The organism is Saccharibacillus brassicae (assembly GCF_006542275.1).
GTDB classification, from domain to species: Bacteria; Bacillota; Bacilli; order Paenibacillales; family Paenibacillaceae; genus Saccharibacillus; species Saccharibacillus brassicae.
In genome coordinates this window covers 2,647,699-2,705,369 of the sequence record NZ_CP041217.1, presented here as the reverse complement: position 1 = coordinate 2,705,369, position 57,671 = coordinate 2,647,699, and the positions used below count along the sequence as shown (strand labels likewise).

Annotated in this window: 48 protein-coding genes, 10 tRNA genes, 3 rRNA genes, 1 other RNA gene, 1 pseudogene and 1 riboswitch (2 of these 64 only partly in view); of the genes and pseudogenes, 6 read left to right on the top strand and 57 right to left on the bottom strand. The window is 57.5% G+C overall.

Annotated elements, in window-relative coordinates; translation table 11 throughout:
• The 53 genes from FFV09_RS11360 to FFV09_RS11100 all read right to left on the bottom strand — a co-directional run.
• Positions 1–336: the start of an SIMPL domain-containing protein gene (locus FFV09_RS11360; protein ID WP_141447928.1), read on the bottom strand. 417 nt of this gene lie to the left of the window's left edge; only the first 336 of its 753 coding nucleotides appear in the window; it begins with the start codon at positions 334–336; the stop codon falls past the left edge of the window.
• A 202-nt stretch (positions 337–538) separates the two neighbouring features.
• Complete coding sequence (locus FFV09_RS11355) at positions 539–2,659, bottom strand: serine hydrolase domain-containing protein (RefSeq protein ID WP_246098531.1); 2,121 nt, start codon at positions 2,657–2,659, stop codon at positions 539–541.
• A gap of 283 nt (positions 2,660–2,942) precedes the next feature.
• A complete protein-coding gene (locus FFV09_RS11350; protein ID WP_141447927.1) occupies positions 2,943–3,212 on the bottom strand; it encodes an HPr family phosphocarrier protein in 270 nt (89 codons plus the stop codon).
• Between the two features lie 165 nt (positions 3,213–3,377).
• Complete coding sequence (gene whiA, locus FFV09_RS11345) at positions 3,378–4,307, bottom strand: DNA-binding protein WhiA (protein WP_141447926.1); 930 nt, start codon at positions 4,305–4,307, stop codon at positions 3,378–3,380.
• 7 nt (positions 4,308–4,314) lie between these two features.
• Positions 4,315–5,310 (bottom strand): gluconeogenesis factor YvcK family protein, encoded by a 996-nt coding sequence (locus FFV09_RS11340; protein WP_141447925.1) that lies wholly within the window; start codon positions 5,308–5,310, stop codon positions 4,315–4,317.
• An 85-nt stretch (positions 5,311–5,395) separates the two neighbouring features.
• Complete coding sequence (rapZ, locus tag FFV09_RS11335; RefSeq protein ID WP_141447924.1) at positions 5,396–6,301, bottom strand: RNase adapter RapZ; 906 nt, start codon at positions 6,299–6,301, stop codon at positions 5,396–5,398.
• A gap of 28 nt (positions 6,302–6,329) precedes the next feature.
• Positions 6,330–7,277 (bottom strand): ROK family glucokinase, encoded by a 948-nt coding sequence (locus tag FFV09_RS11330; RefSeq protein WP_141447923.1) that lies wholly within the window; start codon positions 7,275–7,277, stop codon positions 6,330–6,332.
• Between the two features lie 327 nt (positions 7,278–7,604).
• Positions 7,605–8,399: an AAA family ATPase gene (locus FFV09_RS11325; RefSeq protein WP_246098530.1), complete on the bottom strand. Its 795-nt coding sequence runs from the start codon at positions 8,397–8,399 to the stop codon at positions 7,605–7,607.
• Between the two features lie 141 nt (positions 8,400–8,540).
• Positions 8,541–9,500, bottom strand: a complete 960-nt coding sequence (trxB, locus tag FFV09_RS11320) for a thioredoxin-disulfide reductase (protein WP_141447922.1) — start codon at positions 9,498–9,500, stop codon at positions 8,541–8,543.
• A gap of 62 nt (positions 9,501–9,562) precedes the next feature.
• Positions 9,563–11,296, bottom strand: a complete 1,734-nt coding sequence (locus FFV09_RS11315) for a tetratricopeptide repeat protein (RefSeq protein WP_141447921.1) — start codon at positions 11,294–11,296, stop codon at positions 9,563–9,565.
• Positions 11,297–11,452: 156 nt separating this feature from the next.
• On the bottom strand, positions 11,453–12,400 hold the full coding sequence (locus FFV09_RS11310) for a ribose-phosphate diphosphokinase (RefSeq protein ID WP_141447920.1): 948 nt from the start codon (positions 12,398–12,400) through the stop codon (positions 11,453–11,455).
• Between the two features lie 145 nt (positions 12,401–12,545).
• Positions 12,546–13,370, bottom strand: coding sequence for a histidinol-phosphatase HisJ (gene hisJ / locus FFV09_RS11305; protein WP_141447919.1), 825 nt, complete (start codon positions 13,368–13,370; stop codon positions 12,546–12,548).
• A 146-nt stretch (positions 13,371–13,516) separates the two neighbouring features.
• Positions 13,517–14,299 carry a bifunctional phosphoribosyl-AMP cyclohydrolase/phosphoribosyl-ATP diphosphatase HisIE gene (gene hisIE, locus FFV09_RS11300; RefSeq protein WP_141447918.1) on the bottom strand — a complete coding sequence of 261 codons (783 nt, stop codon included), beginning with the start codon at positions 14,297–14,299 and terminating at the stop codon, positions 13,517–13,519.
• Positions 14,296–15,054, bottom strand: a complete 759-nt coding sequence (gene hisF, locus FFV09_RS11295) for an imidazole glycerol phosphate synthase subunit HisF (protein WP_141447917.1) — start codon at positions 15,052–15,054, stop codon at positions 14,296–14,298. Before hisF ends, hisIE begins: the two co-directional genes overlap by 4 nt.
• Before the next feature lie 61 nt (positions 15,055–15,115).
• Positions 15,116–15,850, bottom strand: coding sequence for a 1-(5-phosphoribosyl)-5-[(5-phosphoribosylamino)methylideneamino]imidazole-4-carboxamide isomerase (gene hisA / locus FFV09_RS11290; RefSeq protein ID WP_141447916.1), 735 nt, complete (start codon positions 15,848–15,850; stop codon positions 15,116–15,118).
• 48 nt (positions 15,851–15,898) lie between these two features.
• Positions 15,899–16,525 carry an imidazole glycerol phosphate synthase subunit HisH gene (gene hisH, locus FFV09_RS11285; RefSeq protein WP_141447915.1) on the bottom strand — a complete coding sequence of 209 codons (627 nt, stop codon included), beginning with the start codon at positions 16,523–16,525 and terminating at the stop codon, positions 15,899–15,901.
• 1 nt (position 16,526) lies between these two features.
• A complete protein-coding gene (hisB, locus tag FFV09_RS11280; protein WP_141447914.1) occupies positions 16,527–17,135 on the bottom strand; it encodes an imidazoleglycerol-phosphate dehydratase HisB in 609 nt (202 codons plus the stop codon).
• Positions 17,136–17,208: 73 nt separating this feature from the next.
• Positions 17,209–18,510: a histidinol dehydrogenase gene (gene hisD / locus FFV09_RS11275; RefSeq protein WP_141447913.1), complete on the bottom strand. Its 1,302-nt coding sequence runs from the start codon at positions 18,508–18,510 to the stop codon at positions 17,209–17,211.
• Positions 18,511–18,617: 107 nt separating this feature from the next.
• Positions 18,618–19,262, bottom strand: a complete 645-nt coding sequence (gene hisG, locus FFV09_RS11270; protein ID WP_141447912.1) for an ATP phosphoribosyltransferase — start codon at positions 19,260–19,262, stop codon at positions 18,618–18,620.
• Positions 19,263–19,426: 164 nt separating this feature from the next.
• The gene (locus FFV09_RS11265; RefSeq protein WP_141447911.1) at positions 19,427–20,611 is read right to left on the bottom strand and encodes an ATP phosphoribosyltransferase regulatory subunit; all 1,185 of its coding nucleotides are present in this window, start codon (positions 20,609–20,611) and stop codon (positions 19,427–19,429) included.
• Positions 20,612–20,963: 352 nt separating this feature from the next.
• Positions 20,964–22,184, bottom strand: a complete 1,221-nt coding sequence (locus FFV09_RS11260) for an acyltransferase (RefSeq protein WP_246098529.1) — start codon at positions 22,182–22,184, stop codon at positions 20,964–20,966.
• Between the two features lie 224 nt (positions 22,185–22,408).
• The gene (locus FFV09_RS11255) at positions 22,409–22,900 is read right to left on the bottom strand and encodes an acyltransferase (protein WP_141447909.1); all 492 of its coding nucleotides are present in this window, start codon (positions 22,898–22,900) and stop codon (positions 22,409–22,411) included.
• Positions 22,897–23,550 carry a pyrophosphatase PpaX gene (gene ppaX / locus FFV09_RS11250; protein ID WP_141447908.1) on the bottom strand — a complete coding sequence of 218 codons (654 nt, stop codon included), beginning with the start codon at positions 23,548–23,550 and terminating at the stop codon, positions 22,897–22,899. The genes FFV09_RS11255 and ppaX overlap by 4 nt, the downstream gene beginning before the upstream one ends.
• Positions 23,551–23,557: 7 nt before the next feature.
• Positions 23,558–24,610: a prolipoprotein diacylglyceryl transferase gene (gene lgt, locus FFV09_RS11245; protein WP_141447907.1), complete on the bottom strand. Its 1,053-nt coding sequence runs from the start codon at positions 24,608–24,610 to the stop codon at positions 23,558–23,560.
• A 51-nt stretch (positions 24,611–24,661) separates the two neighbouring features.
• Positions 24,662–25,600, bottom strand: coding sequence for an HPr(Ser) kinase/phosphatase (hprK, locus tag FFV09_RS11240; protein ID WP_141447906.1), 939 nt, complete (start codon positions 25,598–25,600; stop codon positions 24,662–24,664).
• 178 nt (positions 25,601–25,778) lie between these two features.
• Positions 25,779–26,906 carry an ABC transporter ATP-binding protein gene (locus FFV09_RS11235; RefSeq protein ID WP_141447905.1) on the bottom strand — a complete coding sequence of 376 codons (1,128 nt, stop codon included), beginning with the start codon at positions 26,904–26,906 and terminating at the stop codon, positions 25,779–25,781.
• Positions 26,907–27,025: 119 nt separating this feature from the next.
• Positions 27,026–28,174 (bottom strand): PucR family transcriptional regulator, encoded by a 1,149-nt coding sequence (locus FFV09_RS11230; protein WP_141447904.1) that lies wholly within the window; start codon positions 28,172–28,174, stop codon positions 27,026–27,028.
• 94 nt (positions 28,175–28,268) lie between these two features.
• Positions 28,269–28,341 (bottom strand) — tRNA-Lys (locus FFV09_RS11225).
• A 7-nt stretch (positions 28,342–28,348) separates the two neighbouring features.
• Positions 28,349–28,433 (bottom strand) — tRNA-Tyr (locus FFV09_RS11220).
• Between the two features lie 12 nt (positions 28,434–28,445).
• A tRNA-Phe gene (locus FFV09_RS11215) sits at positions 28,446–28,518 on the bottom strand.
• Positions 28,519–28,549: 31 nt separating this feature from the next.
• Positions 28,550–28,625, bottom strand: a tRNA-Asp gene (locus tag FFV09_RS11210).
• 13 nt (positions 28,626–28,638) lie between these two features.
• Positions 28,639–28,714: transfer RNA gene (locus FFV09_RS11205), tRNA-Thr, on the bottom strand.
• Between the two features lie 6 nt (positions 28,715–28,720).
• Positions 28,721–28,796: transfer RNA gene (locus FFV09_RS11200), tRNA-Val, on the bottom strand.
• 19 nt (positions 28,797–28,815) lie between these two features.
• Positions 28,816–28,889 (bottom strand) — tRNA-Met (locus FFV09_RS11195).
• Between the two features lie 42 nt (positions 28,890–28,931).
• Positions 28,932–29,023: transfer RNA gene (locus FFV09_RS11190), tRNA-Ser, on the bottom strand.
• 206 nt (positions 29,024–29,229) lie between these two features.
• Positions 29,230–32,165, bottom strand: a 23S ribosomal RNA gene (locus tag FFV09_RS11185).
• 188 nt (positions 32,166–32,353) lie between these two features.
• A tRNA-Ala gene (locus FFV09_RS11180) sits at positions 32,354–32,429 on the bottom strand.
• Between the two features lie 26 nt (positions 32,430–32,455).
• Positions 32,456–32,532 (bottom strand) — tRNA-Ile (locus FFV09_RS11175).
• A 12-nt stretch (positions 32,533–32,544) separates the two neighbouring features.
• A 5S ribosomal RNA gene (rrf, locus tag FFV09_RS11170) occupies positions 32,545–32,661 on the bottom strand.
• A 125-nt stretch (positions 32,662–32,786) separates the two neighbouring features.
• Positions 32,787–34,337: ribosomal RNA gene (locus FFV09_RS11165) — 16S ribosomal RNA — on the bottom strand.
• The 16S, 23S and 5S rRNA genes sit together here with 10 tRNA genes alongside, the layout of an rRNA operon.
• A 707-nt stretch (positions 34,338–35,044) precedes the next feature.
• The gene (gene recR, locus FFV09_RS11160; RefSeq protein WP_141447903.1) at positions 35,045–35,641 is read right to left on the bottom strand and encodes a recombination mediator RecR; all 597 of its coding nucleotides are present in this window, start codon (positions 35,639–35,641) and stop codon (positions 35,045–35,047) included.
• Positions 35,642–35,667: 26 nt separating this feature from the next.
• On the bottom strand, positions 35,668–35,982 hold the full coding sequence (locus tag FFV09_RS11155; RefSeq protein ID WP_141447902.1) for a YbaB/EbfC family nucleoid-associated protein: 315 nt from the start codon (positions 35,980–35,982) through the stop codon (positions 35,668–35,670).
• Between the two features lie 60 nt (positions 35,983–36,042).
• On the bottom strand, positions 36,043–37,788 hold the full coding sequence (dnaX, locus tag FFV09_RS11150; protein ID WP_141447901.1) for a DNA polymerase III subunit gamma/tau: 1,746 nt from the start codon (positions 37,786–37,788) through the stop codon (positions 36,043–36,045).
• A gap of 220 nt (positions 37,789–38,008) precedes the next feature.
• Positions 38,009–38,276, bottom strand: an RNA gene (gene ffs / locus FFV09_RS11145) — signal recognition particle sRNA large type.
• A gap of 186 nt (positions 38,277–38,462) precedes the next feature.
• The gene (locus tag FFV09_RS11140) at positions 38,463–39,737 is read right to left on the bottom strand and encodes a radical SAM family protein (RefSeq protein ID WP_141447900.1); all 1,275 of its coding nucleotides are present in this window, start codon (positions 39,735–39,737) and stop codon (positions 38,463–38,465) included.
• An 83-nt stretch (positions 39,738–39,820) separates the two neighbouring features.
• Entirely contained in the window at positions 39,821–41,173 is a 1,353-nt protein-coding gene (gene rho, locus FFV09_RS11135; RefSeq protein WP_141447899.1) for a transcription termination factor Rho, read from the bottom strand.
• Between the two features lie 319 nt (positions 41,174–41,492).
• The gene (locus FFV09_RS11130; protein ID WP_141447898.1) at positions 41,493–42,746 is read right to left on the bottom strand and encodes a UDP-N-acetylglucosamine 1-carboxyvinyltransferase; all 1,254 of its coding nucleotides are present in this window, start codon (positions 42,744–42,746) and stop codon (positions 41,493–41,495) included.
• Between the two features lie 239 nt (positions 42,747–42,985).
• Positions 42,986–43,840, bottom strand: a complete 855-nt coding sequence (gene fba / locus FFV09_RS11125) for a class II fructose-1,6-bisphosphate aldolase (RefSeq protein ID WP_141447897.1) — start codon at positions 43,838–43,840, stop codon at positions 42,986–42,988.
• A 155-nt stretch (positions 43,841–43,995) separates the two neighbouring features.
• Positions 43,996–44,364, bottom strand: coding sequence for a response regulator (locus FFV09_RS11120; RefSeq protein WP_141447896.1), 369 nt, complete (start codon positions 44,362–44,364; stop codon positions 43,996–43,998).
• A gap of 245 nt (positions 44,365–44,609) precedes the next feature.
• Entirely contained in the window at positions 44,610–46,214 is a 1,605-nt protein-coding gene (locus tag FFV09_RS11115; protein WP_141447895.1) for a CTP synthase, read from the bottom strand.
• 318 nt (positions 46,215–46,532) lie between these two features.
• Complete coding sequence (rpoE, locus tag FFV09_RS11110; RefSeq protein ID WP_237401601.1) at positions 46,533–47,033, bottom strand: DNA-directed RNA polymerase subunit delta; 501 nt, start codon at positions 47,031–47,033, stop codon at positions 46,533–46,535.
• 177 nt (positions 47,034–47,210) lie between these two features.
• Positions 47,211–48,890, bottom strand: a complete 1,680-nt coding sequence (argS, locus tag FFV09_RS11105; protein ID WP_141447893.1) for an arginine--tRNA ligase — start codon at positions 48,888–48,890, stop codon at positions 47,211–47,213.
• Entirely contained in the window at positions 48,880–49,314 is a 435-nt protein-coding gene (locus tag FFV09_RS11100) for a YwiB family protein (RefSeq protein WP_141447892.1), read from the bottom strand. The genes argS and FFV09_RS11100 overlap by 11 nt, the downstream gene beginning before the upstream one ends.
• A 240-nt stretch (positions 49,315–49,554) precedes the next feature.
• Between FFV09_RS11100 and FFV09_RS11095 the strand changes: the two genes are divergently transcribed.
• Entirely contained in the window at positions 49,555–50,232 is a 678-nt protein-coding gene (locus tag FFV09_RS11095; RefSeq protein WP_141447891.1) for a DNA-3-methyladenine glycosylase, read from the top strand.
• 101 nt (positions 50,233–50,333) lie between these two features.
• Here FFV09_RS11095 and FFV09_RS11090 read toward each other — a convergent pair whose 3' ends face one another.
• Positions 50,334–50,846 carry a YwhD family protein gene (locus FFV09_RS11090; protein ID WP_141447890.1) on the bottom strand — a complete coding sequence of 171 codons (513 nt, stop codon included), beginning with the start codon at positions 50,844–50,846 and terminating at the stop codon, positions 50,334–50,336.
• A gap of 450 nt (positions 50,847–51,296) precedes the next feature.
• Positions 51,297–51,435: riboswitch (cyclic di-AMP (ydaO/yuaA leader) on the top strand.
• A gap of 7 nt (positions 51,436–51,442) precedes the next feature.
• Between FFV09_RS11090 and FFV09_RS11085 the strand changes: the two genes are divergently transcribed.
• Both FFV09_RS11085 and FFV09_RS11080 read left to right on the top strand, forming a co-directional pair.
• Positions 51,443–51,913 carry a C40 family peptidase gene (locus FFV09_RS11085; RefSeq protein ID WP_141447889.1) on the top strand — a complete coding sequence of 157 codons (471 nt, stop codon included), beginning with the start codon at positions 51,443–51,445 and terminating at the stop codon, positions 51,911–51,913.
• A 265-nt stretch (positions 51,914–52,178) separates the two neighbouring features.
• Complete coding sequence (locus FFV09_RS11080; RefSeq protein WP_141447888.1) at positions 52,179–52,667, top strand: GNAT family N-acetyltransferase; 489 nt, start codon at positions 52,179–52,181, stop codon at positions 52,665–52,667.
• 183 nt (positions 52,668–52,850) lie between these two features.
• Here the strand turns inward: FFV09_RS11080 and FFV09_RS11075 are convergent, their stop codons facing one another.
• Entirely contained in the window at positions 52,851–53,144 is a 294-nt protein-coding gene (locus FFV09_RS11075) for a hypothetical protein (RefSeq protein WP_141447887.1), read from the bottom strand.
• 399 nt (positions 53,145–53,543) lie between these two features.
• Between FFV09_RS11075 and motA the strand changes: the two genes are divergently transcribed.
• The 3 genes and pseudogenes from motA to tadA form a co-directional block, all read left to right on the top strand.
• Positions 53,544–54,344, top strand: coding sequence for a flagellar motor stator protein MotA (gene motA, locus FFV09_RS11070; protein ID WP_141447886.1), 801 nt, complete (start codon positions 53,544–53,546; stop codon positions 54,342–54,344).
• A complete protein-coding gene (locus FFV09_RS11065; protein WP_141447885.1) occupies positions 54,328–55,161 on the top strand; it encodes a flagellar motor protein MotB in 834 nt (277 codons plus the stop codon). The genes motA and FFV09_RS11065 overlap by 17 nt, the downstream gene beginning before the upstream one ends.
• Before the next feature lie 229 nt (positions 55,162–55,390).
• A pseudogene (gene tadA / locus FFV09_RS11060) lies at positions 55,391–55,867 on the top strand (tRNA adenosine(34) deaminase TadA); the annotation flags it as partial.
• Positions 55,868–55,999: 132 nt separating this feature from the next.
• Here the strand turns inward: tadA and FFV09_RS11055 are convergent.
• The gene (locus FFV09_RS11055) at positions 56,000–57,094 is read right to left on the bottom strand and encodes a hypothetical protein (protein ID WP_141447883.1); all 1,095 of its coding nucleotides are present in this window, start codon (positions 57,092–57,094) and stop codon (positions 56,000–56,002) included.
• 255 nt (positions 57,095–57,349) lie between these two features.
• On the bottom strand, positions 57,350–57,671 hold the final stretch of the coding sequence (locus FFV09_RS11050) for a YitT family protein (RefSeq protein WP_141447882.1). 587 nt of this gene lie beyond the right edge of the window; only the last 322 of its 909 coding nucleotides appear in the window; the start codon falls outside the window, past its right edge; it ends in the stop codon at positions 57,350–57,352.

The following is a 57,671-nucleotide window of genomic DNA, read 5'->3' as shown; positions in this document are numbered from 1 at the left end:
GTAGTTCGGCGATACGTTGAACTGTTCCGTCTCGATGTCTTTGGCGGCAATTTTCCACTCGCCTTTGAGCAGAGTGTTCAGCTTGCTCATCGAAGTCGCCGTTTTCTTCTGCGCCGCCGCTGCCGTAGCCGCGTTCGATTCCACGCCGATGTACAGATAAGCGACGTCCGGCGTTACTTTGATTTCCCCTTTACCGGCCACATTGATAACGTTCATTGCAACGACCTCCGCGGCATGAGCCTGATTCATTCCGAGCGACGCGGGCACGGCCGCTCCTCCGACGAGCAAAGATCCGGCGATCAATACGCTGCCAAGCGGTTTCATCCACATTTTCATCGTTTATCCCTCCAAGTTATCGTTGATTACCCTCTAAACGACACCGGAGCCGAAAAAGTTGCAGGTCCGGACCCAAACGCAAAAAACCTTTCGGCCGCACGCCCGGGAAGGCGCGTACGGCAGAAAGGTTGACGCGCTTTGGGCGCGGATCGGCGACACTCCGGGCACGAGGCGCGCCGGAGCGTCGAAACGATCGGACAGATCAGGCTGCCGGCTCCTCGGATGCCGGTTGGGCCGCGTCTTTGAGGCTGGCCGCACCGGTCACGGTGCTGGTCAGCAGCATGTCGTTGATCGCCGCATTTTCGGCGCGGGTCAGCGTCTTCTTGGACTGGAAGTCGGCCGCGCCGGAAGCGCTGAACTTCACTTCGGGGCCGTGGTAGCCCAGAGCGACGACCAGTTTGACCGCGGATACGGCCCACTTGTCGGTCTTGCCCGTAAGCTTGACCGAGTCCAGCAGTTCTTCGGGATACAGGCTGCCCGTCGAATTGTAGATGATCAGAGCCGCTTCCTGGCGGGTAATCGGACGGTCCGGCTGGAACATGCCTTTGTCGTTGCCCGAGATCAGGCCGAACTCGTAGGCGGTCTGGATTGCCGCGGCATACGGATGTCCGACCGTATCTTTCAATTCGGGCTTGCTTTCCGACAGCGGAATGGCCGACGTGCGCATCAGCATGTCCACGTACTCGCCGCGGGTGACGGCTTCGTCCGGTCCGAACGCCATGTTCGGATCGTTCGGATAATAGCCGAGCGATTGCAGGTCGAGAATGTACTTCGCGTACGGATGCGTCGACGCGATATCGTTGAAGCCGGACGGCTTCGCGCCTTTTTGCTCATAACCCATCGGATTCAGGTAAGGTTCCTTGAGGTACGAGACGCTGCCGTCCGCAGCGGTCTTGAACGCTACCAGCATCTTGTTGGCATCCATAAACAGCCCCGGTGCTACCTGGCGCAGCGCGCGCTCGCCGGTCAGCGGGTCGGAGATGACCATGCGTCCGCGCGAACCCGGTCCCACTTTGGAGACGACGCTCTCGACGCGCAGGTCTTTATACAATCCCGCATAGCGCTCAAGCTGCTCCGGCGATTCCGCCGCGAACGCAGGGAAAGTCGCTTCGGCCGCATACTGCGGGAAGAACCGGTAGATAAATGCCGCGTACAGCTGCTCGCGCAGCGCGCCGTTCTGGTTGTAGACGACGAATACGCCGGTATCCTGCTCGGGAATCAGAAACATCAGCGAGCTTGCGCCCGGAACGTCGCCGCCCTTGGTGATGACTTTGCTGCTGCTGCCCGCGCCCGGAAGCTGCGAAGCCGATTCGAACCCGTAGGTCGAGTCCGGCAGCAGCGGATGGATCGCGGAACGGTATTCCGACATGGCCGCTACCGAATCGGCTTTGAGCAGCTGCGCGCCGGAAGCCGTCTTGCCTTCGTTCAAGAAGGCGGTCATGAATTTGGCGATATCGTCGGCCGTCGACAGCATGCCGCCCTGCGGCATGAAGCTTTCGCTGACCGGATAAGGCTTGATCGTCTCTTCGGCCGCATAGCCGGTCGCCGAACGCTTGCGCAGGTCCGCGGTCAGCGTGAAGTCGGTGCTGCCCATGTTGAGCGGCGCGAACACGTTGCGTTCCATATACGTCTCGTACGGCGTGCCGCTCGCCTGCTGCACGATGTATCCGAGCAGCAGGAAAGCGAAGTTGTCGTACATGTAAGCCGTACCCGGCTCGCGCACGACGTCCGGCATATACTTCGCGATATAGTCTTCCATGCTGACGGACTGCCCTTTGGCAGGGTTCAGGTCTTCCTCGCGGGCGTCCTGGATTTTGAAGCCGCTGCGATGCGTGAGCAGATCGGCAACGGTAACCGGTTCGGCGAACGGATTCTCAAAAGTGATGCCGCCGAGATATGTACGAATGTCCGCGTCCAGGCTGAGTTTGCCCTGCTCGACCAACTGCATGACCGCGGCCGCGGTGAACGTTTTCGAGACGGAAGCCATCCGGAAGACGTCTTTTTTCGGATCGACGCGGCGTTTGCTGTCCACGTCGGCGTAGCCGTACCCTTTTTCCGCCAGCACCCGGCCGTTTTTCACGACGACAACCGCCGCTCCGGGAGCCAGTTCCTGTATTTCTTCCAACGCAAAAAACTCGTCCAGAAAAGCGGTGACCGAGGAAGACGTAAGCGCGGTGTCCCGGGCTGCCGCCGATGCGGACGCGGTCGGCGTCTCCGCGGCGTAAGATAGGGTAGGCGGGAGCAGCGTCAGCGCAAGCGCCGAGGCGATCACGGCTTTGGTCCATTTGACCGATGCCGATCTCCAGATATTCGATTTTTTCAATGTTTTTCCCCCTTGTGTCTATTGATAAAATGGGTGCGGCTTCATGAGCCTACATAGCGAGCTCTTCGCACTCATTCTTACCCTTTTGGACTCGGCTGTCAAACACGAAACCGCTATCTTGGGGACAGGAAAAGCAAATATTTTTTCGGCAAACTGGAAGTTGTTGGTTAATATCGATGGCAGGCGAATTTGCGTACGCAAAAACCTCCCGAAAACGTTCGGGAGGTTCGATGGGCGGCGTATCTATGCAAAAATATCGCCTAACGGGAAGCTGGCACAAGAATTATTGGTTTTCCAATTCTTCTTTGCTGACAAGGCTCATTAAAGCGTTTACAGCCTGCTCGGCGTCCGCGCCTTCCGCACTGATGTGAACTTCAGTACCGGAACTGATTGCCAGGCTCATGATGCCCATGATGCTTTTGGCGTTTACTTTTTTGTCTTCCTTCTCTACAAAGATTTCGGAAGAATATTTATTGGCTTCCTGAACGAACAAAGCCGCAGGTCTCGCGTGCAGCCCCGTCTTCAGTCTGACGACTACCGGGTGTTTGGTCATGAGCAATCTTACCCCCTATACGAAATGAAGTTCCTGTCGAAACGCATTATTGTACCCAGTATACCATAACTTCGGTTGCTCACACTAGTCTAAAACCGAGCGCGGCGTTTGCAAACCTTCGCACTCCGCCCTTTTCCACACTGACCGCAAAAAAAAGAGCGGCTCTCAGCCGCCCCGAATCTTCTCCGCCATAATATCGAGCTTGCGCAGCCGGTGATTGACGCCGGATTTGCTGACGTTGCCCTTGAGCAGTTCGCCCACTTCCTTGAGGTTGATCTCGGGATGGGCCAACCGGACTTCCGCCACTTCGCGCAGCTTCTCCGGCAGCCGTTCCAGCCCCATTTCCCTTTGCAGGAAGCGGATATTGTCGATCTGCCGCACGGCGGCGCCGATCGTCTTGTTGAGGTTGGCCGTCTCGCAGTTTACGATCCGGTTGACCGAATTGCGCATGTCGCGCATGATCCGGACGTCCTCGAATTTGAACAGAGCCTGATGGGCTCCGATAATATTCAGCAGTTCAATGATCTTCTCGCCTTCTTTGAGGTAGAAAATGAAGCCTTTCTTCCGTTCGATGCAGCGGGCGTTCAGATGGAATTCGTTCGCCAGGTCGACGAGCGACTGGCAGTGTTCTTCGTACATGGAGGCGATCTCCAGATGGTACGAAGACCCTTCCGGATTGTTGACCGAACCGCCCGCCATGAAGGCGCCGCGCAGGTAGGCACGCTTGCAGCAGTTCTTTTTGACGATATCGGGACTGATGCCGGGCAGGAATTGGAACCCTTCCGACGTGATCTTGAGCGAAGCGAGCAGTTCCTGCACGCCGGCCGGAATCCGGACGATGTACACGTTGTTTTTTTTGAGACGCATTTTTTTGCGCACGAGCAGCTCCGTATGGACGCTGTAATGCTTTTTGATCAAAGAATAGATCCGGCGTGCGATCGCCGCGTTTTCGGTAGAAATGTCCAGAATGACTTTTTTGTTGGAGAGCTGGATCGAGCCGTTCATGCGTATAAGCGCCGACAGCTCCGCTTGTTCGCAGCAGGCGTCCGCCTCCACCATCGTCAATTCTTTTTTGGTCTGAGCCGCAAACGACATGGATTGTTCACCCCTTCCGTATCATCCAGTCTGCCACCAGCCTGTTTATGTGTTCGCTTAATTTATCCGCGTCGTGACGCAGATAAGTGCCGTACTTCACGAAAGTATCGGCAATGACGGTACAGTTCGTGCCCGCGATCTCTTCCAGGTCCAACCGGACCGGCGTCGCGCCTTCTTCCGCGTAGCGAAGCTGCACGTCTTCGGGAATATGCCCGCTGTTGACGAGCACGTAGTCGAACAGATGGCTGCCGACATGGTCGTACACGGCCTGAAGATGGTCGCCCACGCTGAACCCGTCCGTTTCGCCCGGTTGGGTCATGACGTTGCAAATATACATCTTGATCGCGTTGGACGCGACGACCGCTTCGGCCAGCTGCGGCACGAGCAGATTCGGCAGCAGGCTCGTGTAGAGGCTGCCCGGACCGATCAGGATCGCGTCGGCGCGCTGGATCGCCAGCACGGCTTCCGGCAGCGCTTCGACTTCGGCCGGTTCGAGGAAAATCCGCTTGATTCGTCCGCCGTATTCCGGAATGCTCGACTCGCCGGTCACGATCGTGCCGTCTTCCATTTCCGCATGCAAAATGACGCCTTCCTTGGCGGCGGGGTAGACGACTCCGCGGACGGCGAATACCCGCCCGAGCTCGCGCACGGCGGTGACGAAGTCGCCCGAGATGTCCGTCATGGCGGCCAGGATCAGATTGCCCAGGCTGTGCCCCGCAAGACCGCTTCCGGTCTTGAAGCGGTAGCTCAGCATGTCCGAGAGCAGCGGCTCCACGTCGGCAAGCGACGTCAGCACGTTGCGGATATCGCCCGGGGGCGGCATCTGCATCTCGCTGCGCAGAATGCCGGAACTGCCGCCGTCGTCGGCTACCGTCACGATGGCCGTAATGTCGAGCGGCTGCTGCTTGAGACCCCGCAGCATGACGGACAAACCCGTTCCGCCGCCCATCACTACGATTCGGGGGCGACGCACGGGCCGCTGCGCCTGTTGCTTAATATTCATGAATGTTCACTCCTCCGTACGTTAACCGCTTCGAATCGCTTGCCGGCCGTTCCGGCATGTTCCGAAAAAGCCGGCGGCTGCGATTCTAATGACGGTCCCGATCGGCGTCCCGGTGATTGACGCGCACTCTTTCCGTTTCGCTTGCTCCCAGCATCCGTCCCAAATATTCGGAGATGGCGACCGAACGGTGCTTGCCGCCGGTACAGCCGATGCCGATAATCACCTGGCTCTTGCCTTCTTTGCGGTACTGCGGAATGAGAAAATGCAGCATGTCCAGCAGCTTGGTCAGAAACGTCTGGGTCTCCGGCCATTTCATGACGTAATCGTACACGTCGCTGTTCTGACCCGTCAGCGGACGCAGATTGTCGACGTAATGCGGGTTGGGCAGGAATCGCACGTCGAAAATAAGGTCCGCATCGATCGGCACGCCGTACTTGAAGCCGAACGACGTGACGTTGACCGATAATTGATGGCTTTCCATATGCGAGAAGCGGGAGATGATCTTCTCTTTGAGAACGGCCGGCTTCATATTCGTCGTATCGATGATCTGGGTCGCCGAATTTTTGAGTTCTTCCAGCATTTTGCGTTCCAGGCGAATGCCGTCGAGCGGCATGCCGTCCGGGGCGAGCGGATGCCGGCGGCGCGTTTCCTTGTAGCGCTGCACGAGCACGGCGTCATCCGCGTCGAAGAACAGAATCTCGCTGTGAATCGTAAAATGGTCTTTGATAAAAGACAGCGATTCGGACAGCGCGGCGAAGAACTCCCGGCCGCGCAGGTCGATGACCAGCGCCACCTTGGCGATCTTGCCGTTGGACTGATCGATCAGCTCGGCGAACTTGGGGATCAGGACCGGCGGCAGGTTGTCGACGCAGAAAAACCCCAGATCTTCCAGGCTCTGCACGGCGATCGTCTTGCCGGCTCCCGACATTCCCGTAATGATCATCAGCGTGGCGGCCGGAGCCGCCCTGCCTTCTTTTTGGATATCGGTCATGCGAGCTTTCCCTCCCTGGCTTGCTTCGTTAACGAATCATCAGGCCGGCCGCGCCGATCATGCCGGCGTCATTGCCGAGCATCGCCGGAACGATCTGCACGCCTCCTTGAAGCGGGGCGGGCGTCAGCTGCGCGAACGTCTCGCGAATCGGGTTGAACAGAATGTCGCCGGCTTTCGATACGCCGCCGCCGATGATGAAGCTCTGCGGATTCAATACCGCTGCCACGGTCGCCATCGACTTGCCGAGGTAGAACGCGGCGCGCTTGACGATGCGCAGCGCCACTTCGTCGCCCGCTTTGGCGGCGTCGAACACCGTCTTGGCCGTAATCTCGCTCGCGTCGGCGATAAAGGTGCGCTCGCCGCGCTCTACCGCTTCCTTCGCCATGCGGATGATGCCCGTCGCCGAAGAGACGGTCTCCAGGCAGCCGGTCTTGCCGCAGCCGCACTGGATCGCTTCCAGGTCCGGCACGACGTCGATATGGCCGATCTCGCCCGCCATGCCGGCAGAGCCCTGGTAGATGCGGCCGTTGATGATGATGCCGCCGCCTACGCCGGTTCCCAGCGTATAGCATACGCAGTTCTCGACGCCGGCTCCGGCGCCGCTCCACGCTTCGCCGAGCGCGGCGACGTTGGCGTCGTTATCGATCTTGACGGGCTTGCCGAGCCGCTCTTCCAGAATGGCGCGGATCGGAACGTCTTTGAGGCCTATGTTCGGTGCCATGACGATGATTCCGTCACGAACGTTCGTGAATCCGGCCACCCCGGCGCCGACTCCGGCCAGTTGTTCCCAGGCATAAGGCGATTCTTCGACGACCCGGCGAACGTATTCCGCCATATTGGCAATGACCGTCTCCGGACCTTCCGCCACTCCCGTGGGCCCTTCATAAGTATGCAGCAGAACGCCGCTCTCGCTGCACAGACCGACCTTGATCGTGGTGCCGCCCAGATCCATCCCGACGTAGACATTTTCAGACATGTTACAAGCCACCTTTTTTCTTCAATATAGAGAATGCAGGAATTCATCGCTTTGTTTGCTCAAGTCCAAAATCCGTTTCCTTCGTCTCCCACTATAAGCGAACACCCGGTTTCGGTCAAGCGAGCGCGCCTTCGTGCAAAGCCTTGTCCCGCAAGGGTCGAAAGCCTTTTCTTGACTTCGGGGCGCGCCCTTTTGCCCGTTCGCCTGTCTTTATCGCGTACCGCGGCACGCCCGGGGGCGTTGAATCCCTTGCGGGGCGGGGTTTACGGCGTCTTGCCCTCCTTCCCCGCTTCGCTTATTTCCCGATTCACGGATTCGCTGATTCCCCTATTCGTCTCGCAGCAGCTCCGCCAGCATCCGTTCGCGGTTGTTGAGAAATTGCCGCGTCACGATATCATGTTCCGTCTCCTCCACCCGGCACGTTCGAATGCCGCTTGCGGTCAGATTGTACAGCCGGCTGTCCGGGTAGGACATCAGCAGCGGAGAATGGGTCGAGATGATAAACTGTCCGCCCCTGCGCACCAATTCATGGATACGCGTCAGCATCGCCAGTTGCCGGACAGGCGACAGCGCCGCTTCCGGCTCGTCGAGAATATACAGGCCGCCCGAACCGAACCGGTGCATGAACGTCGCGAAAAAAGCTTCTCCGTGCGACTGTTCGTGCAGCGAACGTCCGCCGTAGCTGTCGATGATCGCGGGACCGGCGTCCGGCTGCCGGTCCAGTTCATCGATCGTCGTCGCCACATTGTAATAACTCTCCGCCCGAAAAAAATAACCGTCTTTCGGCCGCGCCGTGCCCCGGATCAGCCGAAGATACCGGTGCAGCGGAGAATGGGTCTCGGCGGTCGCGAAATTGAGGTTCAGCGTGCCTCCTTCCGGATTGAAGCCCCAGGCGGTCGCGATCGCTTCCAGCAGCGTCGACTTGCCGACCCCGTTCTCGCCCACGATGTACGTGACACGTGGATGGAATTCGAGGCTTTCCAGTTCCCGCACCGCCGGCAGATTGAACGGATATTCGTCCGGCGTTTGAATCTGTCCGCGCAGCAGCTCGACCCGCCGCAGATAGCGGCGGTCGGCTTTTTCGACTTTTCCGGCTCCCGCACCGTCCATGCCCATCCCCATGAGTCGATCTCCCCTTCCCGTGTCCCCATCTGTCCGATCCGATCTTTTTCCATATACGCAAAAAAACGCACAGACGAAAAATTCCGTGACGGATTTTCGCCTGCGCGCCTGAAGCTTCATGAAGAAGGTGGATTCCAACAATTAACGATCGAGCGATTCGCTCCAGTCGTGCACGACGCTGCCTTCGAGATACTTCTCGCAGTCCATCGCCGCCATGCAGCCGCTGCCCGCAGCCGTGATCGCCTGGCGGTACTTGGTGTCCTGCACGTCGCCGCAGGCGAAGACGCCCGGGATGTTCGTCTCGGTCGTGCCCGGCTTGACGATCGCGTAGCCGTGGCCGTCCAGCTCAAGCTTGCCCTGCAGGAACGTCGTGTTCGGCGTGTGGCCAATCGCCACGAAGACGCCGTCCGCTTCCAGCAGTTCTTCCTGTCCGGTCTCGTTGTTGAGCACTTTCAGCCCTTTGAGGCCGGTGTCGCCCGCTACGACTTCCAGCGGCTGACGGTTGAGCGCCCACGAGACTTTCTCGTTCTCGCGCGCGCGGTCCTGCATGATCTTCGAAGCGCGAAGTTCTTCGCGGCGGTTAACGACGGTTACTTCGGTCGCGAAACGCGTCAGGAAGCTGGCTTCTTCCATCGCGGAGTCGCCGCCGCCGACAACGATCAATTTTTTGCCGCGGAAAAAGAATCCGTCGCAGGTCGCGCACGTGCTGACGCCGCGTCCGATATTGTCCTGCTCGCCCGGAATGCCGAGGTAGCGGGCCGATGCGCCGGTGGAGATAATGACCGAATCCGCTTCGATCGGCTCGGCGCCTTCAACGGTAATCTTGAACGGGCGCGTGGAGAAGTCGACGGAATCGACCCAGCCGTTCATGAACTCGGCGCCGAAACGCTCCGCCTGCTGACGCATATTGTCCATCAGTTCCGGTCCCATGATTCCGTTCGGGAAGCCCGGGAAGTTCTCGATTTCGGTCGTGGTCGTCAGCTGTCCGCCCGGTTGAAGACCTTCGATCACGAGCGGGTTCAAGCTGGCGCGAGCCAGGTAAATGGCTGCGGTAAGGCCGGACGGGCCGGTTCCGATGACTACGGTTTTGTGCTTTTGCATACAGACATCCTCCTCAGGGTTGATTGGGTTTTGCGTTTCTTCCAGTGTCTACGGATCGGACGTTACAGTCCTTTCCGGTGATCTCTTCCGTGCAGGGTCATGCGTTCCTTGATGCTGCACACCTGGTCCACCCGTTTGACGTAGCGTCCGACGGTCGAAGCCGACACGCCGTAACGCCGGCCGACCTCTTCGTAGGTCGAGGTGCCGCGGCGAAGCTTGTCGGTCAGGTAATCAAGCGCCGCCGCCCAGCCTTCCACGTAGGAAAGCACGGGAACTTCGGGATACAGCCGGCGCAGAAAATCGGTCCAGAGCGACTCCAGATCGCGCCGCAGGCTGAAATCGCCGGGCGCGCACGAAGAGCGGATCGCCGCGTCGAGCACGTCCTGCCAACGTTTCTCCCACACCGGCAGTTCTGCCGGTTCGAGGGAGAACAGAGCCGAAGACCGTTCGTCTTCGGCGTCCGGCTCCGCCTGCTCAAATCCGTTGTCGACCAGAATCGAAAGTGCCAGGCCGCGTACGCTTTCCGATTCGCGCTCGTCATAGGCGAGGTCCCTCAGGACCCGCGTCATCTCTTCGTCCGCCAGCGGCCGGCACGCCTGCAGCGCATGGTGCTTGTCTTCCTCGCTGCCGGTACGCAGCGTGCGGATCAGCGCGGCGCGAATCGCCGGCGAATCTTCGGGCAGCCGTTCTTCCCAGCGCTGCCAGAGCTCCGACCGGCGCACCGCTTCGAGCCGGTAATGGTAGCTGACCGGCTCGGCGATGCCGTCGGTCTGCCACTCCGGCAGGCGATCGAGATAATAGGCCGCCGCTTCGGCTTCCGGATCGAGCTTCAGCGTCGTCTTCCACAGCTTCTCGGCCGCTTCGGGTCTGCCGCTCAGCACGGCGGCCACGGCGCAGTAATGATGGAGCGAAGCGTCGGCGGACGCTTCCTCGTCCGTCAACAGCCTGCGAAAATGCAGGTAAGCCGCTTCGTGTTCGCCCAGAATGCCGAGCGTGGTCGCCAGCTTGAAGGCGTGTTCGCGATGGAACGGGATGATCGCCGTCAGGCGGCGCGCCAGGCGCGAAGCTTCCTCGGCGCCTTCGGGGCCGGAATGGCGGCGGAAGATCGCCAGATTGCACAGCCCGTGCAGATTGCCGGGTTCGCGCTCCAGCACGTCTTCCACCACGCCGAGCGCCCGGTCGGTCATGCCCATATAGTAGTAGGCCAACGCCAGATTGTTGGCGGCGGCGGCAAATTCGGGATACTCCTTCAGCAGTTCTTCCAGCAGGTCGGCCGCTTCGGCGAACATGCCTTCTTCCAGCATCGTCCGGGCCCGTTCGTGCCGGTCGGAACCGCGGCGGGCCAGCACGCTGTGATCGCGGATCTTGCGGTTCAATTCCAGTTGAAGCAGGTCGATCATCTCTTCCGCTTCGTGCAGGAACTGCCCCGCAGCGTCTTCTTCCAGATATTTCAGCAGCGCGGTCTCGGCTTCTTCAAACCGTTCCATGTTCGCGAAGTTGTTCGCCATGTAGAACCGGCACTCCGTCATGGAAGGATCGACTTCGTCCAGCACGTGCAGCAGCACTTCGTTCGACGCTTCGTAATTGCCCATCTCGGATAATATACCCGCCATGTTGCAATGATTCACCGGATTGTCCGGTTTTAGTTCGACCGATTTGCGAAAATATTTCAACGCCTTGTCATATTGGTAGCGATCCAGCGCGCGGACGGCTCTTTCGAAAAAAAAGCTTTCGTCCATCGATAAAGAAACCACATTGGTCCGCGGCTTCTCTTCACGCCGATTGTTCCCGTTCACCTGAGCAAGGCCCCCTTTGTTAACCGCTTAAAAACGAATAGCGAAACCAGTATACCATAATTCCCCGGTCGCTCCCAACCAAGCGGCCGACGCTTCGGTCCTTGACCCGGTCCCTTTTTTCGGCGCCGGGACGGTCAGATCCCCGTCAAATCCCGGTCAGATCCCCGAGTCGCTGAACAGCGTCGCGAGCGATCCGCCTTCCAGGATGATGTGGATGGCCCGGGCGAGCATCGGAGCGACCGGCAGTACGGTGAAGCGGTCCGAATGGTCCGCCGGAAGCGCGATCGAGTCGGTGATCACGACTTCCTGGATATTCGGATGTTCCAGGCGCTGCAGCGCGCCGTCCGAGAATACGCCGTGCGTCGCGCAGACGATCGAGTCCTTGGCGTTGCGTTCCTTCAGTCCTTCCACCACTTTGAGAATCGTGGAGCCGGTATCGATCAGATCTTCCATGATGATCGGGGTACGCCCTTCGACGTCGCCGATCACGTGGGTAATCATCGCCTGATTGTGAGCCGGACGTTTCTTGAGCATGATGGCGACCGGCGAATCGAGCCGGTTCGCCAGCTTCTCGGCGAGCTTCGCGCGGCCCGCGTCCGGAGACACGACGACCGGATCGGTAATGTTTTTGCTGCGCAAATAATTGGCGATCAGATCGAGCGTCGTGAGGTGATCGACCGGAATGTTGAAAAATCCTTGGATGGCGGCCGCGTGCAGTTCGATGGTGACGACGCGGCTCGCGCCGGCCGTCGTCAGCACGTCCGCGACCATCTTGGCCGAGATCGGTTCGCGCGGCGCGGCTTTGCGCTCCTGGCGGGCATATCCGTAGTAGGGAATGACCACGTTGACCGTACGGGCGGAAGCCCGCTTGGCGGCGTCGATCATGACGAGCAGTTCGACGAAATGCTCGTTGATCGGATGGGACAGCGACTGCACGAGAAAGACGTCCAGATTGCGAATGCTTTCTTCGTAATGTACGTAACTCTCGCCGCTCTTGAATTTGGTCAGTTTGACCTTGCCGGGCGTAACGCCCAAATCGTTGCAGATCCGGTCCACCAGACCCGGATTGGACGATCCTGAAAATACACGCATCCTGTGCTGCATGGCACCCTCCCGAATCTTATTTTGTGTATACCGCGTAGGACTTGCTCCGCGAATCGATAAAGTGTTCCTTGGACTTGCCTTGATTATACCCCAATCGCCGGAGCGGCAAAAGCAAAGAGACGCCGAAAACGGCGTCTCCCGCTTTTTATTCCGTTAAAGCGATCATCGTCCGCCTACGGCGATCGAACGTCGCCACCTCGCGCACGCCGAGCGCAAGCAGCTGCGTACGGGCCTTGTCCAGATTCTCGGACAGCTTCGCCGGATCATGCGCGTCGGACCCGAGCGTCAGCGGAATGCCGAGCGCAAGCGCGCGGCGCAGCAGCCCTTCCGCAGGAAACATCTCCGCGCAGGGCTTGGTCAGGCCGGAAGCGTTCAGCTCCATCGCGATGCCGCTGTCCGCAATCCGGCGCAGCGCTTCGTTCTCGGCCGCTTCCCGCTCCGCGGCCTGCTCCGGCGCGGGGCCGTAGCCGAAACGCTTGATCACGTCGAAATGGCCGACGATATCGTAGAAGCCGGTCTCCGCCGCGCGTCCGACCGCGTCGTAATACGTCCGGTAGACGTCCAGCGGATCGCGCCCTTCCCAGCCGGCCGTCTGCCGAAAATCGGTGACGTCCCATTCGCCGAGGAAATGCACCGAGCCGATGACGTAATCCCACGGATAGGCGTCGACGATAGCCTTGATCTCGTTCTCGAAGCCTTGGATGTAATCGCCTTCGAGTCCCAGCCTGATATCGATACGATCCCGGTATTTCTGCTTGAGCGCCAGCACTTCCTCGACGTAGCGAGGCAGCTCGTCCATCGGCATGGCCATCTCCGGATAGTAGCGGGCCGGGTCGACATGGAGCAGCGGCATATGGTCGGACAAACCGAGCTGTCCCAGGCCGAGCTCGATGCCGCGCAGCACGTACTGCTCCAGCGTGCCGACGGCATGACCGCACCGCTCGTGGTGCGTATGGTAATCGATGAGCATCAGATTTTCTCCTCTCACTTGTCCGATAGAAAAAGCGGACCGCACCGGCCGTCTGCCGGGTGTCCGCCGTTGTGATCCACATGCCTGCCCGGCTGCGGATCGCCGTCCGGCTTCGCTTCGGGCCCGAAGCGTCTGGGCGATTCCGGTCAGTCGCGGCGCGGACGTTCGTGCCGGCGCGCCAGCTCGTCCATGATCTCGTCCAGCGGAAGCTTGCGCTCCTGCAGCAGCACGAGCAGGTGATAGATCAGGTCGCTCACTTCGAGGCGCAGTTCGGCATTGTCGCCGTTTTTGGCCGCGATGATCGATTCCGCCGTTTCTTCGCCGACTTTTTTGAGAATCTTGTCGATCCCTTTTTCGAACAAATACGTCGTGTACGCGCCTTCCGGCCGTTCGCGGTCGCGTTCGGCGATGATGCCTTCCAGTTCGCCCAGCACGTCGAAACGTCCGGCCGACTCCTGCGCTCCGGCAGAAGCCGCCGACGTCTGCGCGAATTCCGGCTCCGAACCGAGCACGCGCTCGCTTTCCGCACCGGCGCCGGCCGCGTCGATCACGCCCGTTTCCGCCGCTCCGCCCGCAAGCTCCGCCTTGTTGAAGAAGCAGCTTACCCGTCCCGTGTGGCAAGCCGGTCCGGCCGGAATGACGCCGACCAGCAGCGCGTCGCCGTCGCAATCGTAGCTCAGCGAGACGATCCGCTGCACATTGCCCGAAGTCGCGCCTTTGTGCCAAAATTCCTGCCGCGAACGGCTCCAGAACCACGTCTCGCCTTCTTCGATCGAGCGGCGCAGCGATTCTTCGTTCATGTAGGCGAGCGTCAGCACTTCCTTGCTGTGCGCGTCCTGCACGATCGCCGGAGCCAGCCCCTGCGCGTCCCATTTGACCTGCGCCGCAAACTGCCCGGGCGCAAGGGTCACATCGTTTTCTCTATTCATCTGATTTCGACTCCTTTTTGCTTCAATTGATTCTTCAAGTCCGGAATCGCGATTTCTTTGTAATGGAAAATGGTCGCCGCAAGTCCCGCGTCCGCCGTTCCTTCCGTGAACACGTCGTAGAAATGCTCCGAGGTGCCCGCTCCGCCCGAGGCGATGACCGGCACCGACACTTCGCGGCAGACCGCGCGCGTCAGCTTGAGGTCGAAGCCGTCTTTGGTGCCGTCCGCGTCCATGCTCGTCAGCAGGATCTCGCCCGCTCCGAGCGATTCGGCGCGCCGCACCCATTCCAGCGCACGGATGCCGGTCGGCTTGCGTCCGCCGTGCGTGTACACTTCCCATTCTTCCCACTCCGCGTTGTACTTGGCGTCGACCGCCAGCACGATACACTGCGAGCCGAAGCGCCGCGCGCCTTCGGCGATCAGTTCGGGACGCAGGACCGCCGCCGTGTTGACCGCCGTCTTGTCGGCGCCCGCGCGCAGAATACGCTTCATGTCATCCACCTGCGAGATGCCGCCTCCGACCGTGAACGGAATCGTAATCTCTCCCGCCGTCTGGCGCACGACCTCGACCATCGTGGCCCGTCCTTCGACCGACGCCGAAATATCGAGGAAGACGAGTTCGTCCGCGCCTTCCCGGTCGTAGACCGAAGCCAGTTCGACCGGATCGCCGGCATCGCGCAGATTGACGAAATTAACTCCTTTGACCACGCGCCCGTCCTTGACGTCCAGACACGGAATGATTCGTTTCGCGAGCATACGGCTCCTCCTTTCGACTCCCGTTCTTTTTACATGCGAATCCGCTTGAATGCCGGTCCGCTTAACGCCCGACCGCCTGCAGCGCCGCCGCCAGGTCGATGCTGCCCGTATACAGCGCTTTGCCGACGATCGCTCCGCCGATGCCGTCCGCCGTGTGCGCCGCAAGGCGCTCCAGATCGGCCTGCACGCTCACGCCGCCCGACGCGATCACCGTTTTGCCCGACGCTTTGGCCAGACTCAGGATCGCTTCCACGTTCGGCCCCTGCATCATGCCGTCGCGCGAAATGTCGGTGAAGATGAACGTTTCCGCGCCTTTGGCCGCCAATTCCTTCGCCAGGTCTTCCGCGCGCACTTCGGACGTCGTAAGCCACCCTCTCGTCGCCACGAAGCCGTTTCTCGCGTCGATTCCGATCGCCGCGCGGTCGCCGTATTCGGCCAGCACTTTTTCCGTGAATGCCTTGTCTTCGATCGCCGCCGTGCCCAGAATGACCCGGCTCACGCCAAGCGACAGCAGCAGGCGCACGTCTTCGAACGTACGCAGGCCGCCGCCGACCTGCACCGGCACGTTCAGCGCCGAAGCGATACTGCCGATCAGCTCATGATTGACCGGACGGCCCGCTTTGGCTCCGTCAAGGTCGACCAGATGGATGTACGGGCCGCCGAGATCTGCCCACTGCTTCGCCGCTTCGAGCGGGCTTTCGTTGAACACCGTTTCCTGGTCGTAATCGCCCTGCAGCAGCCGCACGCATTTGCCGCCGCGAATATCGATTGCCGGATAGATCGTAAATGCCGTCATCGTCAGCTCTCCTTTTTCCTCCATATGCTTGTCAAACCGCTTGTCCGCTCAGAACCTGCCCGATCCTTCGGACAGCTTCAGGAAATTGCGCAGCAGGTTCATGCCCAGCTCCCCGCTTTTCTCCGGATGGAACTGCATGCCGTAGACGTTCTCCCGGCCCACGATCGCCGTGACCGGCAGCCCGTAGTCCGCCGACGCGATCAGGTCGCCCGGCTCGCCCAGCTCCACGTGGTACGAATGGACGAAGTAGACGTGCCCTTCTTCCAGCCCGCCGAGCAGCGGCTCGCCGCCGCGCGTGAAGTCCAGCCGGTTCCAGCCCATATGCGGCACTTTGAGCTCTCCGCTCGGGAACCGGACCGCGCGCCCCGGCAGCAGCCCGAGCCCTTCGTGGTCGCCGTGCTCTTCGCTTCCGTCGAACAGAAGCTGCATGCCGAGGCAGATGCCGAGCAGCGGACGGCCTTCGCCCGCGGCGCGGCGCATGACGAGGTCAAGGCCGGTGTCGCGCAGATGGCTCATCGCGTCGCCGAACGCGCCCACTCCGGGCAGCAGCACGCTGGAAGCCCGCATGATCTCGACTTCGTCGCCGGTGATCAGGTATTCGTAGCCGAGCCGCTCCACCGCTTTGCTCACGCTGTGCAGATTGCCCATGCCGTAGTCGACGATCGCGACGGTCATGTTACAGCACTCCCTTCGTCGACGGCACCCCGGTCACGCGCGGATCGATCGATGTCGCTTCGTCGAGCGCGCGGCCGAGCGCCTTGAACACCGCTTCGATCATATGGTGCGTATTGCGGCCGTAGTGCACGATGACGTGCAGCGTGATACGCGATTCCAGCGCGAACTTCCACAGGAATTCATGCACCATCTCGGTGGAAAAAGTGCCGACGAGATTGGACGGATACTCCGCGCGGTACTCGAAGTGCGGGCGTCCGCTTACGTCGATGATGACCTGCGCAAGCGCTTCGTCCATCGGAACGAACACGCTGGCGTAGCGCTTGATGCCGCGCTTGTCGCCAAGCGATTCCAGCAGCGTCCCGCCCAGGCAGATGCCGATGTCTTCGACCGTGTGGTGGTCGTCGATGTCGATATCGCCGTCCGCGTCGACGTTCAGGTCGAATTGGCCGTGCTTCGCGAACAGGTCGAGCATATGGTTGAGAAAAGGAACCCCCGTCGAAATTTCCGATACGCCGGTTCCGTCGATTCCGAACGACAGCTTGATATCCGTCTCGTTCGTCTTGCGCGCGATGCTTGCGCTGCGCGCCCCTGCCTGATTGGCTTCCGTCATCCCTGTTGCCCCGCTTTCTCGTCTGTTGAATTCGGCCCGCCGCGTTCCGCCAGGCGGCGCGGCGTCCGTGTGATCAGTCTGCCCGGCGCGCCGCGCCTTCCTTGTTCACCCGAACTTCGATCGCGCGCGCGTGGCCTTCCAGCCCTTCCCGGCGTGCCAGCTCCATGATCGTTGCGGCATTGGCGAGCAGCGCCTGCTTGCTGTATTGGATCAGACTCGATTTTTTGATAAAATCGTCCACGTCGACCGGCGAAGCGAAGCGCGCCGTGCCGTTCGTCGGAATAATATGGTTCGGCCCGGCGAAGTAATCGCCGACCGGCTCGGAACTGTACGGACCGAGGAAAATCGCGCCCGCGTTCTCGATCAGGCCCAGGCAGTCGACCGGATTCTGCACCATCACTTCCAGATGTTCCGGCGCCAGCCGGTTCACGACGGCGATGCCTTCTTCGAGGCTCCCGGTCACGATGATCGCGCCGTAGTTCTCGATCGAAGCCCGCGCGATGTTCTCGCGCGGCAGCAGCGACAGCTGCCGCTCCACCTCGGCGGAGACGTATTCCGCCACGCGTTCCGACGTCGTCACGAGAATGGCCGAAGCCAGTTCGTCGTGCTCCGCCTGCGACAGCAGGTCGGCCGCCACGTATTCCGGGTCGGCGGTCTCGTCCGCGAGGACGACGATCTCGCTCGGTCCGGCCAGGCTGTCGATATCGACCAGCCCGTACACTTCGCGCTTGGCCAGCGCGACATAGATATTGCCGGGCCCGCAGATCTTGTCGACCCGCTCGATGCTGTCCGTGCCGTAGGCGAGCGCCGCGATCGCCTGCGCGCCGCCGACGCGGTACATCTCGTTCACGCCGGCTTCCGCCGCCGCGACGAGAATGTACGGATCGATCCCTTCGCGGCCGCCCGTTGCCGGCGGCGTGACCATGACGATCTCCGGCACGCCCGCCACCTGGGCGGGAATGACGTTCATCAGCACGGAAGACGGATAGGCGGCTTTGCCGCCCGGTACGTAGACGCCCACCCGGCGCAGCGGCCGGATGATCTGTCCCAGCAGGCTGCCGTCCGGCTGCAGGTCCATCCAGGAATTGCGCTTCTGCCGTTCGTGGAAAGCGCGGATATTCGCGGCCGCGGCCGCGATCGCTTCGATAAAGGACGGCTCGACGCGGCTGTAGGCCGCCTGCAGCTCCGCGTCCGTGACGCGCAGCTGCGAAGCTTCGAGCTTCGTGTGGTCCAGGCTCTCGGTGTAGCGCAGCAGCGCCGCGTCGCCTTCCGCCTTGATGTCGCCGACGATCCGCTTGACGATCGCGACCTGCTCTTCCGAGCCGTATTCCACGTCCCGGCGCAGATCGAACTGTGCCGCTTGTACGATCTTCATGGGGGTTCCTCCCGCTTCTTGTAATCAGGGTCCGGGGTCGGGCAGAGTCTCCGCGTACACTTTCACGCAGCGCAGCGCGACGCAGCGTCCCGTCCCCGGCGACCGTGTTAGACTTTTGCCGCGCCGGCGCCCGGCATGACCTTTTCCAGCTTGTCGCACAGCTGCTGGATCGCGTCGTTCTTCATCCGGTAGCTGACCCGGTTCGCGATCAGGCGGCTCGTGATGCCGAAGATGCTCTCGAGCTCCACCAGTCCGTTGTCCTTGAGCGTCTGCCCCGTCTCGACCATATCGACGATCCGGTCGGCCAGGCCGATCAGCGGCGCCAGCTCGATCGAGCCGTTCAGCTTGATCACTTCGACCTGCTCGCCCTGCTCGCGGAAATAACGCGCCGCGACGTTCGGATATTTGGTCGCTACCCGCAGATGGATACCCGGCTGCCGGTCCGGCAGCGCGATGACCGACATGCGGCAGCGCGCGATGCCAAGATCGAGCAGTTCGTATACGTCGCGGTTCTCTTCGAGCAGCACGTCCTTGCCGACGATGCCGATATCGGCCACGCCGTATTCGACGTAGGTCGGCACGTCGACCGGCTTCGCCATGATGAACTCCATATTCGCTTCCGGAATCGGAATGACTAGCCGGCGCGAGTCGTCCACGTCGTCCGGAATGACGATGCCCGCTTCTCGGAACAGCTGCGCGGCCTTTTTGTAGATGCGCCCTTTCGGCATCGCCACCTTCAGCACTTCTCCCATGCTTCTCTCCTCCTCTTGTCAAAAGATTCTATATCGGCTTCCTTCGATTCAAATTCCTTCAGACTTTCTTCAGACTTCCTTCACGTCGGCTTCCGCTTCCGTTCGGACTGTGATGCGTGCCCGAATCCGTCCATGACGCGGCCCTCTTCGCCGGTCGCCGCCGTTCAGTTCGCCGGCGCGTTCTCCGCCGTCAATCGCAGCACCCGGCTGTAACGGCCGCTCTCGCTCTCTTCCCCGGCGCTCTCCGCCGCAAGGCGCGTGACCGCGGCCCCGCCTTCCGCCCGGATACGGGCGGCTTCGGCCAATGCTTCGGCCCGCCGGTTCGCTTCGTACACGATCAGCGCCGGGCGTTCTTCTTCGCCCGCCGGATCGTCCACGCCGTCGAGAATGCGCGTCGTCTTCAGCGCGAAGCCCGTAGCCGGCACGTCGCGGCCGAACTGCCGCAGCAGATTGTCGTAACGGCCGCCGCTGCAGACCGGGAACCCGAGTTCCGCCGCGTAGCCTTCAAAGACCATGCCCGTATAATACGAGAAATCCCCGATCATCGTCAGATCGATCAGGACATGCTGCGACACGCCGTAGTCGACCAGCGCTTCCCAGACGCTGCGCAGATGCGCAAGCGACTCCTGCGCAAGCGTATGGCCGCTCAGCCCGGCCGCCTGCTCGCAGACCTCGACGCCGCCGCGCAGACGCAGCAGCCCTTCGAGTTCTTCCTGCTGCTCGGGCTTCAGACCGAGCGACTCCGCCGTCTCGCGGAAGCCCACGTAATCGCGATGCAGCAGCCGCTCTTTGAGCGCCTGCTGCGCGTCCGAGCGATCCGGCAGCGCTTCGTCGAACAGCCCGTTCAGGAAGCCGACATGCCCCATCGCGAACTTGAACGTGCCGACGCCGGCCGCCTGCAGCGAAGCGATCGCGAGCGCGATCACTTCCGCGTCCGCCTCCGGCGAACGGTCGCCGACGAGTTCGACGCCCGTCTGGAAAAATTCCGCTTCGCGGCCCGCTTCTTCTTCGATCGCGCGGAACACGTTCGCGTGATAAGACAGCCGCAGCGGCAGCGGTTCTTCGCGCAGCAGCGACGAAGCGACGCGCGCGATCGGCGCCGTCATGTCGGAGCGCAGGACGAGTGTCTGTCCGCGGTTGTTGAGCAGTTTGTACAATTTGCGATCCGGCGTGGAGCTTGCGATGCCGACCGTATCGTAATATTCCATCGTCGGCGTCTTGATCGGGTCGTAGCCCCAGCGGCCCATGCAGTCGAGCACGCTGCGTTCGATCCGGCGCAGCCTTCTCGTCGCGCGCGGCAGATAATCGCGCACGCCGACCGGTTTTTCAAAGCCTTTCGGTTTGGACATAATATTCACCTCTATGAGTTCGTCTCTGTACACAGCCGGGTCTCGCCTGTTACGCATTACCCTTATTTATATTCACCATATCGGAAAGCCCGCCGCCGGGCAACCGCAATCGTCGGCGGCCTGCCGGGCAGCATAGCGGAAAATGGAAAGCCCAATGCTTTACTATGGTACCGTGATAACATGGTAGTAAAATAAAGCGTACGACTATATTATCATTTTGTCCGTATTGGAGTCAACGAGGAACGCCTAATAAATACGACCTCCGCGGCAGCAAAAAAGCTTTTTCCCCGATCGGGGAAAAAGCTTTTTCGACAGAAGAGACGCGACCCGGCCGATCAGGGATTCCGATCGATCACAGATTGCGGTCGGTCGCCGATACCGGCGCGGACGGCCCCGTTTTCTTTTTACGCAAAGACGCAGGTACGCTTCCGAGCAGCACCCACGCCCCCGGAATCCAGCGCAGAATGGCCTGGGTAACGATCCAGGAGACGACGAGCGAGCAGACCAGCCCTCCGTACACCCAGATCAGGTACGTCATCGAACTCATCGGTACCTGATCGAAGAACCAGTCTTTCGTATCCCGGTAATAGCCGAGGATCAGCGGATGGACGAGATAGATCGCAAACGACAGCTCCCCGAGCCGGGTCAGCAGCTTGATCAGCCATTTCGGCCCTTTGCGGTACAGGACGAACGATACCCGCATCAGCACAAGCGCCGTCAGCATCGTGTGCAGATTCCACAGGATCTCGTACCAGATCGTGTCGACGATCAGGCCGTTGAGACGTACCTGCTGGTAGAACCAGATATGCACCCCCGCCACCGCCGCCCACGAGATCCACAGAATCCCGTTCCAGATCCACGCTTTCGTGCGCAGCTTGTTGAGGTCGTTCATAAGCCAGCTCCGTACCTTGTCGAAATGAATCGCCAGCACGGCGCCGATCATGTAATAAGACAGATATGTAATCGCGAGACTGCCTTTGCTCTGATACTGCCATTCGTATTTGTTCCAGATCACGAACGCCCATTGCAGCACAAGTCCGATCGGAATCGCCCAGCGCACGAACCATTTGGACGACTTGAACAGCTTCAGCATCAGCGGGAACAAAATGTAGAACTGCACGCTGATGTACACGAAATACAGATGCGTGTACGCGGTGCCTTCGCTCAGGTTTTTCCAGTAGCGGCCCAGCATCTCCCCGTACGTTTCGGTGCTCGTTCCGAGCGTTCCCGCCACATGCATCTTATAGATGAAATAAATGACCGAGAACAGCACATAAGGCAGCAAAATGTAGAGCAGCCGTTTTTTGTAGAATCCTCCGATCAACTTGCCGTCCAGCGGACGGTTGAAGTAGTTGTAGAACAGCACGAAACTGCTCAGCATAATAAACGAAGGCGTCCCGTATCTGAAAAAGACGTTAAGAAAGTTGATGAGGTAAAAAGCTTTCAGTTCGACGGATTCGACCGTCGCGAGCGAGGTGGCATGTACGTGCAGCACGCCCAAAATGGCCAGCGCGCGAAATGTGTCCAGCTGCGGCAGCCGCTCTTTTTTGATTGAAACAGAACTCAACTCCATTGCTCCCTTCCGCGATGTTGCGCTGCGAACGTGCGCAGCGCTCTGGTTGCCTGATCGTTCCATGCGGACTTCGTATCGGCTACCGACGAAGCGAAAAACGGGATGGCGCAAGCGCCTCCCGTTGTCCGCTCTCTTCGCATTATACCCGACGTTGCAGCCTCGTATCCCTTTTTTTAGTCGTTTTTTAGGAATTTTGCGTTTTTAAGGTCGATTTTTTTACAAAATCAAGGATTTTTCCGTTCGATGACCCGCAGCGGATTGCCGCCGACGAAAGTTCCCGGCTCCACGTCACGGTAGACGACCGAACCGGCCGCTACGACCGCTCCGTCGCCGATCGTTACGCCCGGCAGAATCGTCGTGTTGGCGCCGATCATGACCTCGTCCCCGATAATGACTTCGCCGAGCCGGTATTCGCGAATCAAATACTCGTGCGCGAGGATGGTCGTGTTGTAGCCGATGACCGTGTTGCGTCCGATCGTAATCTTTTCCGGAAAAAAGACATCGACCATCACCATAAGCCCGAAAGCCGTATCCTGGCCCACTTTCATGTGGAGGATACGGCGGTAGATCCAGTTTTTCAGTTCAAGCACCGGGCAGTAGCGGGCAATTTGGATAAAAACGAAATTTTTGACGCCTTTCCAGGGGCTGACCGTCTTGTAGATCTGGCGCAGCGCGTTGGGACCGTCTTCGACGAAATGGCGCTCCGTTTTTCTCATGCTTCCCGACGCTCCGTTCCGGTCAATTCGTACAGGTCGCGCATATCGTGCAGCATATGGTCCGGCCCGTAGCCGGACAGCTCCTGTTCGCCTTTGAGCGACCAGGCGACGGCCGCGGCGCGCACGCCCGCATTCTGGGCCGATTGGATATCGGCCGGACTGTCGCCTACCATCAGCGCCGTCTTTGCTTCCGCGCCCATTTTCTCCAGCGCCATCCGCACCGGTTCGGCATGGGGCTTCGGATGCGTCACATCGGTGACGGTCACGACCGCTTCCATGTACCGGTACAGGTCGAACATCTCCAGCACCTTCATCGTGGTCGGCCGGATCTTCGTCGTGACGACGCCGAGGCGGATCCCGGCCGCATGCAGGTCACGAATGACCTGCTGCACATGCGGGAACGGCTTGACCATCGAGTCGTGGTGAGCCAGATTGTAGGCGCGGTAAGCCTGCTCCAGCTCGCGCACATCGTCGAGGCCGGAGAAGACGCGCAGCTGATTTTGCAGCGTGGTGCCCATATGCGGAATGATCGTCTCCCGCGTCAGCGAAGAGCCGGTCACCGTATTCATGAAAGAGTCGATGATAAGCTGATTGGTATCGATGATCGTGCCGTCCAGGTCGAACAGCACGGTACGTATGGCCGGATTCATGAGGTTCTCACTCCTTGCGCAGAGGATCGTCACCCGAAGGCGGTGTGCGGTCCGTATCGGACGGCGTAGCAGCGATGCGGTCGGCTTCCGATCCCGTCTCCGCGCGATGGCGCTCGTCGATCGCCGGAGGCGCGTTTTCCGGTCTGGACGAGACGATCGGATCGGAATACCGGATATTGGCCTGGCCGTTCATGCGACGGATCACGATCAGCGCGATCGCGATCACGAAGAAGAGGATCGCGACCAGCTGCGAGATCCGGACGTTGCCGTAAGCCGGGTCGAGGTAACCTTCTTCGAAGCCGAACCACGTCATCGGCGTCCACATGCCGTGGATCAGCGAAGCCAGCCAGCCCGGTCCCTGGAACGCGAGGCTGTCGGTGCGCAGCGCTTCAATGAAGAAGCGTCCGATCGCGTACCAGATAAAGTAGCCGATAAAGATCTCGCCGGCACGCACGAACTTGCGGCGGCGGATCACGAAGATCAGCAGAATGCCCAGCAGGTTCCAGCACGATTCGTAGAGGAAGGTGGGATGATGGAACACGCCCTCGATATTCATCTGGTTCACGATAAAGTTCGGCAGGTGCATCGTATCGCGCAGGAAGCTTTCGCTCACTTCGCCGCCGTACGCTTCCTGGTTGACGAAGTTGCCCCAGCGGCCGATCAGCTGACCGGCCAGCAGGCCCGGCGCGCAGAGATCGGCGATTCGCCAAAAGCTGTATCCCTTGATGCGCGTATAGACCACGCCGCAGATCACGGCGCCGATCAGCGCGCCGTAAATAGCGATTCCGCCTTCCCAAATGGCGAAAATCTTCAGCGGATTGTCTTTGTACTGGTCCCATTGGAAGGCCACGTAGTAGAGCCGCGCGCAGATGATGGCCGACGGAACGCCGAACAGCAAAATATCCATAAACAATTCCTGCGGCAGCCCAAAACGCTTGCCTTCCCGCATTGCGATCAGCATGCCGGTCACGGCCCCGAGCCCGAGAATCAGCCCGTACCAGTGCACGGCCAGCGGACCGATGCTGAAAGCGATCGGATTGATCGCCAGTAATGCACCCATTCTTGTTCCTCCCCGTGCGTTTGCCGCATGAAATGTGAAGCAGTCGACGTCTTAGTCCAGATCGTCCGCGTCGTTGTCGATCGTCGCAGTCAATTTGTGCGTAAACTGCTGGGCCGCGTTGTAGCCCATACGCTTCAGACGGAAGTTCATCGCCGCCACTTCGATGATTACGGCCAGATTTCGGCCCGGTCTTACCGGAACCGTCACAAGCGGCACGTCCGTATCGATGATGCGCGTCGTCTCCTCGTCGAGTCCCAGACGGTCGTACTGCTTGTCCGGCTGCCAGTTCTCCAGCCGCACGACGAGCGTAATCCGCTTGTGGTTGCGGATGGCGCCCGCGCCGAACAGCGTCATCACGTTGATGATGCCTACGCCGCGGATCTCCAGCAGGTGACGGATCAGTTCCGGCGCAGTGCCGTCGAGCTGGTTGTCGGCGCTCTGACGAATCTCGACCGCGTCGTCGGCGATAAGCCGGTGGCCGCGCTTGACGAGTTCCAGGGCGGTCTCGCTTTTGCCGATGCCGCTGCTGCCGGTAATGATGATGCCTACGCCGTACACATCCACCAGCACGCCGTGGATCGTCGTCGTCGGCGCCAGCTTGCGTTCCAGGAAGCCGGTAACGCGGCTGCCCAGGCTGGTCGTCGACATGCCGCTGCGCAGAATCGGAATATCGCGTTCTTCGCCGAGCGCGATCAGTTCTTCCGGCACGTCAAAAGACCGGGTGACGATAATACACGGCGTCTCTTCGCTGCAGAGCCGGCTCATCCGGTCCAACTTGTCTTCTTTCGAGAGCATATGATAAAAAGTCAGCTCAGTTTTGCCCAACAGCTGAATGCGCTCCGGCGAATGATATTCGAAGTATCCGGCCATCTCTAGTCCCGGCCGGTTCAGGTCGTCGACGACGATCGGACGGCGTAATCCCTTTTCGCCCGATACGACTTCAAACTGAAACTGTTGAACCAGCTCGGCTACTTTTACCTTTTTAGCCATTGCGTATTCTTCCCTTCTCTCGGTCGTTCTTGTATGGAATCGTCGTGCCGCTTCTAAACGCTATCTTATTCATCGTAAAGGAAATACAGATCGAAAGCAATGCTCGTTCGCTGCCCGCCCCAAACGAAAAAGCCGCCCCGAAGGGCGGCCCTGTAAGCTCTTTCGGAGAGCAGCCGAATTATTTGACGTCGTAGAAGACGTTCACTTCGGATTCTCTTTCGAAGATGTGCGCTTTGTTCATGTCGATTGCCAGTTGAACCTGGGAACCTTCGCGTACGTTCGAACGTCCGTCTACACGGGCGATCGTCGTGTCGCCGCCGAGGCCGGTCAGGTACAGCAGCATTTCGTGACCGAGGTTCTCGGTAACTTCAACGTTGGCCGTGAAGACCGTTTTTGGCGAAGCTTCCAGGAAGACCGGCTCTTCGTGCACGTCTTCCGGACGCAGGCCCAGAATGACTTCTTTGCCGACCATCGATTTTTCGCGCAGGATTTGAGCTTTGCCGCGCGGAATTTCGACGTCAAGGTTCTGAGCCTGGAAGTACAGGCCGTCCGCTTTGTCGACCAGCGTGCCGTTGATGAAGTTCATCGTAGGGGAACCGATGAAGCCGGCAACGAAGATGTTCGTCGGGTTGTTGTACAGATCTTCCGGCGGAGCGGCCTGCTGGATGATGCCGTCTTTCATAACGACGATGCGATCGCCCATGGTCATGGCTTCGATCTGGTCGTGCGTTACGTAGATACAAGTCGTCTCGAGGCGCTTAACCAGTTTCGTGATTTCCGCGCGCATCTGACCGCGAAGTTTCGCGTCCAAGTTGGAGAGAGGCTCATCCATCAGGAAGACTTGCGGATCCCGTACGATGGCGCGTCCCAGGGCAACCCGCTGACGCTGACCGCCGGAGAGTGCTTTAGGTTTGCGCTCAAGCAAATGCTCGATATCGAGAATCTTCGCCGCTTCGCGAACGCGTCTCTCGATTTCTTCCTTTTTCACTTTGCGCAGTTTCAGGCCGAACGCCATGTTGGAGTATACGTCCATGTGCGGGTAAAGGGCGTAGGACTGGAAGACCATCGCGATATCGCGGTCTTTCGGAGCTACGTCGTTTACGACGCGGTCGCCGATATACAGTTTGCCTTCGGAAATTTCTTCCAGACCTGCGATCATGCGCAGAGTCGTCGATTTTCCGCAGCCGGAAGGACCGACCAGGACGAGGAATTCTTTATCTTTGATATCAAGGTTAACGTCGATTACCGTTGCTTTGTCGGAACCTGCGTATTTCTTATAGATATGTTCTAAGCGTACACCAGCCATTGAATGTTGCCTCCCTGTATTGAGGATATGTGTATGAAGCAAAGCGGCTTTCTTTTATCTGTTTCCATTCTAACTTGAATACGCTTTCCTGGCTATCCGCAAACTGCACAAAAATCCGCTCAGTCTTTTGTCACTTTATCCAATAGGAGCGCAAGCTTCATCGAAACGGCGTCACTGAAGTTGCGCACGTCGAGCCCCGTCTCCTGTTTGACCTTGTCCAACCGGTAGATCAGCGTATTGCGGTGGATGTACAGCTGCTTGGCCGTCTCGCTTACATTGCAGTTCATTTGGAAAAAAGTCGTCAGCGTCGCCAGCGTCTCGCTGTCCGCCAGCACGACCGCCCGGCCTTCGATCCGCTCCATGAACCGTTCCCGCTGCTCTCCCGGAATGCTGTAGATCAACCGCTCCAGATCCAGCTCCCACGGCAAGTGCACATGACGCGTCACATGGAACGTTTTGCCGAGAAAGACGCTTTCCCGCAAAATGCGCAGCGCCGGAACGAGTCCGTGGGCCGGCTGCAGCGGTTCCGATACCGACAGATTGAAAATGCCGGCCCATTCGCTCGCGATCAGCTCGTACAAGCCGAGTCCGAACGCTTCGAGCAGCTCGCGATCCGATTCGTCGCCTTCGCCCCGCTCTTCCGACAGATCCAGCACGTCCAGCCGATCAACGAGCAGCAGCCATTCCCGTTCGCGCAGCGGGACGACGCGCACTTCCCGCTCCAGAAACGTGGACAGCAGCTGATGCAGCTCTTCATAGCCGCCGATCGAACTCTGTGCCCCTTCGTAGATCAACAGAAACGGAATCATCTCCGTGAACAGGCGGCTTTTCAATCGCAGCGTATCCGGCAGTTCATGCGGCGCTTCTCCCGACTCCAGCCTGTCCGCCAGCCAGCGGCCCAACTGCTGCGCTTCCGTCTCTTCCTCCTGAAGGGACGGCGCGGAATGGTCCACTGCCGACGTCTGCACGAGCAGGGCGATCAATTCGCGCAGGGCAGGGTCCAACCGGTCGCTCGCGATACGAAAAGCGGTGCGTTCCGCCGTCTCCGACGAGGCATCGGCGGCGAAAAACCAGGTGGAGCCGGCTTCGACCACGCCCAGGCGCATCGCTTCTACAGCCGGCCCAGCTTCCGGTTCGCTTCCGGACGGCTGCATTCCAGGTTCGACCGCGCCCATCAGTTCCTGCTGCCGCTTTTTTGAGACGCCGATCCGTTCTACCGTTCTGCCCACGATCGATTCCAGTCGGCGCCGGATGTCCTGCACATTCATAGCCCGTCCTCCAACACCTGTTTTCTTCTATCTTAACATAAATCCAAATACGCAAAAAAGCCGCATTCCGTCAAAACGGAACACGACTTCTTGATGAGCCATGAAGGACTCGAACCTTCGACACCCTGATTAAAAGTCAGGTGCTCTACCAACTGAGCTAATGGCTCTCGAAACTGGTGGAGGCTGATGGATTCGAACCACCGAACTCGGAGAGAACAGATTTACAGTCTGCTGCGTTTGGCCACTTCGCTAAGCCTCCACACTATAAAGATGGCTCGGGACGGAATCGAACCGCCGACACAAGGATTTTCAGTCCTTTGCTCTACCGACTGAGCTACCGAGCCATACTCCATAAAACCAGTTATTCAATTAAAATGGCGGAACCGACGGGATTTGAACCCGCGATCTCCTGCGTGACAGGCAGGCATGTTAACCCCTACACCACGGTTCCAGACCAAATTTAATGGTGCCGGCGAGAGGACTTGAACCCCCAACCTACTGATTACAAGTCAGTTGCTCTACCAATTGAGCTACACCGGCATATGATGGTGGAGGCTGAGGGGCTCGAACCCCCGACCCTCTGCTTGTAAGGCAGATGCTCTCCCAGCTGAGCTAAGCCTCCATGGGAATAAAGATAAAGATAGCGGCGGAGGGGATCGAACCCCCGACCTCACGGGTATGAACCGTACGCTCTAGCCAGCTGAGCTACACCGCCATATTACAAGTGCCATTTTCTTTCTTGCAATGAAGAAAGGAATGGCGGAGAGAGAGGGATTCGAACCCTCGCACCGCTAACGCAGTCTAACCCCTTAGCAGAGGGTCCCCTTATAGCCACTTGGGTATCTCTCCAAACCGGTTTTTTCCGTGAGATTATTGTTCGCCGAACAGTATCCAGGAAAATAACCCACACCAGAAAAGACATGCATCTTGCAGTTACAGGATTTGCACCCTGAAAACCGGATCCGAAACGATCCACTTCGCGTCATGAAGTGTTTGCCTGCGCAGTGTGCTCAACCGAAGCAGAGGCTTCCGAAAAGCCTAGCTGCGCAAGTCTATAGGATAAGCCCTCGACCGATTAGTACAGGTCAGCTACACGTATTGCTACGCTTCGACCTCCTGCCTATCTACCTCGTCGTCTCCAAGGGGTCTTACCACTTGCGTGTGGGAAATCTCATCTTGAGGGGGGCTTCACGCTTAGATGCTTTCAGCGTTTATCCCTTCCGCACGTAGCTACCCAGCGATGCTCCTGGCGGAACAACTGGTACACCAGCGGTGCGTCCATCCCGGTCCTCTCGTACTAAGGACAGCTCCTCTCAAATTTCCAACGCCCACGACAGATAGGGACCGAACTGTCTCACGACGTTCTGAACCCAGCTCGCGTACCGCTTTAATGGGCGAACAGCCCAACCCTTGGGACCTACTTCAGCCCCAGGATGCGATGAGCCGACATCGAGGTGCCAAACCTCCCCGTCGATGTGGACTCTTGGGGGAGATAAGCCTGTTATCCCCAGGGTAGCTTTTATCCGTTGAGCGATGGCCCTTCCATGCGGTACCACCGGATCACTAAGCCCGACTTTCGTCCCTGCTCGACCTGTCCGTCTCGCAGTCAAGCTCCCTTATGCCTTTACACGCTGCGAATGATTTCCAACCATTCTGAGGGAACCTTTGGGCGCCTCCGTTACATTTTAGGAGGCGACCGCCCCAGTCAAACTGCCCGCCTGACACGGTCCCTGTACCGGATGACGGTACGAGGTTAGAACTAGCATGCGATCAGGGTGGTATCCCAACGGCGCCTCCCCCGAAGCTGGCGCTCCGAGATCTAAGGCTCCCACCTATGCTGTACAAATCGCACCCCAGTCCAATATCAAGCTGCAGTAAAGCTCCATGGGGTCTTTCCGTCTTGTCGCGGGTAACCTGCATCTTCACAGGTATTAAAATTTCACCGGATCTCTCGTTGAGACAGCGCCCAAGTCGTTACGCCATTCGTGCGGGTCAGAATTTACCTGACAAGGAATTTCGCTACCTTAGGACCGTTATAGTTACGGCCGCCGTTTACTGGGGCTTCAATTCAGAGCTTCGCGTTGCCGCTAACCCCTCCTCTTAACCTTCCAGCACCGGGCAGGCGTCAGCCCGTATACTTCGCCTTGCGGCTTCGCACAGACCTGTGTTTTTGCTAAACAGTCGCTTGGGCCTTTTCACTGCGGCCCCCTCGTGCTATTCACACTACCGGGGCACCCCTTCTCCCGAAGTTACGGGGTCATTTTGCCGAGTTCCTTAACGAGAGTTCTTCCGCGCGCCTTAGAATACTCTTCCCACCCACCTGTGTCGGTTTGCGGTACGGGCGCCTTCACCTGGCTAGAAGCTTTTCTTGGCAGTGTGAGCCCAGGACCTTCGCTACTGTAATTTTCGCTCCCCATCGCAACTTGTTCTTGGAGCCGGCGGATTTGCCTACCGACCAAACTTGTTACTTGGACGGACATATCCATCAGTCCGCGTCCCTTCCCTCCTGCGTCACTCCATTGCTCGTAACGGTTTACGGCGGTACAGGAATATCCACCTGTTGTCCATCGACTACGCCTTTCGGCCTCGCCTTAGGTCCCGACTAACCCTGAGCGGACGAGCCTTCCTCAGGAATCCTTGGGTTTTCGGCGGATCAGATTCTCACTGATCTTTTCGTTACTCATACCGGCATTCTCACTTGAATACAGTCCAGCGCTCTTTCCAGTACACCTTCAATCCGTATTCAACGCTCCCCTACCCCTGATGCGCAAGGCATCAAGCCATGGTTTCGGTGGTGTGTTTAGCCCCGTTACATTTTCGGCGCAGAGTCACTCGACCAGTGAGCTATTACGCACTCTTTAAATGGTGGCTGCTTCTAAGCCAACATCCTGGTTGTCTGGGCAACTCCACATCCTTTCCCACTTAACACACACTTGGGGACCTTAACCGATGGTCTGGGCTGTTTCCCTTTTGACAATGGATCTTAGCACTCACTGTCTGACTCCCGGATATAAGTTGATGGCATTCGGAGTTTGACTGGACTTGGTAACCCTTGGCGGGCCCCGCACCCAATCAGTGCTCTACCTCCACAACTCTCAATCCGAGGCTAGCCCTAAAGCTATTTCGGGGAGAACCAGCTATCTCCGGGTTCGATTGGAATTTCTCCGCTACCCCCACCTCATCCCCGCACTTTTCAACGTACGTGGGTTCGGGCCTCCAGTGCGTGTTACCGCACCTTCACCCTGGACAGGGGTAGATCACCCGGTTTCGGGTCTACACCTACATACTATATCGCCCTATTCAGACTCGCTTTCGCTGCGGCTCCGGCTTCTCACCTTAACCTTGCATGTAAACGTAACTCGCCGGTTCATTCTACAAAAGGCACGCCATCACCCCTTAATTGGGCTCTGACTTTTTGTAAGCGCACGGTTTCAGGTTCTATTTCACTCCTCTTCCGAGGTCCTTTTCACCTTTCCCTCACGGTACTGCTTCGCTATCGGTCACCAGGGAGTATTTAGCCTTGGCAGATGGTCCTGCCGGATTCATACGGGGTTTCACGTGCCCCGCACTACTCGGGATCCGTCTCGGAGGGAGCTTGCTTTCGGCTACAGGGCTATCACCTGCTGTGGCGGGTCGTTCCAAACCTCTTCGCCTACCAAACTCCTTTGTAACTCCGTGTGAGACGTCCCACAACCCCAGAGAGCAAGCTCTCTGGTTTGGGCTGTTCCGCGTTCGCTCGCCGCTACTGACGGAATCACTATTGTTTTCTCTTCCTCGGGGTACTTAGATGTTTCAGTTCCCCCGGTCTGCCTCTGCCGAGCTATGAATTCACTCGGTCAGTAACTGGGTATGAGTCCAGCTGGGTTCCCCCATTCGGAAATCTCCGGATCAACGCTCACTTACAGCTCCCCGAAGCACTATCGCGGTTCGTCGCGTCCTTCGTCGGCTCCTGGTGCCTAGGCATCCACCGTGCGCTCTTACTTGCTTAACCAAACTTCATTTGGGAAATCGTCTTCCGAAGAAGAGATCTTCCAGACGCGAAGTTTTTCGTTTCGGTATCCAGTTTTCAAGGAACAATTTTTGTGTGCATCACTGCTGTGCGGACCAAAAGTGGTTCACGCGCTAAGCGAAATCTCTTAGTTCGAAATCTCTTGATCTTTCCAAGCAGTTAAGCAATTATGGTGGAGCCAAGCGGGATCGAACCGCTGACCTCCTGCTTGCAAGGCAGGCGCTCTCCCAGCTGAGCTATGGCCCCATAAAAGGAAAATATGATGTTGGAAATGGTGGGCCCTAGTGGACTCGAACCACCGACCTCACCCTTATCAGGGGTGCGCTCTAACCAGCTGAGCTAAGGGCCCATAAAAGGATGCGCTTGGCAGCTTCCTACTCTCCCGGGACCCTGCGGTCCAAGTACCATCGGCGCTAGAGGGCTTAACGGTCGTGTTCGAGATGGGTACGTGTGGAACCCCTCCGCCATTACTACCAAACGCATATTTAATTGAAAGAGTTCCCTCTCTCAAAACCGAACAGTGAGTGTTTGAGTGTTTCTATTTTTTATCTCCCTAGAAAAGCGGGACTGAATGTCTCCGTTGCAGGAAACGATTCTCCATAGAAAGGAGGTGATCCAGCCGCACCTTCCGATACGGCTACCTTGTTACGACTTCACCCCAATCATCTATCCCACCTTCGGCGGCTGGCTCCTTGCGGTTACCTCACCGACTTCGGGTGTTATAAACTCTCGTGGTGTGACGGGCGGTGTGTACAAGACCCGGGAACGTATTCACCGCGGCATGCTGATCCGCGATTACTAGCAATTCCGACTTCATGCAGGCGAGTTGCAGCCTGCAATCCGAACTGAGACCGGCTTTCTGGGATTGGCTCCACCTCGCGGCTTCGCGACCCTCTGTACCGGCCATTGTAGTACGTGTGTAGCCCAGGTCATAAGGGGCATGATGATTTGACGTCATCCCCGCCTTCCTCCGGTTTGTCACCGGCAGTCACTCTAGAGTGCCCATCCAAGATGCTGGCAACTAAAGTCAAGGGTTGCGCTCGTTGCGGGACTTAACCCAACATCTCACGACACGAGCTGACGACAACCATGCACCACCTGTCTGGCATGTCCCGAAGGAAAGGCTTATCTCTAAGCCGGTCATGCCGATGTCAAGACCTGGTAAGGTTCTTCGCGTTGCTTCGAATTAAACCACATACTCCACTGCTTGTGCGGGTCCCCGTCAATTCCTTTGAGTTTCAGTCTTGCGACCGTACTCCCAGGCGGAGTGCTTAATGCGTTAACTTCGGCACCCAGGGTATCGAAACCCCGAACACCTAGCACTCATCGTTTACAGCGTGGACTACCAGGGTATCTAATCCTGTTTGCTCCCCACGCTTTCGCGCCTCAGCGTCAGTTATAGGCCAGAAAGTCGCCTTCGCCACTGGTGTTCCTCCACATCTCTACGCATTTCACCGCTACACGTGGAATTCCACTTTCCTCTCCTACACTCAAGCGGGCCAGTTTCGGATGCGAATCGGGGTTGAGCCCCGATCTTAAACATCCGACTTAACCCGCCGCCTGCACGCGCTTTACGCCCAATAATTCCGGACAACGCTTGCCCCCTACGTATTACCGCGGCTGCTGGCACGTAGTTAGCCGGGGCTTTCTTCTCAGGTACCGTCACTCCGGGTGCAGTTACTCACCCGGACGTTCTTCCCTGGCAACAGAGCTTTACGATCCGAAAACCTTCATCACTCACGCGGCATTGCTCCATCAGGCTTTCGCCCATTGTGGAAGATTCCCTACTGCTGCCTCCCGTAGGAGTCTGGGCCGTGTCTCAGTCCCAGTGTGGCCGTTCACCCTCTCAGGTCGGCTACGCATCGTCGCCTTGGTGAGCCGTTACCCCACCAACTAGCTAATGCGCCGCAGGCCCATCTCTCAGTGACAGCTTGCGCCGTCTTTCCTCATCTCTCCATGCGGAGAAACGATGTATCCGGTATTAGCATCCGTTTCCGGAAGTTATCCCAGACTGAAAGGCAGGTTGCCTACGTGTTACTCACCCGTCCGCCGCTAACTGTCAGAGAAGCAAGCTTCTCTTCAAGTCCGCTCGACTTGCATGTATTAGGCATGCCGCCAGCGTTCGTCCTGAGCCAGGATCAAACTCTCCATTAAGGTGCAACCTCTGTTGCACCCGCGACTCCGATTAGAGACCCCATAGGGCCTGGATTCGGATAAAGCGGATGGTCTTGAAGTTGACTTGTCAAGAAAGCACCATGTGCTCGTTAAAACGTGGCGGGAATTTGCATTCCCTATATTCACTCTAAACCGTGCTGAAGTTCCAGAGATTCAGATCCGAAGATCAAAACCCTTCGCTAAGCGCGGTTCCTCGAATCACTTGGCCCGGCTGGGTTCCGTGATTCTCGTTACTCACTGTTCAGTTTTCAAAGAACAAACTCGTTAATCTTATAGGTGTTATTTATTGATGTCACTCTTGTCTTGCTTGTTTCTTTCGTTCACCACCGCATCTCAGCGGCGACTTTTATATCATATCACAGTGGCAAGCAGTTCGTCAAGCACTTTTTTCAACTTCTTTTTCAGTGCCGATTTCTTTGGTTGGCTGTAAAAGGGTTGGCCTCGAAGAGCCGTTTATTAATGTATCACGCAGCCAGATAGCAAGTCAACACAATTCTGCATTTTTACTCACTTTTTTATCTTCGCCTATTTCTTCACGAAAGCGGCCGCTGAACCACAATAAATGGATTATACAATGAAAACGCTTCGCTGTCAGCCGCATTTTACGAAATCGGCATAAAAAATACGGCAGCCGACCCAAAGGCCGACTGCCGCCGCTATTTGCTTGTCCCGCATATACGATCGTCCTATAGCTCCCTGCGTCCTTCGAGAGCCTTGGAGAGCGTGACTTCGTCCGCATACTCCAGGTCTCCGCCTACCGGCAGGCCGTGGGCAATCCGCGTCACTTTGATCTCGAACGGACGCACGAGGCGCGAAATATACATCGCCGTCGCTTCCCCTTCGATATTCGGATTGGTTGCCAGAATCAATTCCTGCACGCGTTCGTCGCTAAGACGGGTCAACAGCTCCTTCAGACGGATGTCATCGGGACCGATTCCTTCCATAGGAGAGATCGCGCCGTGCAGGACGTGGTAATATCCGTCGAACTCGCGGGTCCGCTCCATCGCGACCAGGTCTTTGGCATCCTGCACGACGCAGATGACGGAAGCGTCGCGGGACTTGTCCTGACAGATCCGGCACGGATCGGTATCGGTAATATTGCCGCACACGGTGCAGTAATGCAGATTGCGTTTGACGCTGACAAGCGCCTTGGCGAAGTCGATCACGTCGTCTTCTTTCATATTCAATACATGAAAAGCGAGTCTCGCCGCCGTCTTGGGCCCGATCCCGGGCAGACGGCTGAAAGATTCGATCAGTTTGGCAATCGGCTCCGGATAATGCAAGGCCACACTTCCCTTTTACGAATAGTTTAGAACAGACCCGGGATTTTCATGCCGTTCGTGAATTTGCCCATGTCCTGGTTTGCCAGTTCTTCGGCTTTGGTCAGCGCGTCGTTAACGGCCGTCAGGATCAGGTCCTGCAGCATTTCCACGTCGTCCGGGTCCACCGCTTCGGGTTTGATATTGATCGCGATCACTTTTTTGTGGCCGTTGACTTCAACGCTGACCACGCCGCCGCCGGAAGTGCCTTCGACTTTTTTCGTGCCGAGTTCTTCCTGGGCTTTCATCATTTGTTCCTGCATCTTCTTGACCTGCTTCATCATTTGGTTCATGTTGTTGTTCATCGGGATCTCTCCTTTGGGGTGGGCCTCGGCATCCCCGCATGGCGGCGTGCCGGGCAGTATTTATTCTTTAATGACAACCAGATTCTCCCCGAACAGATTCAAGGCTTCGTCTACCCAGGGTTCTTTGCTGCCGCCTGCTTCTTCCTGCTGCAGCTCCAGCACTTCGGATTCGGACTTCGAAGAAGAAGCCGATTCCGCGGAATCGTTCCAATCTTTCTGCATGATCGTGACCAGATGCCATTCGCCGCCCAGGCATTGGTTCATGACCTGTTCCACCACCTGGCGATTGGCCGGCTTTTCGATCGTCTCGCGGTGAATGTCGTTTTTGAACGCGACCAGGACGGAATCGTCCAGCGCCGACACCGGCTCGCCGTTCGTAAACCAGGCGTGAACCGTCACCTTTTCTTCTTTTACCCGCTGAAGCACCTGATTCCACTTGCCGCGGATCTCGTTGAACGAAGCATCGTCTCTTCGCGCCAGGTATTGATCCATATGCGAAGGCAGCTTCGCCATCCGGGAGATGCGGGGCGTATTCTGCCGAACGGCCGGGCGGCTGCCCGACGCTTCGCCTCCTCCGGAAGATTGAACGCCGCTGCGCACAGCCTGATCCAGCTTCTTCTCCAGCTCGGCGATCCTGCCTTCGAGCCGTTTGACGGCCTGGGAGTCGACCGGAGCGCCGTTCGAAGCGGAAGCTTCGCGGTGCGGGGCCGCTTCGGCCCCTTCGCCCAGACTGACCAGGTTCAGCAGCGCCACTTCGAACAGCATCTGCGGATTGGCCGCATACTTCATCTCGTTCTGGTAGCGGCTGAGCGTGTCGATCGTGCGGAACAGACTTTCTTTGGAAAAGCGTTCCGCCACCTCCTGAAAAGACGCGGCGTCGAGCACTCTCTCCGTCATATGTTCCGCGTTCGGCACCATTTTGATCATCAGCAGGTCGCGGAAGTAATAGAGAAGGTTCTCCATGCACTTGTCCGCGCTCTTGCCTTCCTGCATCCAGCCTTCGACCGTCTGCAGCACGCCTCCGGCGTCTTGCGCGGACAGCGAAGCGGCCAAAGCCGAAAACTGTTCGGAAGCGATGCCGCCGGTCATGTTCAGCACTTGGTCGTACGTCACTTTGCCGTCGGTAAACGCGGAGATCTGATCGAGCACGCTGAGCGCGTCCCGCATCCCGCCGTCGGACAGCCGCGCAATATACTGCAGGGCGCTGTCTTCGGCTTCGATCTTCTCTTCGCGGCAGATCTCGGACAGCCGTCCGGTCTGCTCCTCAAGCGACACGCGGCGGAAATCGAACCGCTGGCAGCGCGAGATGATCGTGGCCGGCAGCCGATGCGGTTCCGTCGTGGCCAAGATGAACATGGCATGCTCCGGCGGTTCTTCCAGCGTCTTCAGCAGCGCATTGAACGCTTCCGTCGTAAGCATGTGCACTTCGTCGATAATATACACTTTACGCCGCACTTCGGTCGGGGCGTATTTGATCTTGTCGCGCAGATCGCGGATCTCTTCCACGCCCCGGTTGGAGGCGGCGTCGATCTCCAGCACGTCCATCACCGCTCCCGACGAGATGCGCTTGCATGTCTCGCATTCGTTGCACGGCTCGGGAGCGGGCCCTTTTTCGCAGTTGACGGCTTTGGCCAGTATCTTGGCGGCACTTGTCTTGCCCGTCCCCCGCGGTCCGCTGAACAGGTAGGCATGCGACACCCGCTGTTCGCGTATGGCATTCTGCAGCGTTCGGATAATATGCTGTTGTCCTACCATGTCCTTGAACGACTGAGGTCGCCAAGCCCGGTAAAGCGCAATATGTTCCATCGGCGGCTCCTTCTTGATCGAACTTCGAATCGGGTTCCATTGACTAAAAATGAATCGTCGTCGTTCCTATATTATACTATATTTCGGTGCGGATAAAAACGACGCGCCGGTCTTTTGCAGGACGCAAATCCAACTTTTTCGCCGAATTTTTTAACGATAAAAAAACAAAAACACCTCTGCCTGCGGCAAAGATGTCGGTCGTTTAACAGATAAATTAAAACCGTGCACCCGCCTTCGATACGATGCCATCCAAGCGGCACCTCTACACAACAACTCAGGCCAGGCCACCCTCCGGCACAAGAGCGAACCTGCTTATGGCTGCTTCCTTCCGGACCTGACCAGGTTCACAGGTGCTCATTGCGGAGGACCCAACCGTCAACATTATGTGTAGAGACCAAACCTTACAGAGCATGACCTCGAACGGGAATTCAACCTCGCTATAGCGGATTGCGAGTTACAGGGCACCGCTACCTCCCCATCTAGCACGGCATTCTTTATTATACGGGATGAAAAGAGAAAACGCAAACAGGCCGGCAATGTTGCAGCCGGCCGCGGGAAGGTCCTCTTTGCTCCGAGAAACCGGAAGGGAATAGCAAATAAGCCTGACGATTCATTCGCCGGGCTTATTCGCCTTGCTTTTCAGGCGGACATTTCGTCCGCCTCTACAGCGAGCCTTATACGAGCCCGACCGGAGGTTTCGCCCGGCGCTGATCCATCGGAGGCACGTGGGTGTACGAGCCGATCACGACGTTCGGCAGTTCTTCGCGGAAGATCTCAAGCATCTGCTTCATGCCGAGGATATCTCCCTGGGCAGGCGGAATGAGTTCGATGTAGCTTTCCGGGTCGATATTCAGGTTCCGCATCTGGATCAATTTGAGGTCGGTGCGGCGCGCGAATTCGATCATCGCTTCGATCTCTTCCTCGCGGTCCGTAACGCCCGGGAAGATCAAATAGTTGATCGACGTATACACGCCCTGCTTCGCCGCGTAAGCCATCGATTTCTCGACGTTCGCAAGCGTATAGCCGCGCGGTTTGTAATACGCGTTGTAGTGGTCGTCCAGCGCGCTGATCGTGCTGACGCGCATAAGATCCAGACCCGCGTCGACGATGCCGCGGATATGGTCGGACAAGCCGGCATTGGTGTTGATGTTAATGTAGCCCATGTCGGTGCGCGAGCGCACTTCGCGGATCGCTTCAATGATCAGCTTGGCCTGGGTGGAAGGCTCGCCTTCGCAGCCCTGCCCGAAACTGATGATCGATTCCGGCGTGGTCAGGTGCTCCATCATGACCTGAACCATTTCTTCCGTGCGCGGACGGAAGTTCATGCGCGTCTGCGGCGCGACGAAGCCGCTGTCGTCGGGCTGTTCGGAAATGCAGCCGAAGCAGCCGGCGTTGCACGAGTAAGAGACCGGCACGCCGCCTTCCCAGCGTCCGAGGAACGTGTTCGACGACGTCAGGCATTCATAGCCGAGCGCGCAGTTCGACAAATGCTGGTACAGGCGGTTGTCGGGATACTTTTCGATAAAATCGTGCACTTTCGTGTTCAGTTCGCGGGTATCGCAGTTTTCCGGGTTCCACTTTTCCGGGTCGTCGCATTGTTCGGCCGTCACGTAGAAACGCCCGTCTTTCCAGACGACCGCGGAATAGCCGAACAACGGCAGCTTATATTCTTTGTCCGTCTTCACGTAGCCGGGCAGGGCGAGGCGGGTGAAACCTTGCGGAAGCAGGGCTCCGACCGCCTGCATGCCTTCGAGCGCCATCATCTCGCCGCTCTCGGGATCGAGTGCGACAGGCTTGGTGCTCGGCAGGCCGACCAGGGTCGCGCCGTCCGGCAGCGGAATCAGTTCGTCGTCCATAATTTCGATAATCATATCGGCGCTGCGCGCCAAAGCGAGCAGTTCGGGGTGATCGTATACGTTGCCGTTCTCGTCGGCATAAACCAGATGCATGAGTAAGGTCTCCTTTTAGCGGGCTTGCGCTTGGTTCGCTGAAGCGTGAACCGTTTTAGTGTGCGTGTGGCCTAATCGTTAATTTACTTGCTGGTGACGGAAGCGGTCCGCGCCGGGCGTTTCGTCGCGGCGGAAGACGAACTTCCGCTGCTTTTCGACGACGAAGCCGGCTTGGAGCCGGTCTTGCTGTCGGCGGTCGTATCGAAAGAAGCCAGGAACTCGGCATTCTTCTCGCAGTTTCTCAGCTTCTTGAGGAAGCCTTCGATAAAGTCGAACGAGTCGTTCATGTTCTTGCGGATATGCCAGACGGTATCCAGCTCTTCCTTGGACAGCAGCATCTCCTCGCGGCGCGTGCCCGAGCGGCGGATATCGATCGCCGGGAAGATCCGGCGTTCGGCCAGTTTCCGGTCCAGATGCAGTTCCATGTTGCCGGTACCCTTGAATTCTTCATAGATAATATCGTCCATTCTGGAGCCGGTGTCAATCAAGGCAGTCGCCAGAATGGTCAGGCTGCCGCCTTCTTCGACGTTGCGCGCCGAACCGAAGAAGCGCTTCGGCCGGTGGAATGCGGCCGGATCGATACCGCCGCTCAGCGTACGGCCGGACGGAGGAATGACAAGATTGTACGCCCGGGCCAGGCGGGTAATGCTGTCGAGCAGGATGACGACGTCTTTCTTGTGCTCGACCATCCGCAGCGCGCGTTCCAATACGAGCTCGGCGACCTTGATATGGTTCTCCGGCAGTTCGTCGAACGTCGAAGCCACGACTTCGCCCCGGACCGAGCGCTGCATGTCCGTCACTTCTTCGGGACGCTCGTCGATCAGCAGCACGAACAGTTCGATTTCCGGATTGTTCTCGGAAATGCTGTTCGCCACTTCTTTGAGCAGCTGCGTTTTGCCCGCTTTCGGCGGAGCGACGATCAGGCCGCGCTGGCCGAGCCCGACAGGCGCCAGCAGGTCCATGATTCGCGCCGAAACGCGGTTTTGCGTCGTTTCGAGCGACAGCTTTTTCTCCGGATACAGCGGCGTCAACGCAGGGAAATGCAGACGTTCCGCTGCGGTGGCCGGGTCCTGGCCGTTGACCGCATTAACCTGGAGCAGGCCGAAATAACGTTCGTTTTCTTTGGGCGCCCGGCATTTGCCGGAGACGAGATCGCCGCTGCGCAGATCGAATTTGCGGATCTGGGAAGCGGAGATGTAGATGTCTTCCGTGCTGGGCAGGTAGTTGATCGGACGCAGGAAGCCGTAGCCTTCCGGCAGCACTTCAAGTACGCCCTGCATGAACATCAGACCGCTCTGTTCGGCTTGGGCGCGCAGGATCGCGAAGATCAATTCGCGTTTTTTCATTTGGCCGTAGTACGGTATTTGGTACTTTTTGGCCAATTTATACAGATCGGTTAGTTTCATTTCTTCCAGATCGGAAATTTGCAAATCCATGTAAGATAACCACCTATTCAATTTTATATTGGAAAGCTTCGTCTCGGCTCCCCTGCGGGAACGGCCGGACAAAAGCGAAATAAGCTGGATTTGGTAAGAGGTATGCTGCGGAAAAAGTGCAGAGTGTAAGGGTGACGCCGGTTGAAACGAGCTCGGGCTGTTTCCCGAAAAGAAAGGAGTAGTGAATCGTCTGGAAATGAAAAGAAACGAAGATGAAAAGTCCATCGATGAAAACCATTACCCGTTTTGCAAAAGATGATACCAAAAAATCTAAAATCAAAAAAATGCGGACACGGCCGAAGCCGTGCCTGCAGCAAAATCAGGTCGTCTCGCGCCATACGTCGGCGCCCAGGTTGCGAAGATTGGTGACCAGATTGTCGTAACCCCGGTCGATATATTCGACGCCTTCGATCTCGGTGACGCCGCCTTCCACGGTCAAGCCCGCGATGACGAGCGCCGCTCCCGCGCGCAGATCCGCCGCCTGCACTTTGGCCGCGTTCAACGGACCGCCTTCGATGACCGCGGAGCGGCCTTCGACGCGAATCTTCGCGCCCATGCGAACCAGTTCGGGCACGTGCTTGAAGCGGTTGCTGTAGACGAAATCGCTGAGCACGCTTGCGCCTTCGGCCTGGGTCAGCAGGCTGGTCATCGGCGATTGCAGATCGGTCGGGAAGCCGGGATAGACGAGCGCTTTCACGTCGACGTGCTGATAGTTCGGCCCGCCGATAATGCGGATGCTCTCGTCCATTTCTTCGACGGTTACGCCGATTTCCTGCAGCTTGGCGGTCAACGCCTCCAGATGCTTCGGAATGACGCTGTCGATCAGGACGTTGCCGCGCGTGGCCGCGGCGGCAATCATATAAGTACCGGCCTGAATACGGTCGGGAATAATCGAATGTCGGCAGCCGTGCAGTTTCTGAACGCCTTCGATCCGGATCGTCTCCGTGCCGGCGCCTTTGATGATGGCTCCCATGGAATTCAGCAAAGTCGCTACGTCTATGATTTCAGGCTCTTTGGCCGCATTTTCGATCATGGTGGAACCTGTGGCTTTGGCAGCCGCCAGCATAATGTTGATGGTCGCGCCCACGCTTGCGACGTCGAGGTAGATCTTCGTGCCGCGCAGTTCTTCCGCATGCAAATGAATCGCGCCGTGTTCGTTGACCGCGGTCGCGCCCAATGCTTCGAAGCCTTTGATATGCTGATCGATCGGACGGGGCTCGAAATTGCAGCCTCCCGGAAGCCCGATCAAAGCTTCGCCGAACTTGCCCAGCAAAGCGCCCATCATATAGTAGGAAGCCCGAAGTTTCTTGACCGAGCCGTTAGGCATCGGAATCGATTTGACGTTCGAAGGATCAATCCGCATCTGACTGCCTTCCCAGGATACCCGCGCACCCAGCGCTTCCAGAATCTCGGAATAAACCGCTACGTCGCTAAGCAGCGGGAGATTATCCAATATCACTTCGGAATCCGCAAGCAGCGCTGCCGGAATGAGCGCTATGGCGCTGTTCTTCGCACCGCTGATCGTGACCGTTCCCTGGAGCGGACGTCCACCGGTGATCATTAATTTTTCCATAAGTTCAAAGGTCCCCCTACGTGATGTGCAGCCATTCGAAAAAGACTGAAAGTCGTATAATGTGTGTTCGTGACCAAAATGGCCTGCCTGTTTTTCGGACAAAAAAAAGCTTGAGTGTAAAACAAAATGGAAAGCCACCGCTTGAACGGTGATCTTTCCATAATGAAGGACTGCTTCGGATTTTGCAATAAAAAATCGACGCCGCGCCCAAAAGGGCGTTCGGTCATCCCAAGCGAAGCTTAGGCTTTGTTGCTCGAACCGAATTCTTTGATTTTGCCGATCACGGTAGCTTTGATCGCGTCGCGGCCCGGTACGATGAACGTACGTGGATCGTAAGCGTCAGGCTTGGCAGCCAGCACTTCGCGAACGACTCTGGCGAATGCGATTTGGTTCTCGGTGTTCACGTTGATCTTCGACGTGCCCAGGGAGATCGACTTCTGGATATCGTGAGTCGGGATACCCGTGCCGCCGTGCAGAACGAGCGGAAGGTTAACCGCGTCGCGGATCTCTTCCATCTCTTTGAAGCCCAGGTTCGGTTCGCCGTGGTAAGGACCGTGTACGGAACCGAGTGCAGGAGCCAGCGTATCGATGCCGGTTTCTTTGACGATGCGTACGCATTCGTTCAGATCCGCATATTGGATACCGCCGATGACGTCGTCTTCTTGTCCGCCTACCGTGCCGACTTCCGCTTCAACCGAAGCGCCTTTGGCATGAGCGTACTCGACGACTTTTTTCGTCATTTCGATGTTTTCTTCGATCGGGTGGTGCGAACCGTCGATCATGACGGAAGTGAAGCCGGCGTCGAGAGCCGCTTTGCACTTGTCGAAGCTCGAACCGTGGTCGAGGTGAATGGCAACCGGAACGGTGATGCTCATGTCCAGCAGCAGGCCTTCAACCATTTTCACGACTGTATTGAAACCGCCCATGTGGCGAGCCGCGCCTTCGGATACGCCCAGAATGACCGGGGATTTCTCTTCTTCGGCAGCGCCCAGGATGGCTTGAGTCCATTCCAGGTTGTTGATGTTGAACTGACCTACCGCGTATTTTTCTTCGAGAGCTTTGTTCAACATGTCTGTCATCGAAACTAATGGCATGGTTGTTCCTCCTAATTAAATGTTGGATTTCTGTATTGAGCCGACATCCATACTTACCTATTATACCACTCTCGCCGCAAATACAAAACAGGCAGGTTGTAAACTTACAAGGATTTTACATGAACAAAAAGAGGCTTGGACCGCCCTTTTCTCCTCTATTCTCCCCGCAGGTATCTTCCGACGGCCAGGCGCATCTCGTCGATGTCGAACGGCTTCGTGAAGTGCATCAGCGCTCCCTGGTCCTTCGCTTCCTTGATCATGTCGAGCTCGCCGTAGGCGGTCATCATGATCACTTTGATGTCGGGATCGGAAGCCTTGATATGGCGCAGTATCTCCAGGCCGTCCATACCGGGAATTTTCATGTCCAGCAGCACGAGATCCGGACGGTCTTTTTGCAGCAGCTCAAGCGCCTCTTTGCCGTTGGCCGCCTGGTACGTTTTGTAACCTTCGCTTCCGAACACTTCCGTCAAAAGCATGCGAATCCCGTTCTGGTCGTCCACGATCAATATTTTGTGTTCGCTCATGTTTGTTTGTCCTCCCCCGTTTTGTTTCCGCCGCGCCGAAGCTTGCTCCGACCGCCGCCGGACGTTCTCTATGCGTGCAGGAATTCCCCTTTTGTTCGGCGTCCGTTCGACTCTGAGAAGTATTCGACTTTTAATGGCGGTTTCCTGCTAATTCCGGCAGGAAGACCGAATATTTCCCAAACGCCCGCGAAAAATAAGAGCGCACAAAAAAGAAGGTCCGGGTTGAATCCGGACCTTCAATGGAATCAGTCGATCGAGTACGTGATAGCGGCTTTGACGAATTCGCGGAACAGTGGCTGCGGACGGTTCGGTCTGGAAGTGAATTCCGGATGGAACTGCACGGCCAGGAACCACGGATGGTTCGGCAGTTCGACGATTTCGACCAGACGGCCGTCCGGCGACGTGCCGGAGATGACGAGACCCGCCGCTTCGATCTGTTCGCGATACGCGTTGTTGAACTCGTACCGGTGACGGTGTCTTTCGTAGACGAGCTCGTCGTCGTAGCACTGCATCGCGAGCGATCCGTCCACCAGTTTGCAAGGATAGAGGCCAAGACGCATCGTGCCGCCGAGATCCTCGATGTCTTTTTGCTCCGGCAGCAGGTCGATGACCGGGAACGTCGTCGCCGGATCGATCTCCGAACTGTTCGCGCCGTCCATGTTGGCCAGGGCGCGCGCATATTCGATTACCGCGACCTGCATGCCGAGGCAGATACCGAAGAACGGTACGTTGTTCTCGCGGGCATAACGGATCGCCGTGATCTTGCCTTCGATGCCGCGATCGCCGAAGCCGCCCGGCACGAGGATGCCGCCGAGTCCGCCGAGCTTGTCTTCGACGTTCTCTTCCGTCAGTTCTTCCGCGTCGACCCAGCGCAGCTTAACTTCCGCGTTCGCGTCGAAGCCGGCATGCGACAGCGACTCGACCACGCTCAGGTAAGCGTCATGCAGCGCGACGTACTTGCCGACGATCGCGATTTCGACCGTTTTCTCCAGCTTGCCGATCCGCTCGACGAGCGCTTCCCATTCCGTCATGTCCGGCTGCGGCGTGTCGAGCTTCAGGTGCTTGACGACGATCTCGTCCAGTCCTTCGGCGCGCAGGTTCAGCGGCACTTCGTACAGGGTCGCCGCGTCGCGGCATTCCACGACGGCGTCTTTGTCCAGATCGCAGAACAGGCCGATCTTCGCTTTGGTGTCTTCGGACAATTCGTATTCCGTCCGGCAGACGATCACGTTCGGCTGGATCCCGATGCTGCGCAGTTCCTTGACGCTGTGCTGGGTCGGCTTGGTCTTGATCTCGCCGGCTGCTTTAATGTAAGGAATAAGCGTCACGTGAATGTACATCACGTTGTCGCGGCCCACGTCGCTGCGAAGCTGGCGAATGGATTCCAGGAACGGAAGACTCTCGATGTCGCCTACCGTACCACCGATTTCGGTGATGACGACGTCGGAACCGGATTCGCGTCCGGCTCGCATGATGCGCTCCTTGATCTCGTTCGTAATATGCGGGATGACCTGAACGGTTCCGCCCAGGTATTCGCCGCGGCGCTCTTTGCTGATGACCGAAGAGTACACTTTACCCGTCGTCACGTTGCTGTTCTTCGACAGGTTGATATCGATAAAGCGCTCGTAGTGCCCGAGGTCGAGGTCCGTTTCCGCCCCGTCGTCGGTCACGAACACTTCGCCGTGCTGGTAAGGACTCATCGTTCCCGGGTCCACGTTGATGTAAGGATCGAATTTCTGGATCGTCACTTTCAGTCCTCTGTTCTTCAAAAGCCTGCCGAGCGACGCGGCCGTGATGCCTTTGCCGAGCGAAGACACGACTCCGCCCGTTACGAAGATATACTTGGTCACTGTAAAAAACCCCCTGTACGATAATAATGGATCGATCAAAAACGTCCGGCGTCATGAGTGATTCCGCATGTTTGGATGGCTGTGCGTATGGAAAATACCCTATAAAAAACAAAAAAAGTGACACCCGTGTCCACGGGGCACTTTTAACGTTTTTTCCATATAAGTCCGTACCTAAATCAGAAGCCCAAGCAATAGTTTACCTTCTGACCGAAAGGCTGTCAAGCAGGGAAAAGGCGCACGTTCGGTCCTTTTCCCCTGCCTGCACAGGCCCGCGCAAAAGAGAGCGTGAAGCAAAGCGGAACTTGCGAAACCGGACGCTTAGCGTCCTTCTTCGCCTTCGAATTCCTCTTCTTCTTCGTCTTCCTCTTCTTCCTCTTCGTCCAGTTCTTCGCCTTCGATCTCTTCTTCTTCGTCTTCGACTTCATCATCGACGATTACATCTTCGTCCACGTCGTCTTCGTCGTTGTCGAACAGATCGTCGTCTTCGTCATTCGCATCTTCTTCTTCGTCGGCGCTGAATACCGGATCTTCGTCCAGATCGTCGTCGTCTTCGTCGTTGATGATGCGCGGACGCTTGGCGCCCACGACCGGATCTTCGGATTTTTCCAGCGGATACCAGCGTTTCAGACCCCAGAGATTCGTTCCGACGCACGCGAAGCGGCCGTCGATGTTGATCTCGGTGTAGAGCTGGGCAATCATGTTCGTCGCCTGTTCGTTGGTAAGGCCGCGATGACGCGCGACTTCTTTCATCAGATCCGGATAATAGTAAGGTTCGTTGGCTTTCTTCAAAATCAAAAAGGCCAGATCGACCATGGGCATTTCGCGGATTTTCTCGGTATCGATCGACAATTCAATCGGTGCAGGTGCCAAATGGACACTTCCTCTCAAAACGTAATGCAATTCGGTCGTGCAGAAAAAGTCAACCTAAGTAAAACGCATCCGCGCGCAAAATGCAAGAAGCGCGGACGATTTTTCACATGTCGGGAAAAAAGCCGCCTACATCCGTTCCGGCGCCGATACGCCGATGAGGCGCAGCACATTCGCAATGACGGTGCGCACGGCACCGAGCAGCGCCAGGCGGGCCTGGGTCACGGCGGCGTCTTCCGTAATGAAGCGCTCCGCTTTGTAGTAGCTGTGCAGCATCGTGGCCACTTCGTACACATAACGCGTCAGGCGGTGCGGCGCGTAGCCTTCGGCCGTGATGCGGATCTCTTCCGGCAGCTCGCCGAGCTTGCGCAGCAGGTCGTATTCGTGCTGGGCCGTCAGCTTGCTCAGGTCGACCTGCTCAAGCGGCAGCACGGTCACCTTCTGCTCTTCGGCCTGGCGGAAAATGCTGCAGATACGCGCATGCGCGTACTGCACGTAGAACGCCGGGTTCTCGTTCGACGTCGACACGGCAAGGTCCATGTCGAAGTCCAGATGCGAGTCCATGCTGCGCATGGTGAAGAAGTAACGCATCGGATCGACGCCCACTTCGTCCATCAGCTCTTCCATCGTCACGGCTTTGCCGGTCCGCTTGGACATTTTGACTTTCTCGCCGCCCTGGAACAGGCTGACCATCTGCGCAATCAGCACGATCAGCTTCTCCGGATCGTTGCCCAGTCCCTGCATGGCCGCTTTCATCCGCGGGATGTACCCGTGGTGGTCGGCGCCCCAGATGTTCATGACCTTGTCGAAGCCGCGCGCGTACTTGTCGCGGTGGTACGCGATGTCCGGCGTCAGGTACGTGTACGTGCCGTCGTTTTTGATCAGCACGCGGTTCTTGTCGTCGCCGTATTTGGTCGTCTCAAGCCACGTGGCGCCGTCTTCTTCGAACACTTCGCCGCGGCTGCGCAGCTCGTCGAGCGCGTCCAGCACCTGGCCGTTTTCGTACAGCGACGTTTCGCTGAAGAAGACGTCGAAGTGCACGCGGAAACGGTCCAGGTCGCGGCGGATCTTCTGCATTTCTTTTTCCAGACCGTACGTGCGCAGATATTCCATCCGTTCGCCCTGGCTCATCGACACCAGACGATCGCCTTCGAGTTCGACCAATTCCTTGGCGAAACCTTTGATATCCTCGCCGTAATAGCCGTCTTCCGGCATCTGGGCGTCCTGGCCGAGTTCCTGCAGGTAGCGGGCTTCGATCGAGACGCACAGGTTCATCACCTGGTTGCCGGCGTCGTTGATATAGTATTCGCGCGTCACGTCGTAACCGGCGAAATCGAGCACGTTGCACAGCGCATCGCCGACGGCGGCGCCGCGGGCATGGCCCAGATGCAGGCTGCCGGTCGGGTTGGCGCTGACGAATTCGAGCTGGACGCGTTTGCCTTTGCCGTCCTCGATCCGTCCGTAATCGGCGCCCTGCGACGCAATCGTGCCGACGACCGGGTACAGATAGCTTTTGTTCAGCGTAAAGTTGATAAAGCCCGGTCCGGCGATCTCGGTCCGTTCGATCCCGGCCGCTTCGCGGTCCAGGTTCTCCAGAATCGCTTCGGCGATCAGGCGCGGGTTCTTCTTGGCAAGGCGGGTCAGCTGCATGGCCGCGTTGGTAGACAGGTCGCCGTGGGTCTTGTCTTTGGGTACTTCCAGCGCAATGTCCGGAATGTCGGCTTCGGCCACGAGGCCGGCTTTGGCGATCGCCTGGGCGATGGCCTGTTTCACGGTATCTTCAAGCTGTTGTAGCGGGTTAATCGTCATATCGGTTGACTTCCTCCTGTATGGTTAAGCTAACGGCAAAATGGCCCGAGATGGCGTCGTGCACTTCCATCTCGTACGCCCAATGGATCTCTCCCGCAGCGCCTTGCATGCGCACGCGCAGGTCCCGGGTATGGGTAACGAGCGCAAAACGCGCGTAAGGCGAACGGTAAAAACCGGGCAGGCTGCTTCCCAGGCGGAAAGACTGCTCCGATTCGACCTCGCCGTGGCGGATGACTTTCAATTCTTCCTGCGTGACCTTGACCAGCGTTCGCACGCCGCCCGGACTGCCGTTCGCGCCGGGTTCTTCGTAGCGGACGTACAAGGCGTTGTCTTTTTGAAAAAGCTGTCCGGCGAGCGTCTGCTTCACCGTCTCTTCGTCCTGCTTGCTGACAATCGTAATCAGGACGCGGCTCATGCCTGGCATAGCGCTTCCGCTCCAATCCGTTTAACGAAGATTTCTTCTATAGTACTATAGCATATTCCGGTATGGGGACCTAGTGCTTTCGACGACTGCAAACCGGCTTCGGGCAAAAAAAACCGACTTCCGGCGCCGGCACGCGAACGCTGCGCTTCGACGCGGATTTACTCCTTCCCCGAACGTTTATTAAAATAGGGAAGAACGCGGGTGCAGCCAACCGATCATCCGCCAAAAGGAGGAATTCCGATGCAGCCACTCACGCCGCGCCCGGCGCAGGGCGCTTTCCGCCCGCTGCCTCCGTCCCTGTTCGCTTCGACCGCGCTGGAGGCGTCTCCGCGGCTGCTGGGCCAGACGCTGGTGCGCCGCACCGAGTTCGGGGAGATCCGCAGCCGGATCATCGAGACGGAGAGCTACGGAGGGATCGAAGACAAAGGCAGCCATGCCTACGGCGGCCGGCGCACTCCGCGCACGGAGATCATGTTCGGCGCCGGCGGCACGGCCTACGTCTACCTGATCTACGGCATGTACCACTGCCTGAACGTCGTCACGGGCTCACAAGACGATCCGCAGGCCGTGCTGATCCGTGCCGTGGAGCCGCTGACCGAAGAAGACGAACGCCGCATGCGCTTTTTCCGCAAAATCAAATCCAAAAAAGCGTCCGACCTGTCCGGCGGCCCGGGCAAGCTGTGCCGGGCGCTCGACGTCGACAAATCGTTCAACGGCTGCCGCCTGACGGTGCCGACGAGTCCGCTCTACCTTGAAGCCGGCGACGACCCTTCTTCGCTGGAGCTGCTGTGCGGACCGCGCATCAATATCGATTACGCGGAAGAATACGCGGCCAAGCCGTGGCGGTTTTTCGTCAAGGACCATCCGTACGTCTCGGTGAACGACAAGGCCCATCCGCCCAAGCCGTTTTTCCTGTAACCGTGCAGCGGAGAGGAAGCCCGTAAGAATGAAAAAGCAAAAAGCGCCGATCCCAAACCCGGGACCGACGCTTTTTTGCTGCTGCCGCAGGATCGCGACTCTTAGACGTCCAACGCCTGCTTAAGCTCTTCCGGCGAACGGTTCCACCATTCTTCGTTGTGCGCCGTCAGCAGCGTCTTGAGCGCCGCTCTCGCTTCGTTGTCCATCTCGTTCAGGATGATCTTCCGCTTGATCGCGTAATCGAGCTTGTTCACGTGGTCGGCGAGAATCTTGAAGCCTCTCTTCGTCTCGCTGTTGATCCACATCTCGCAGGCCGTCGCTCCCGCGTAGCTGCCGCCTTCTTCCGTCTTGTCCACCGCGACCCAGACGAGCCATACCCGGCGTCCGCCTTCCGCATCGGCGCGTTCGGCCGTGAACTTGATGCCGCGCTCCACTTTGCTCTTGGCATGCATGGCGCCCACGTCGATCTTCGCTTCGCCTTCGTCTATAATGATCGGGGATACGTTGTTCAAGTTGATGGCGCCCGTGCCGAAGCCCTTATGCTTGCTGCTTTTTTGGCTGCTGCTGATGATATTGAGCCCAAGCTGTTTTTTACCTGTCTGATTTTGGTCCATAACGGGAATCCGAGCCCCTTTCGGCGAATAAATTCATCCAAATTCTTGCAAAAACTCATGCTTTTTTCTTAAAACTCTTCATCTTCTTCTATTCTATCCGATAAAAAGACGAAAGCAAAACAAAAAAACCCGGATACCGGCTCGATAAACCGTAGGGTTAAGCGCTTTTCAGAGGTTTTTTCCATAGCGAAACAACTCGAATTCAAACAAATGTCACCTTTTTTAACTTCAGCAAAACCGCGCAGCCGTGCGGGATTGAGGCTTTTGGTGGAAGGTCCGCGTCAAACGCGCGCCAAAATAATGTTAAATAAAGGTTTGCCAACGGCTAAGTCCTTTGCTACAATGTGTTTTGTGAGTAGTAACAACTTTGTAAACTTTGCTTCAAGCCATAGAAGCTGCTTCAAATATCGACACAACGACGATCCGACACACGAAGCTTTTCGGTGCAAACCAAGATCTAAGCCGAATTCCGGCACCGGGGAGCGGGGGAACCAGTTATGGGTGAATTGACTTCGCAACGAAGGAGTCATAGGGGGACCTTCTCAACCGAATCCTTAAGCTAACCTCGCAGGCAAAACGGAAGGGGTACAATGTCTTTGAAGAAGAAGCTGACAGCCGCAGTAATGGGACTCGCCATCGCTTTTAGCGTAGCGGGCGCAGGAAACGCACATGCAGATTCCCAATTGGACAACGTAATCGATTCAGCACTTGGAACGCCATACCGCACTGCGGGCACAAGCCTTAACGGATTCGACTGCTCGGGCTTCACGAGCTACGTCTTCGACAAACTCGGCGTGGATCTGCCGCGTCAATCTTCGTCGCAATACAGCGCCGGAGCCAAGATCGACCGCAGCGACCTGCGCGCCGGAGACCTCGTCTTCTTCAACACGACGGGCAGAGGCATTTCGCATGTGGGCATTTATGTAGGCAACGGCAAATTCGCCCATTCGTCGTCTTCGAACGGAGTTCGTTACGACAACCTGAGCTCTAGTTATTATGCCGAACGTTATGTCGGTGCGTCTCGCGTAATGAGCACGTACACGTATAACTCTTTTGTTGCCGAATAACCTTTTCTTCGACTGCTTTTATGCGAATTCATGAATGAGCGTAATGAATATAACGGCCGTATTGGATGACTGCAATCATCCGATGCGGTTTTTTCATGTCTGCTTGGCGTCGGCCGCCGTTTCTCTTGCCCTTTAAACGGTGCTGCGCTGGAAAAGGTTTCAAACGCGCCGATCTTTTTCGTCGTTACGAAATATTACCCGCCGCCCGGACGCCTAAACGCCTTTTTTACATTTCGTGATCCCTTTTTGAACAGGAGTGAGAAACATGAACGCGAAGAGGTTCGATATTCGTCCGTTGACGGAGCGGGAAGCGGAAATCATTTGCGGTTGGCGGTACGAGCCGCCGTACGACATCTACGGGTGGATGCCCTGGGAGCAGGTCAAACAGCTCGGGATCGAATTCGGCGATCCCGAGCTGCGCGAACAGCAGTATGTGTCGGTGTACGAGGGCGAACTTTTCTGCGGGTTCGCCCAGCTCTTCCCGCTCGGCGGCACGACCCGCCTCGGGATCGGCATGCGTCCGGATCTGTGCGGACACGGCTTAGGGGCGGCTTACGTGCGCGCCGTCGCCGAAGAAGCGCTGCGGCGCGTTCCCGGCCAGGAGATCGACCTGGAAGTGCTGACGTGGAACCAGCGCGCCATCAAAGCCTACCGCAAAGCCGGCTTCGCCATTACCGATCTCTACGAACGGATGACGCCTTCGGGCCTCAAGCCGTTCTACTGCATGGTCTACCAGATGCCGTCGGACTCGTAGAGCCGGCGTACGTCCGCTTCGGCGCACGAACGCTTTCCATGACGATATCCATGTTCGGACTGCCGACCCCGACGATCTTCGGGGCGGCTTTTTCGGCGTGCCTGGCCTGTTCGGGCACCGGTTGTTTTACGGGTTCTTTCATTATAGGCTTCATAGGCTTGCTCCCGCTTCTTGCGAAGCGGCTCAGACCAACGCCACGAACGTCATTTGTTTGTCGCCGATCAGAATATTGATGCGATGCAGATCCGTGTCGTGGATCACCACGGCGCTGCCCACTTCGATCGACGGCGTAGTGCCGAGCGCGTAGAACAGGTCTTCGGCCAGCGCTTCATGCACTTCCAGCCGGTCCGGCGTCTCCATCCGTTCCCAGTCTTCCGCCTCCATCTCGAAAAACAGATAGCTGTCCGGAATCAATGAGACCGCTTTCGTCAAATCCTGCAAAATATCCGCGTAATCTCTTCCGTGTTTAACTCCCATGGTTTCCGCTCCTTTTTTCGTACATTATTGTGAACCGACTATCTTATTTTCATTATAGCGCAATTTATCTCTTAAAAAAAAAGCTCCCCCTGTCGATAAAAAACATATCGAGCCGTAGGGTGTTTTTAGTCAAAAACCACTTCATGATACCAGCTTCGTCGATTTTGACTGTTACAGCCTTCCAACTCGGGCAAACGGACGGATCATGAAAGGCCAGACTTCGAACACATCCGGGAACCTTGATCGCGTTAAATTCCGCTGCCGGCTGGAACCGCACATCGAACCGTTCAAGGCACCCGAAGGTCGCATACGTATGTCAGTTTCGTTTCTTGCCGTACACACAGGCCAGGGATGGCCGTGCTTATGAATGTTTTATATTCTCATGGATGAGGTGCTTACATGGAATTATCGTCTCTTATCGGTCTGGTCCTAGCTCTAGTCTCCATTTTCGTCGGCATGATCCTCAAAGGCGCCCCGCTCGGTTCCCTCATGGTACCGGCGGCCTATCTTATCATTATCGGGGGCACCGTTTCAACCATATTCGTCGGCTTCCCAATGAGCGATCTCAAGAACTTCCCGAAGCTCGTCAAAATTTTCCTGTTCAAACCGAAAATGATCGACAAAAGCGAATTGGTCGGCATGTTCATGGAATGGGCCTCGATCACCCGCCGCGAAGGCCTGCTGGCCCTCGAATCCAAAGTGGATGAAATCGACGACGATTTCCTGCGCAACGGCATGCGGATGATTATCGACGGCAACGATCAGGAATTTGTCAGCGACGTGCTGATGGAAGACATTCACGCGATGGAAGAACGTCACCGCGTCGGCGCGCAAATCTTTTCCCAGGCCGGCATGTACGCTCCAACGCTGGGCGTTCTCGGCGCCGTGGTCGGCCTGATCGCCGCGCTCGGCGAGTTGGAAGACATGAACAAGCTGGCGCACGCTATCGCCGCAGCCTTTATCGCGACCCTGCTCGGTATCTTCGTCGGGTACGTCATTTCCCACCCGATCTGCAACAAGCTCAAACGGATCTCCAAAAAAGAAGTCGAAGTACGCATGATGATGGTCGAAGGTCTGCTGTCTATCCAATCCGGCGTCTCGACGATTGCCATCAACCAAAAGCTCGCCGTCTTCCTGACACCTACGGAACGCAAAAAATTAGAAGAAAAGGGAGGCGCTTCGGGTGGCCAAGAAAGCTAGACCGGAACACCATGAAGAACATGCCGACGAGAGTTGGCTTCTTCCCTATTCGGACCTTATGACCCTGCTGCTCGCCCTCTTTATCGTGCTGTACGCCATGAGTTCGGCCAACGTCAGCAAGTTCGAAGCGATGGCCGAAGCGTTCGATTCCGTGTTCAACGGCGGCAAAGGCATCATGGAGCACACCTCCACCACCGAAGACAGCAAAACGCAGGACGGATCGAAAACGGTCGAGCAGATGGCGGCGGAGAAAGCGGCCGTTACCAAGAAAGACACGGCCGACGACACGCTGGCCAAGCTCAAGAAAAAAGAACAAGAAGATTTGACCAAGCTCAAAAAGCAGCTCGACAGCTACATCAACAGCAACGGGCTCAGCAACCAGCTCGACACGAAGCTCAATCAATCGCAGCTGCAGATCACGATCAGCGACAAAGCGCTGTTCGCTTCCGGCGAAGCGACCGTGAAGCCGAACTCCCGCACGCTCGCTGCGGCGATCGCGAACATTCTGAAGAACTTCCCGGGCTACAACATTCAGGTCATCGGCCACACCGACAACGTTCCGATCTCGAATAACGCGTTCAAATCGAATTGGGATCTCAGTTCGGGCCGGGCCAACAACTTCATGCAGGTTCTGCTCAAAAATCCGAACCTCGATCCGGTACGCTTCACCTCGACCGCGGCAGGCGAATATCACCCGGTCGCTTCGAACGCGACAGCTTCGGGACGCGCCCAGAACCGGCGGGTCGAAGTGTCGATTATCCGGAATTATCAGGACTCGGAGAACAAAATCAGCACAAGCAATGCCACTTCACCTTAACCGTAATCTTTTCCAGCCTCTTTCTTCGGAAAGGGGCTTTTATTTATCCACAGGCGATTCACAAATGCCTAATCATAATGTAAAATATGTGCATAACCCTGTGGACTAGTCGCTACTTATCCACAATTCTGTGCACAGTATGTTAACAACGGAATATATGTTCGATGAATATTGCTGCCTGATAACGGCCCTGAACGAAAGGAGTTTTACCATTTTGGAAGCTGCCCCGCTGGAAGATCATGAACACTGGATGCGCCTGGCGCTCGAAGAAGCGCGCAAAGCGGAAGCGCTCGGCGAAGTTCCGATCGGCGCGATTATCGTGCGCGGCGGCGAGATCGTCGGACGCGGCTACAATCTGCGCGAGACGACGCATGACGCGACCGCTCACGCGGAGATGATCGCGATCCGCGAAGCCAGCGAGAGGATCGGCGCCTGGCGGCTGCTGGACTGCACCCTGTACGTCACGTTGGAACCGTGCCCGATGTGCGCCGGAGCCATCGTACAGGGCCGCGTGCCGCTCGTCGTGTACGGAACGCCCGATCCCAAAGCCGGCTGTGCCGGCACGCTGATGAACCTGCTGCAGGAGCCGCGCTTCAACCATCGGACCGAGCTGATCGAAGGCGTGCTCCGCGAAGAATGCGCCGAGATGCTATCGGCCTTTTTCCGCGGGCTTCGCGTGCGCATGAAAGAACGCAAAGCGCTGCGCCGCGCGGAAGTCGATCTGCTGCTCGAAGCGGGCGACGAGCCGGAGCCGGACGCGCCGATCTCATAGAGCGCACGCACCAAAAAAAGGCGGCCCCGGAGGGCCGCCTTTGCTGTGTGGAACAGATGCGATTTCTTAGTAGTTCATGTTTTCCAGTTCGTCCAGCGTTACGGTATCGGTCGGGATGCCGACTTCAAACGTCTGCTTTTCGTTTACTTTGCTGTACGTCGACGAACCCGTCATGGAGACTTTGCCCGACGTGCTCGACTCGGTATCCTGGAAGTTGATGTCCATCGTCATTTTTTGGTGAACCGGGAACTTGTCCGCGTTCAACGCCGTGTCCAGTTGGAACGTGTTGACCGTCAGGTAGTTTTTCAGTTCGTCCAGGTTTTTGTTCATTTCCGCGTTGTCTTTGGTACTCAGTTCTTTTTTGGCGTCGTTCAGTTCCTGCTCTGTCACGCCTGTCATCTCGCGATATTCCGGCGTATTGATCGTGTCGATCACTTTAGGCAGGGCTACGTTCACGAGAGTCGTGATCGCGTCTTTGACGTTGTCGTTCGTGACTTCGAAGCGTACCACGTCTTCGGCCGTTACGCCTTCTGGCAGTCCGGCTTCGCCGACAGCAACCTTCTTGAAGTATTTGGCTTCGTCGAAGCTGTCCAAGACGGCTGCGCTCACGTCAGCGCTAAGTTTTTGCGAGTTTTTCGGATCAAGCATCGCTTCGTTGAACTCTGTGCCTTGTTCGGCAGCCAGTTCTTTCATGTCGATCTCGATGAATTTGCCGACCAGGTTCTCAGGCAGCGGCAGCAGCGCGATGTTCGGCACTTTGACGTACATTTTTTCTTTGGTCATGACGATCGGAAGCTTGATCGTCATCTCCATGTCGCCTTTGAGCTTCACTTCGAGGTTCATTTCGGCTTGCATCGGCTCGCCCTGGTACACGGTCTTCACGTTGAATTCCGCACCCTTCAGCATGCTGACGACCTGATCCACGCTTGCCGTATCCGCGCTGCTCGGCGGAACTGCAACCGTCAGTTCGTTCAGCGTGAAATTGCTGTCCATTTGATAGGATGTCGCGGTCATTGCGCTTGCGACCGAAGCTTTGAGCAGCGCTTTCGGCGTTTCTTCGACTTTCGCCGCGGGACTTGCCGCATTGTTGCCGCAGCCGGACAATACGAGCGTACCGGCCATAACCAATGCGCCAAAACTTCCGAATAATTTTTTGTTCATGTTTGTTGTCTCCCCTTCAAGTCTATATGTGTTTTAATACGTCCTGTTACCCTCTTACCCAATCGTCTAAACATTGAAACTGGCTAACTTCATCGGCCGTCTGGCGTTCCGGACATGTCTAAGTATACGTGAACCTTTTTCAAAAAGTTTCAAAATACCAAAATTGGACATTCCGACTCACAAAAAAGACAGGACCCAAGAACCAAACACATTCTTAAGTCCTGTCTAAATATCCTGTTATTCACATTCAAAGAGTTAGTGGATATCTTTTTTCTTGAAGCGCCCGCCTTTGACGTCGTGAATATTGCCGATCGCCAGAAAAGCGTTGTCGTCGAATTGATTCACGATTTCTTTGAGCTTGGCTTCTTCCAGCCGCGTAATGACGCAGAAAATGACTTTTTTGGGATCGCCCGTAAAGCCGCCTTCGCCCGCCAAATACGTGACGCCGCGCCCCAGCCGATCCAGAATCGCGTTGCCGATATCGTCGATCTGATCGCTGATGATCCAGACCGATTTGGATTCGTTCATGCCTTCGATCGTCACGTCGATCATCTTGTAGGCGATATAATACGCGAGA

Coding starts and splice junctions, on each gene's coding strand:
- FFV09_RS11350 (WP_141447927.1), bottom strand. CDS start 3,212: ATGACCAAACACCCGGTAGTCGTCAGACTGAAGACGGGGCTGCACGCG.
- whiA (WP_141447926.1), bottom strand. CDS start 4,307: ATGTCGTTTGCGGCTCAGACCAAAAAAGAATTGACGATGGTGGAGGCG.
- FFV09_RS11340 (WP_141447925.1), bottom strand. CDS start 5,310: ATGAATATTAAGCAACAGGCGCAGCGGCCCGTGCGTCGCCCCCGAATC.
- rapZ (WP_141447924.1), bottom strand. CDS start 6,301: ATGACCGATATCCAAAAAGAAGGCAGGGCGGCTCCGGCCGCCACGCTG.
- FFV09_RS11330 (WP_141447923.1), bottom strand. CDS start 7,277: ATGTCTGAAAATGTCTACGTCGGGATGGATCTGGGCGGCACCACGATC.
- FFV09_RS11325 (WP_246098530.1), bottom strand. CDS start 8,399: ATGGGGATGGGCATGGACGGTGCGGGAGCCGGAAAAGTCGAAAAAGCC.
- trxB (WP_141447922.1), bottom strand. CDS start 9,500: ATGCAAAAGCACAAAACCGTAGTCATCGGAACCGGCCCGTCCGGCCTT.
- FFV09_RS11310 (WP_141447920.1), bottom strand. CDS start 12,400: ATGCAGCACAGGATGCGTGTATTTTCAGGATCGTCCAATCCGGGTCTG.
- hisJ (WP_141447919.1), bottom strand. CDS start 13,370: ATGCTCATCGATTACCATACGCACCACGAGCGGTGCGGTCATGCCGTC.
- hisIE (WP_141447918.1), bottom strand. CDS start 14,299: ATGAATAGAGAAAACGATGTGACCCTTGCGCCCGGGCAGTTTGCGGCG.
- hisF (WP_141447917.1), bottom strand. CDS start 15,054: ATGCTCGCGAAACGAATCATTCCGTGTCTGGACGTCAAGGACGGGCGC.
- hisA (WP_141447916.1), bottom strand. CDS start 15,850: ATGACGGCATTTACGATCTATCCGGCAATCGATATTCGCGGCGGCAAA.
- hisH (WP_141447915.1), bottom strand. CDS start 16,525: ATGACCGTCGCGATCGTCGACTACGGCATGGGCAATCTGCACAGCGTG.
- hisB (WP_141447914.1), bottom strand. CDS start 17,135: ATGACGGAAGCCAATCAGGCAGGGGCGCGCAGCGCAAGCATCGCGCGC.
- hisD (WP_141447913.1), bottom strand. CDS start 18,510: ATGAAGATCGTACAAGCGGCACAGTTCGATCTGCGCCGGGACGTGGAA.
- hisG (WP_141447912.1), bottom strand. CDS start 19,262: ATGGGAGAAGTGCTGAAGGTGGCGATGCCGAAAGGGCGCATCTACAAA.
- FFV09_RS11265 (WP_141447911.1), bottom strand. CDS start 20,611: ATGTCCAAACCGAAAGGCTTTGAAAAACCGGTCGGCGTGCGCGATTAT.
- FFV09_RS11260 (WP_246098529.1), bottom strand. CDS start 22,184: ATGGAGTTGAGTTCTGTTTCAATCAAAAAAGAGCGGCTGCCGCAGCTG.
- FFV09_RS11255 (WP_141447909.1), bottom strand. CDS start 22,900: ATGAGAAAAACGGAGCGCCATTTCGTCGAAGACGGTCCCAACGCGCTG.
- ppaX (WP_141447908.1), bottom strand. CDS start 23,550: ATGAATCCGGCCATACGTACCGTGCTGTTCGACCTGGACGGCACGATC.
- lgt (WP_141447907.1), bottom strand. CDS start 24,610: ATGGGTGCATTACTGGCGATCAATCCGATCGCTTTCAGCATCGGTCCG.
- hprK (WP_141447906.1), bottom strand. CDS start 25,600: ATGGCTAAAAAGGTAAAAGTAGCCGAGCTGGTTCAACAGTTTCAGTTT.
- FFV09_RS11235 (WP_141447905.1), bottom strand. CDS start 26,906: ATGGCTGGTGTACGCTTAGAACATATCTATAAGAAATACGCAGGTTCC.
- FFV09_RS11230 (WP_141447904.1), bottom strand. CDS start 28,174: ATGAATGTGCAGGACATCCGGCGCCGACTGGAATCGATCGTGGGCAGA.
- FFV09_RS11155 (WP_141447902.1), bottom strand. CDS start 35,982: ATGAACAACAACATGAACCAAATGATGAAGCAGGTCAAGAAGATGCAG.
- dnaX (WP_141447901.1), bottom strand. CDS start 37,788: ATGGAACATATTGCGCTTTACCGGGCTTGGCGACCTCAGTCGTTCAAG.
- FFV09_RS11140 (WP_141447900.1), bottom strand. CDS start 39,737: ATGCATCTGGTTTATGCCGACGAGAACGGCAACGTATACGATCACCCC.
- rho (WP_141447899.1), bottom strand. CDS start 41,173: ATGGATTTGCAAATTTCCGATCTGGAAGAAATGAAACTAACCGATCTG.
- FFV09_RS11130 (WP_141447898.1), bottom strand. CDS start 42,746: ATGGAAAAATTAATGATCACCGGTGGACGTCCGCTCCAGGGAACGGTC.
- fba (WP_141447897.1), bottom strand. CDS start 43,840: ATGCCATTAGTTTCGATGACAGACATGTTGAACAAAGCTCTCGAAGAA.
- FFV09_RS11120 (WP_141447896.1), bottom strand. CDS start 44,364: ATGAGCGAACACAAAATATTGATCGTGGACGACCAGAACGGGATTCGC.
- rpoE (WP_237401601.1), bottom strand. CDS start 47,033: ATGCCCATGGTCGATCTGGCCTTTTTGATTTTGAAGAAAGCCAACGAA.
- argS (WP_141447893.1), bottom strand. CDS start 48,890: ATGACGATTAACCCGCTACAACAGCTTGAAGATACCGTGAAACAGGCC.
- FFV09_RS11100 (WP_141447892.1), bottom strand. CDS start 49,314: ATGCCAGGCATGAGCCGCGTCCTGATTACGATTGTCAGCAAGCAGGAC.
- FFV09_RS11095 (WP_141447891.1), top strand. CDS start 49,555: ATGCAGCCACTCACGCCGCGCCCGGCGCAGGGCGCTTTCCGCCCGCTG.
- FFV09_RS11090 (WP_141447890.1), bottom strand. CDS start 50,846: ATGGACCAAAATCAGACAGGTAAAAAACAGCTTGGGCTCAATATCATC.
- FFV09_RS11080 (WP_141447888.1), top strand. CDS start 52,179: ATGAACGCGAAGAGGTTCGATATTCGTCCGTTGACGGAGCGGGAAGCG.
- FFV09_RS11075 (WP_141447887.1), bottom strand. CDS start 53,144: ATGGGAGTTAAACACGGAAGAGATTACGCGGATATTTTGCAGGATTTG.
- motA (WP_141447886.1), top strand. CDS start 53,544: ATGGAATTATCGTCTCTTATCGGTCTGGTCCTAGCTCTAGTCTCCATT.
- FFV09_RS11055 (WP_141447883.1), bottom strand. CDS start 57,094: ATGAACAAAAAATTATTCGGAAGTTTTGGCGCATTGGTTATGGCCGGT.